Raw genomic sequence first — 56648 nt, forward strand, 5'->3', positions numbered from 1 at the left:
GAACAGTACGTTCTACAACACCCGGATGAGGTGTTGCGCCGCATCGGGTGTACTGCGTAAATCAGAGGTTAAAATTTTAAATTGGATGTATATAGTTTGTTCAATAACCACCCATTATCATGCATCAAACTGTATTCTAAAGCTTTAATAAGAGGCAGAGTCGCTTTTTTACATATCAAGTCATTTTTTTGGTCACATAAAATATCCTTTGCATCATTACGCAGTTGACCACTTATTCCAATATATGTTGCAATGTCGTACCACTTGTACGCCAAAGAACCAGCTCCTAGTTGACAAACAAGTCTTGTTAATGATGATGATTTTTGTGAGATTAGTTTAAAATATTGTTCTTCTGTTGGAACGGATGTGTCAATAGTAAAATGCAAATCGTTCCATTGTCCATTACATGCTTCCTTCAGTTCTTTCATTATGCGACATATTTCTCTTTTTAAGTTTCTAGGTGTATGCAAAGCAATTAAATGTATGGCCTCGACAAATAATGTATTAGCCATCGTAATCATTTCACCCATAGATGCGTGTTCTCTCACATTATTGTTTTTTTCTTCGTCTGCAATATCATCAAATAGATCTGTTGCTAAAATTAAAAATTCAATGGCAACAGCATATGGAATAACCATTTCAGTTTGTACATGGTTGTGAAATTTCGCGATATAAGTATAGAACTCCCCCCAGCAAAAACGTGTATGTTCATGAAATAATTTTCCAGGGGAATGGAGTAAAAATTGAATACGTTCACATATTTCTTTTTGAATGAGGGAGTATTCGTCTAAATAGCGCAGCATAAATGACTGCATTTCTCTTCTTCCTATATAAGTCAAAGCCATTGATCTCCTTTTTCTCTACTTAACTCTTTATTGTTAAAATACTCGTGGAGCGAGAGAAATGCCTCAAGAGAAAGTTGTTCTTTCGCATCCTCCCAGTCTGCTGGTGTAATAGCTGCTTTCCTATTCATTTCCTGAATTATCGTCCATAAGTTCTTTTCCATCTTCTTATCCCTCCAATCCTTTTTGTACAAAATTCTACTTTATAATGAAACATTTGTCATTTATTTTTTGAAAAATAGGTATTTTCCGCAATGAAAATTGCGGAAAATACGGATATGATAGGATGGAAGTTTGTGCTAGACTGAAAGTGAGCCGGCTCGAGAAAATTCTAAATTAGGGTGGGGAAGAAAATGAGGAAGAAGCTTAAGAAATACTACAATTTAGGACTCTCTCTAGCTATGGGAATTGGGGTTTTGACTTTTGCAAACTTCACTTATGCTAGCGATGATAATATTGGTTTTAGTTTCGAGCTGAAGCCTAACTATGGAAATAGTTATTCTGAATCTCGATATAGACAGACTACTGATCCGAATAACAAATGGAAGGTTAATTTAACTTATTCTTCTGAAGGGGTCGGTTCTATCGCTACTTTCTGGTTAGATAAATCTGGGACAAGAGTATCTGATACACATGATGTAAAGCAAGGTAGCGGTGCCCATTATTATTCAGCTTTTAGTACGGCAAATCAATCAAATGTGCGTTTAGGCGCTGAAAACAATAACTATAGTCCAGATAGCTACGTAATAAGTGGTTACTGGGATGAAGAAACAAATTAATGGAATACTTGTTTACCGAAGATAATCACTTATGACCATCTTCGGTTCTCATCTCAATAAAACAATGAAAAAAGTTGAGTGATAAAAATGATATGTAGTCATATGTATAGAATCCTAAAAAATAAACGCTCTTGGCTTTCTTTTTGCATAGTTTTATGCATACCATTTTTTGAAATTGTACAATTGCTCATGTATCAAAAAAACTCAAGTGAAGTTTTTCATCCTGCTTTTGCATTTTTTTTGACAGGTTCAAGCATTGGACATGCACCACAAATTATGTTGATTTGGTTTTTACCTATTTACTTTTTAATGTTATTGGCAGATGATCCAATTCAAGATTATCAAACGGGGTATCGTTATATTCTGATAAGTAAAATCGGAAAGAAAAAATATGTTTTGCATAAGATGCTGTTATCGTTTGTCTTGTCTTTTGTTACTATGCTCGTTGCATTAGCTGTAAACTTTATGACTGTTTCAATTATTTTTTCAGGGGGTACGTTTACGAAAGGAGTGATGGAATTAAACATTGAAGGCAACGCGTTGTTTCAATTTAGTGTAAATCATCCGTATATAACAATATTGGTTTTTTCTATAATAAGTTGCTTTATGGCTGGCTTTGCAGGATTACTGGGGAGCAGTATGAGTTTGTTTTTCCTTGATCGGAAATATGCCTATGCTGCTTCGTTTCTTGTTTGGTTTTTAATGATTTTGAAAAGAGACTCTATAGTTTATCTTTTTCAACCTTTTACCGAATACGGACTAGACGTGCTTATTCCAACTATTTTGTTCGCTAAGTTTGTATTCTTACTGATTGCCATTTTTGTATTTGTGTATGAGGTTAAATACAATGAAAGCTAAAAGAGCGATTATAGTTATTATCTTATGGGTGTTTTTTTCATTCGTTTGGTTTATTCAAAATAGACATTTTGTATTTCAAAGTCATTTACGCCTTTCGTTTGTGGAAACATTATTACTTATGAATAGTAGTGCAGTTGGATATAGTTCGATACAAGCGTATGCTTTGTTTTATACTATTCCGTTTATCGTTTGTTTAAATCATTTCTTTTTATCGAAGCCTATTTATTGTATTGTGCGGTTTGCAAAACGGAGACATTTATATGTACGAGAATTTATTGAAATAGTTATTGTAGCGATAGTTTTTTCTTTTATGCATACGTTTGTCAATGTATTATGGACGAGTCGTTTTTTTTCTTTTGAACAGTTACAGGAAGTGAGCTTTTTTCATATCGCTCTATGCAACGGTGTTCTATTGTCGCTATTTTATACATCTGTTGGTCTTATACATCAATGCTTTAAACATTTAACACGTCAATTAAACGTAGCATTTTTTCTAACGTTGCTCCTTGTTGGGGTTTGGTTTTTTATAGAAAAATTATTTATATTTACATCGTGGGGACCGATGAAGGACTTAACCATGTATACACAATGGTTCGAAAATCGTTGGACGATAATAGAGTTTTTATTTGCTTATATAAGACAAGCTCTTCTCGTTTTCTTCCTTTTCTTTATGTGTTCATTTTTATATGAAAGAAAGGATTTTATGTCATGACTCGTCATTTTTCTTTTTTCCTTTTTGTTGTAGGCTCATTTATCGTTCAAGCTATTTTTGCGAATCGTTTTCAACTTTTTTCTTTTTACGGCTTGTTTGTTGACGGTGTTCCGTTTACATCTTCACATAGCTTGGTATATAAATATTTGCTTATTTGGCATTTTCCAATTTATAGCATTACTTTTTATTTCTCAGGTCATTTAGAATATGTGAGAAAACATGCAATTGTTCTTTTTGTGCGTAGCTATAATAGGGTGAAATGGATGTTAAAGCAACATATATATGCATTTGCTGTCATGGCGTTTTTTGTCTTTATTCAAACATTTATCATGCTTTTATTTCGTGCATGTAGTGACAATGTATGGACATCGAATGGTATAAAAGGGTTGTATATGTATTTATCTATGATATATACGCTCGTTTGTGTGCAATGGTTTTTAGAATTGTATGTTGAAGCTAGGCTTTCTCATCTTATTGTCAACTTGTATGTCTTATTGTCTATTTTATTGTCAAATGAATTGCACGATGGACTAAATTGGTTACATTATTTTTTCATTCCCGATTATGGGATGGGATTTCGTAATGGATTAAGTAGTTCAACTGCTTTTGAACATGACGTTATCCATTTTTCTATAGGGTGTTTGATTTTATTGTTTAGCCAATTTTTATTCATTTATTTTTCGGCTCGAAAAGCAAAAAGAATGGACTGGTTATGAAGTGAGGGGATGAAAAATGATAGATGTTCGTCATTTGAGTAAAAAAATAAAAAGTACGTACGTATTAAAAGATATATGTTATCAATTTGAAGAAGGGAAAATTTACGGATTATTTGGAAAAAACGGATCTGGAAAGACGATGTTACTACGTGCTTTGGCGGGTTTAATTGTTCCGACTGAGGGTGAAGTCGTGATAAATGGGAAAGTGTTACATAGGGATATATCATTTCCGTCTAGTATTGGGATAATTATAGAAAATATGGAACTTTTACCTCAATACGATGCATATACAAATCTTTATATTCTGTCAAAGGTTAAAAAAGTTGCTTCAGAAGGAGAGATTAGAAAGGCACTTCATCGTGTTGGCTTGGATCCATTTTTAAAAACAAAAGTAAAAAAATATTCATTAGGAATGAAGCAACGTTTGAATATTGCCCAAGCTATTTTTGAAAAGCCGCATATCATTTTATTGGATGAGCCTACAAATGCAATTGATGATGAAGGAGTCGAACTCGTTCAGCAAATTCTTTTAGAAGAGAAAAAAAGAGGAGCCACTATTATTCTAGCAAGCCATATCAAAGAAGATTTACAACATTTATGTGACGTTGCTTTAAAAATGAGCGAAGGGAAGCTCCTTCTATGAATAAAGGGAAACTTGCTATTTTTTTGAGTATTATTCTCTTGTCTATCGCTGTTTTTACCTTTCAATATACAAATATTTTTGATGATAAACAACTAAAGCAGATAGTCATACAATCGGGTGATTATGTTGTTGGAAGAAACATGGATGAGGGAGTATATGATGTAATCGTATTAAATGGACAAGTAAAGTTTATGCAGATGAAAATGAATGAGGGAGATCGATGGCTGGCTGTTCGTTTGCGTCATGGAGAGCATGTATATGTAGAAGGGGATGGGAAAGTTCGTCTTCAGCCCTCACGATTTGAAAAAATAGAGGAAAGAGGGGATGGGATTTATCAAATTAAACATTCTGGTTTCTATGTTGTAGGCAGGCAAATTCCCGAAGGAGAATATATAATCACTTATTTGAGCAAGAATACAGAAGAAAAACCGTTTGTCCAGCTTTTATCGTCAAAGCGTGATGTCATTCATACGTATGATTTTCAAAATAGTAAAGATAAATATTACAAAGTAGTTTGCAAAAAAGGACAGATTTTTGAAGTGTACAAAAATTTATTTGCTGAGTCGAAACATGTGTTTGTGATTCTTAAAAAAACGTAAAATATTTAGCTAATGACTGCATAAATCAAATTTATAGAGAAGAGTACATAAGTTGCAATAAAGCATTTCCGATTTTTCGTTTCGGTTTTCATCTATATACATCCAAATTGACGTTTTAACCTCTGATTTACGCAGTACACCCGATGCGACGCAACACCTCATCCGGGTGTTGTAGAACGTACTGTTCAAAACGAGTAATGGATTGGGCCATGTCGTTTTGATCCTTGTGAAAAACGTTGGCAATCACTTCATCTTTCAACCACTTCCACAGCCGTTCAATCGGGTTCAACTGTGGAGAATACGGTGGCAAAAAGATGAAATGAAACGCATCGCCTTCCTCGCCATCAAGAAAGGCTTGCACCATCTTGGCATGATGAATGCGTGCGTTGTCCAACACAAGCACGAGGAATCGATCCACATATTTCTCTTTCAATCGACGCAAAGAGCCAAGGAACGTTTCGGCATTGGCGGATGATGCACGATGAAACACCGCATCGCCTTGTTGAACGTCAACTGCACCAAAAATGGACACATGGTCATGGTGTCCGTAGCTTGGCACCTGTTTCTGATTCCCTACTTCTGCCCATGTCGTACGTAGCGCTTGATAAGCGCGAACATGTGTCTCATCCACATAAAACAGCATGGCATTCTCGGTAATTAGTTTTTTTTTATAAATTCGAGTTCCTTTTGAAAAGCAGCTTGATGTTCTGGATTCCCTTTCACAAGCTTATAAGTCGGACGTGTCCATGACAAACGAAGACGATGCAATAACTTACGAATGCCTTCACGTGACATCGAAACGCCATAGGTATGTTGGATGTAAGATTGTAAAATACGCGTGTTCCATGATGAAGCAATGCCCCAGCCAGCATCCACAGGTGTAGTAGTTAACACGAGTTGTCTGATTTCTTGTTGTTGTTGTTCTTCCGTAAGAAATGGCACACGACCAGGCGGCAACCGACGATCGAGTAGATGATCGAGCCCACCCTCATTAAAACGTGCAACGTAGAGGGCAACCGATTGACGGCATACATTGACCATTTTCGCGACATCTTTACCGAGGTGACCTTCCATGACAAGACGAACAGCGGTCACTCGAACACGAAGAGAAGCATCTTTGATTTTCCGTTCTTGTTTCCGAAGTGTTCGAGGTGTCCAACCGTGATCATTTGTGATTTTCAAACGTTTCATGCCAATTCCGCTCCTTTTGTATAGAAATACTTAGGAGCAGTATAGCCATGAAAAAAGATGTTCATACAGAAGTCATTACTTTAAAGTGCATGTATATATATGCTGAGGTTCAGAGCGGGATATTAGAATACAAAGGTTTGCAAGCAAATTATAAGTTGGATGTTGATTGGAATTTATTTGATAATGATAATGCAGTAGCGGATACAAAATTTATCAATCCTAAGAGTGGTTACAAAGTAGCTGTAAGGTTAGAAATGTGGAAAAATAATAAAATGCAAGGATACAAATATCAAGAGGATAAGGAATGGGCTCAAGCAACTTATTCTTGGACAGGTGTGGATGTCTATCAAAGTCGCCATTCCATTAATGATACAGCTACGAATAAAGAGTTAGTTGTCCGTTCATTACGTGATGATTGATGCCTTCTGTAAAACGAAAATAAATAAGCCTCATGCTTATTTATTTTCGTTTCATTTTGATTTATCGCGTTTGTGGAAGGTGGTTTATATGTCCTTTCAATCTTTTAAGAGTCAATGGCGTGCTCATCCATTTACAACTGCCTTTGCAGTTTTAGGTTTAGTTATATCACTACTGATGATTTCAATCGGTATTTCTAGTATAAATTATTCTCATTTACTTCAAAGACAGCTTGAGCAATATGTTCCGCCGCATGCAACAAAGCTAATGGTAGCATTTTCACATGAACCAACATGGAATGATCTTTTTCGATTGTTTGACAATATAGATCAGGAAACAGGGATTATATTAGAAGGTGCGGCTCTTTTGCATGATGGCATGCCCATAATGGTGACCCCGGAACATGTAAGGGAGTCTGTTGAACCTCGTCTACCTATAAAAGAAGGACGCTATTTTACCAAGAAAGAAATGAAAAGCGGAGAAAAAGTAGCCCTTATAGGATCCGAATGGGAAAAAGATACAACGATCATTGGGAATGAGCGCTATATTGTCTTATCGGGTGAGCGATACAAGTGTATTGGGATAATTGGGATAATGGGAGAAAATTCAAGATTATTGGATTCACAAGTTCTTATTCCAATGACGTCATTACCGCCGAGTGTTATTAGTAAATTATTAAGTCAGCAGCAAATTACATTGACACTCTATAATGCTAAAAAAGATACGTACAAGGATGAAAAATCTATTCGTATGCAAGCAGAGAAGTTATTTCCACAAGCAAGCATTGATTCTTTTCCATACGAAGCACAGTTATCGTTCCGAATTGATATTGGTGATCGCCTCATGCTTATCGTTCTTATTTACTTACTTTCTTTAGTTAATGTTGTGAATTTATCGTTTTATTGGGTACAAGAGAGAATATATGAAATTGGAATAAGGAAAGCGTTCGGATATACGAATCGCGACATCGTTTTTATGATTTTTAGTGAGATGGTTGTATTATGTAGTATTGCAGTCGTTTTTGGGTATGGTGTGCAATGGCTATTTCAGCATATATTTGAAAAATGGGTAGGATTCCCATTACATATTTCTTTGTTGCACTTTTCAGCAGCAATTGGATTTGTTTTTTGCTCATCACTAACTGCAATTATCGTTCCAGCTTTTCGTGCTTTTTGTGTGCAACCTATTCATGTCATACATAAAAAGTAGAAATTGAGGAGATAAAAAATGAAGTATATGCTACTCAATTTGAAAAGCATGTGGCAAAGAAAATGGATCATAGCATTAATGATCGTTCAACTCATTGTATCGTTTTGGGTCATCAATCATGCGCTGATCACAATCGAGACAATTCGTTATCAACAAAAACAACTATTTTCTGTTACACATATGAAAGAAGAAACGACCATTCGATTGTTTATTCCAGATGGTGACGATAGTCAATGGTTTGTAGAGAGATTTCGCAAGCTTGAAAAATTTATAAAAACAATACCAAATGTAAAGGGATACGGATCTTTTGAAGAAACGACGATTAGTCCACAAAACTTCGCAAATAAAACACGATACATGCGAAAAAATGAACAATTGTATGCAAATACTCGTATGGAATCGTATACAGATAGTACAAAAATTATATATTTCGACTATGACATATATCGTCTTTTTTCAAAGTTTCAATTAATGAAAGGAAGGGAACTGAGCAAAGAGGACTTTGAGAAAACAAACAAAGATGTGATTCCTATTTTAATAGGATATGATTATCGCGATGTATTTCACATTGGAGATCGGTTTCAAGCTCTAGCTGGATTAGGAGAGAATGCGTTTTTTGTTACATACGAAGTCGTTGGGATATTGGAACAAGGGGCGAAATGGTTATCCGCCAATGATTATCTTATTGATCACGCGAATGAGCTAGATCGTTTTTTTGTCGCTCCATATTTTCCTGAGGAAAGAGATGGAAGACCGATGGATGTTGCAGTGCGGCTAAACAACCTATTTTTGCAGTTATCTGATAAGCGGGAGTTTTCATCTGTCGAAAAAACTATCGAACAGAAAGGGAAAGAGCTTGGTATTTATCCGACGTTAAAAACAATTTCCAATGAGATGGAAGAGTATAAAAATAATACAAAACAAAGCGCCCGATTTACTTTTATGGTTGGCTTGTTTTTCGTTGCTGTTACACTCATTGGGGTAATTTCTGTGACGATATCTTCTATCCAAGCACGTAAATACGATATTGGGGTCATGATGGTGACTGGGGCGAGCAAACGTGATATCGAGCGAATAGTTGTGATGGAATTGTTTTTACTTGTGATGACTTCAGCCATTATCGGTGTTGTGCTAAGTTATTGGACAGAATGGCAAGATACATTTTTTGAATATAACATTCGTTTGCAAGCGTTCACTTGGTCGTTGTACGTAAAAATTATGGTTGTTTCATGTTTTATCGTTTTGCTATCTTCATTTATTCCACTTTGGAACGTAAATAAATTAGCATTGCGCAATTTGGTGGAAGGGAGGGAATAAATAGATGTTCATTGAATTACAAAATATAACAAAAATATACGGTAAGGATGAATACGCGACGAAGGCGCTAAGTCAGGTAAGTCTACAAATTGAACATGGAGAGTTTATTGCAATTATGGGACCTTCTGGATCGGGAAAATCGACTTTACTACATATTATCGGATGTATGGATGTCCCGACAGAAGGAGTATATCGACTTGAAGGGGAAGATGTAACGAGATTAAATGACAGACAGCTAAGTGATATTCGCAATAAAAAAGTCAGTTTTATTTTTCAACACTTTGCATTAATGACAAACTTCACTGTATTTGAAAACGTTGAACTCCCATTATTAAAACGAAACATGTCAAAAAAGGAGCGACGCGAAAAAGTTGAATATTACTTAAACAAGCTTGGCATTTTTCATTTGCGACAAAAGAATGTTTCTAAGCTATCGGGGGGACAGAAGCAACGAGTTGCTATTGCGAGGGCGATGGTAGCGGAAACGAACATCGTTTTAGCTGATGAACCGACAGGATCGCTTGATCGTCAAAATGGTGAGAAAGTAATGGAGCTCCTTCAGCAAATGAACGAAGAGGGGAAATGTATCATTGTCATTACACATGATGAAAAAATAGCTTCTTATGCTAATCGCATGATTTATCTTAGTGATGGATGCATTCAGCTAGATAAGGGAAAGGGGTAGTGTGAATGAGCAGAAAGTTGTTGCTTTTGTTCGGCAGTCTTACGTTTATTGTTTTGTTAGGTATATTTTATTATACGTTCATATACAAAGAGACTTTTGAATCATCCGCAGAGGGATTATTTTTACCTGAACAGTATGAGGAAAAATATCGTGTTTTCGAAGCAACCATTGAGGTGAATAAAATAAAGTACGAAAAGTTGCATATTAACCATCGCATTCAGCTCAAAGGCGGTAGTTTGACATATGAGCTGTACGATCCAAAAGGAAATATCATCGATCGAGGGGAAGTCACGATTGCGCAACCGTTAAATAAGCAATTGAATGTAACGCCACAAAAAGGAGTATGGAGGGCGAAATATTACACAAACAAAGATACAGATGGAAAATACATATTGATATTTAAATCTGGTGAGAAATAAAATATGTCGATAACTACTGACTTTCCTATACAACAAGCCAACTACCTACATCATATAAAAGTTGAGATAAGGGACGTCCGATGAAGGATGTCCCTTCTTTTTGTTTATGGTACACTAATAGAGGAAAGAGAGGGACGATCGTGAAACAAGCGAAGACGAATGCTGTGCGCATGCTTGATCGCGCACATGTGCCGTATGAACTGTTGACTTACGAATATACAGATGGACAAATTGATGGGATATCCGTTGCGAGAAAAATTGGACAACGTGAAGAGATGGTGTATAAAACGCTTGTCACAAAAGGGGCGAGCGGTCAACTTTACGTATTTGTTATCCCTGTCGCCGCAGAACTAGATTTAAAAAAAGCGGCGACCGTTGTCGGTGAAAAAAGTGTGCATATGTTGCCTGTGGCGGATATCGAAAAAATGACAGGGTATGTGCGTGGCGGTTGTTCGCCAATTGGAATGAAAAAAATGTATGCCACATATGTCGACGAATCGGCGCTTTTGCACGAACAAATCATTGTGAGTGCAGGGAAAATCGGCATGCAAATGAAACTTTTTGTTCAAGATTTATTAAAGTTAACGAAAGGGAAAACCGCACATGTCATCAAAGCGTAGGAGGGTTGGCGCATGAGAATGACAAAAGAGGAAGAACGTCAATGGCTAAAGCAACGCATGGAAGAAGGGCTGTTGACAGACGACAATCGCTTGCTTTGGGAAATGATTTTGCCGAGTCGCTTAAAGCGCATGTATGATGTGTTAAGCGAACGAACAAGATATATTACGATTTTGACGGAAGCGGTTGATGATCCGCACAATCAAGCAGCGGTGTTACGTTCAGCCGAGGCGTTTGGCATTCAAGACGTTCATGTTGTCGCCGGAGCCGCTCCGTTTGAACCGAATAAATGGGTGACGCGACATGCGGACAAATGGTTAACCGTGCATAAACATTCATCGATTGAACAGGCCATTCGCCACCTCCAACAAAACGGCTATCAAGTATATGCAAGCTATTTAGGAGAGGGAACGATTCCGCTTGAACAAATCAACGTATCGAAGCCAACGGCGCTTTTGTTCGGAAATGAGCATCGCGGAGTATCGGAAGAGGCGCTTGCTTTGTCGGATGGGAAGTTTATCATTCCGATGAACGGCTTTGTGCAAAGCTTTAATATTTCCGTTGCTGCTGCCATCTCTCTGTACGATGTCACGAAGCGAGCAAAACAAGAGGCGAATGGGCGCTACTGTTTGTCGCTTACGGAAAAGAAGGAAATATATGATCATTGGATGAAACTTTCGCTTAGTCCGCGGTTAAGAAAAATGGTGGAAAGTCAAATGGGAGGACGCAATGATTGAAGCGGTGATTTTTGATTTAGATGGCGTCATTGCTAATACAGTCGAGTTATATTATATTGCGACAAAACGTGTCGCGGATGAAATTGGAGTGCCGTTTGATCGACAGCTTAATCAAAAGCTACAAGGCATGAGCAGACAGGCGATGGTTGAGGCGCTTCTTGGTGAAAAAGCGCATGAATGGACGGAAGAAGAAAAGCGAGCTCTTGGCGACCTTCGCGGTCAATATTATCGCGAGTTGATCGAGCAATTGTCGCCAAATGACGTGTTGCCGGGAATGAGGGATCTTCTTTGCGACATTCAGCGCGACGGCGTCCCGATGGCACTCGCATCGTCAAGTTCAAACGCACGTATTGTTGTTGAACGTCTTGGCGTACATTCTTTTTTTGACGTCATTGTCGATGTAAAAACAATTACGCGCATGAAGCCGGATCCAGAAATTTTTTTAACAGCTGCGAAAGAGCTTCATGTCGATCCGTCTTGTTGTATCGCCATTGAAGACGGAGAGGCGGGTATGAAAGCGATTAAGCAAACAAATATGTTTTCCGTCGGCATCGGAGCTCATTTAGCTCTACTATCTCCTGATTGGCTCGTTCAACAGACAACACAATTGACGTGGGGAGAGTTAAAAAAACGGTTTATGCAAAAAGCTGGTCAATGACGACCAGCTTATTTTGCGCCTAATATTTGTTTTGCTTTTTCAACACGTTCTTCTGATGGTGTCGGGATGCCTTCAAGCGGATATGTCAGCCCGAGCGCTTTCCATTTGTACACGCCGAGTTGATGATACGGAAGCACCTCAATTCTTTCGACGTTGCGTAACGTACGAATGAAGTCAGCTAAGCGATGTAAATCTTCTTCATCGTCTGTGACGGTTGGAACGAGCACATGACGAATCCAGACGGGTACGTTTCGCTCAGATAATAAACGAGCAAAAGCTAAAATATGTTCATTTGTTTTTCCTGTTAGTTTCCGATGTTTTTTTTCATCGATATGTTTTAAATCTAGCAAAATTAAATCTGTATATTGAAGCAATTCATCAAGCTTTTGTTGGAACGACGGCTCCGTCGTATAACATCCCCCTGATGAATCAATCGTTGTATGAATGCCAAGTTGCTTACAGCGACGAAAAAGTTCAATTAAAAAATCGATTTGTAAAAGTGGCTCTCCGCCACTTACTGTAATCCCGCCGCCAGATGCTTGCATAAACGGCAAATATGTTTGGGCATCAGCGATGATTTCATCGACGGACATTTGCTTTCCTTTGCCAATTTCCCACGTATCTGCGTTGTGACAATATTGACAACGCAATAAACAGCCTTGGGTGAAAATGACATAACGAATGCCGGGACCATCCACTGTTCCGCACGATTCAATCGAATGAATAAATCCGTTCATATTGTTTTCCTCCTAGGTAGAAAGCTCCCACAATGTGTGGGAGCTTCCATTACATAGTTTCATGGAACGTCCGATTAATGACGTCAATTTGTTGTTCACGTGTTAATTTAATAAAGTTGACCGCATAACCTGATACGCGAATGGTCAGTTGCGGATATTTTTCAGGATGTTCCATCGCGTCAAGTAACGTGTCGCGGTTAAAGACGTTGACGTTTAAGTGATGACCGCGTTTTTGCGCATAGCCATCTAAAATCGCCACAAGGTTTTGAATGCGTGTCGCGTCATCCTTACCGAGCGCTTTTGGTACGATCGAGAACGTGTTCGAAATGCCGTCTAATGCATATTCATACGGTAATTTAGCGACAGAGCTTAATGACGCAAGCGCTCCTTTCGTATCGCGACCATGCAATGGGTTAGCACCAGGTGCGAACGGCTCGCCAGCGCGACGACCATCAGGCGTATTTCCTGTCTTTTTGCCATATACGACATTTGATGTGATCGTTAAAATCGATGTTGTATGCTTCGAATCGCGATACGTTTTATGTTTGCGCAATTTTGTCATAAAGCGCTCAACAATATCGACCGCAATCGCATCGACGCGATCATCGTTGTTGCCGTATTTCGGGAAGTCGCCTTCAATTTCAAAGTCGACAGCTAAGCCATTTTCGTCGCGAATGGTTTTTACTTTTGCATATTTCATTGCGCTAAGTGAGTCAGCAACGACAGAAAGACCAGCAATTCCCGTTGCCATCGTGCGCAAAATGTGCGTATCGTGAAGCGCCATTTCGATTCGTTCATAACAATATTTATCGTGCATGTAATGGATGACGTTTAATGTATTAATATACAACTCTGCTAGCCATTCCATGACGTTATCGAATTTGCGCATCACTTCTTCATAATCTAAGTATTCAGATGTGATTGGCGCAAATTCTGGCCCGATTTGCACTTTTAGCTTTTCGTCAACCCCGCCGTTAATTGCGTACAATAATGCTTTCGCAAGGTTTGCGCGCGCACCGAAAAACTGCATTTGTTTACCTATGCGCATGGCGGATACGCAGCATGCGATGCCGTAGTCGTCACCAAACTCAGGACGCATTAAATCGTCATTTTCATATTGAATGGAGCTTGTTTGAATCGACATTTTTGCACAATATTTTTTAAATGCTTCTGGTAATTTTGTCGACCAAAGAACCGTTAAGTTTGGTTCTGGCGCTGGACCTAAGTTGTCAAGCGTATGCAAGAAACGGAATGAGTTTTTTGTCACAAGTGGACGGCCATCAATAGCGACACCGCCGATCGACTCTGTTACCCACGTTGGGTCACCGCTAAATAACTCATTATATTCTGGTGTTCTTGCGAATTTTACGAGGCGCAATTTCATGACGAAATGGTCAACAAGCTCTTGCGCTTCGCGTTCAGTTAATGTTCCTTCTTGCAAGTCGCGTTCAATATAAATATCTAAAAATGTGGAGACGCGACCTAAGCTCATTGCCGCACCGTTTTGTTCTTTAATCGCAGCAAGATAGGCGAAATACAACCATTGAAAAGCTTCATGTGCGTTGCGCGCTGGTTTGGAAATATCGTAGCCGTAGCTTGCTGCCATTTCTTTTAGTTCTTGCAGGGCGCGAATTTGTTCAGCTAATTCTTCGCGGAGACGAATGATGTCTTCGCTCATTGTGCGCGCACCTGTGTTGCGTAAATCTTTTTTCTTCTCTTCAATGAGGCGATCTACACCATATAACGCTACGCGACGGTAGTCACCGATAATGCGACCGCGTCCATAGGCGTCAGGAAGTCCTGTAATGATTCCTGCTTTGCGTGCGGCTTTCATTTCGTCTGTATATACGTCAAATACGCCTTGGTTATGTGTTTTGCGATATTGCGTAAAAATTTTCTTTACTTCATCGCTTACTTGATATCCATAAGCTTCGCATGCTTGCTCAGCCATGCGAATCCCACCAAATGGCATAAGTGCTCGTTTAAACGGCTCATCTGTTTGAAAACCGACGACTTTTTCAAGTTCTTTATTTAAATAACCAGGTCCATGCGACGTAATCGTCGATACGATTTCCGTATCCATGTTGAGAACGCCGCCTTTTTCGCGTTCTAACTTTGAAAGCTCCATCACTTGTTCCCACAGTTTTTTCGTCGCTTCTGTCGGACCTTGTAAAAATGATTCATCCCCTGTGTAAACGGTTACGTTATTTAAAATAAAATCACGAACGTCAATTTCCCTTTTCCATTTATCACCTTTGAACGTTCTCCATGCGTCCGTCAACGTTTCATTCACAGTAAGTAGCGTCATAATAATCTCCTCCCAATCATCAGAATAAAAGTACCCCCTATATAAAGAATACTACTTTTTTACATGACGAGGAGAAAGAAGGATTGACGAATTTGTGAAACATTGATCAAAAATATTTTCTAAAATAAAGATTTTTCCAAAAATTATTTTTATAAAATTTGTTGCATAAAAACAATAAAGCTGATAATATGTGAAACATAGAGAGCATAACATGTTTATACACAAATATTTATTATTTTACAACAAATAGTAAGGGGGATAAAGTTGATGAAAAAAGGAATGATGGCAACACTTATTTTTATACTTATGTTTGCGCTTGTAGGGTGTGGCAGTTCAACAGAAAAAACAGCAACAACAGAAAAGAAAATTACAGTTGTGACAGACGCGGCGTTTGCTCCATTTGAGTACATGGATAAAGGTGAAATTGTCGGCTTTGATGTCGATTTATTAAAAGCAGTCATGAAGGAAGCAGGATTAGCATATGAATTAAAAAACATCGGCTGGGATCCATTGTTTGCGGCTATTCAAGGAAAAACAGCGGATATGGCCGTTTCAGGTATTACAATTAACGACGACCGAAAACAAACGTATGACTTTTCGATTCCGTATTTTGAATCGACACATATGATTCTCGTGAAAGAAGGAAGTTCGATTAAAAGCGCGAAAGATTTACAAGGAAAAGTTGTCGGTGTTCAAAATGGTACAACGGGACAAGAAGCCGTTGAAAAAATTTTAGGAAAAGAGAATCAAAATATTAAAAAGTTTGAGAATACAGTCGTTGCGATTATGGACTTGTTAAACGGCGGTGTGGAAGCCGTTGTAACAGATAATGCTGTTGCGAACGAATATGTAAAAAATAATCCAGATGCCAAGATTGTAGCATTTGAGGATCCTGAACATTTTGAATCTGAATTTTACGGCTTCATGTTCCCGAAAGGAAGCGAGTTAAAGCAAAAAGTAGACGAAGCGTTGAAAAAGGTAATTGAAAACGGAACGTATACAGAAATTTATAAAAAATGGTTTGGGACAGAACCGAATATTGAATCATTACAACAACAGCAATAACGTCGAAGTAAAAATTGCGTAACTGCAAGCAGTTACGCAATTTTTACAAGAAGAAAGGTGATAGATGATGGATTTTCGTTTCAATATTATTTTGGAATATGCACCGTTTTTCTTCAAAGGAGTACTATGGACAGTCGGTTTATCGTTAGTCGGTATTTTTTTCGGGACGATTCTTGGTTTGGCGATTGGGCTAGGAAAAATGGTTCAAAACCGCCTCGTCCGTTTGCCGTTTGATTGGTACGTTCATTTTTTCCGTGGAACGCCATTATTTGTACAAATTTTACTTATTCATTTTGGCATCATGCCGATGTTTACCGCCCAACCGAACCCGCTCGTATCGGGAGCGATTTCGTTATCTTTAAATGCGGCCGCGTATATTGCTGAGATTTTCCGCGCTGGTATTCAATCGATTGATCGTGGGCAAATGGAAGCGGCACGTTCGCTTGGAATGACGCATGTACAAGCGATGCGTTACATCATTTTACCACAAGCGATCAAGCGCATGATCCCGCCACTTGGTAACGAATTTATCGTCCTTATTAAAGATTCATCGCTTGCGGCAATCATTGCGGCGCCTGAACTGATGTACTGGGGACGAGCGATGCAAGGGCAATATTATCGCGTATGGGAACCGTACTTAACCGTTGCGCTTATTTACTTAGTGCTTACCCTCTCATTAAGCAAGTTGCTACATCGGTTAGAAAGAAGGTATGATGCATGATTCGGGTTACAAATTTAAAAAAATCATACGGATCGCTCCAAGTGTTAAAAGGAATTGATGTGCACATTCATGAAAAAGAAGTGGTTGTTGTCATCGGTCCGTCTGGATCGGGAAAGTCGACGTTTTTACGTTGTTTAAACATGCTTGAAGATTTTGATGAAGGGGATATTGTTGTTGACGGATTTCATTTAAAAGATCCGAAAACAGACTTAAATAAAGTGCGGGAAGAAGTAGGAATGGTGTTTCAACGATTTAATTTATTTCCGCATATGACGGTGCTTGATAATATTACACTTGCTCCGATGAAAGTGCGCAAATGGTCGAAAGAGAAAGCGACCGAAAAAGCGTTACAACTGCTTGCGAAAGTAGGTTTACAAGATAAGGCGCACGTATATCCGGATTCTTTATCAGGCGGACAGGCACAGCGTGTAGCAATCGCTCGTGCGCTTGCGATGGAACCGAAAGTGATGCTATTTGATGAACCGACGTCTGCGCTCGATCCTGAAATGGTCGGGGAAGTGCTTGCGGTAATGAAGCAACTAGCTAAAGAAGGAATGACGATGGTCGTTGTGACGCACGAGATGGGGTTTGCCCGTGAAGTCGGGGACCGCGTTCTCTTTATGGACGGTGGAGTGATCGTAGAGGAAGGAACACCACAACAAATTTTTGATGCGCCACAACATGAGCGAACAAAGTCATTTTTATCGAAAGTGTTATAGAAAAAGGTGTCCCGTTTGCCAGGACACCTTTCTTTTGTTGTATAAAAATTCGAGTTCAGAGAGCTGTCTAGCTCCGATCGCCCTATTTATGCTAACAACTGTTTGTCTAAAGCCACTTCAACTGGAACGTAGTCGTAACCGAGGTCGCGTGCGACAGCTTCGTACGTGATTTCTCCGTTTGCCACGTTCACACCAAGGCGTAACGCCGAGTTGTCTGCGACAGCTTTGTGTACACCTTTGTTCGCAATTTGTAATGCGTATGGCATCGTAACGTTTGTGAGCGCAAGTGTAGATGTGCGTGGAACCGCCCCTGGCATGTTTGCAACTGCGTAGTGAACGACACCGTGTTTCACGTATGTTGGGTTGTCGTGTGTCGTCACATGGTCGCTCGTTTCGACAATGCCCCCCTGGTCGATTGCTACGTCAACGATGACCGAACCTGGCTGCATCGCTTTTACCATTTCTTCTGTCACAAGCTTTGGTGCTTTTGCTCCAGGGATTAATACGGCGCCAATGACAAGGTCAGACTCCGCCACCGCTTGTGCGATGTTCATAGGGTTAGACATCAATGTATTAATTTGGCTTCCGAAAATATCGTCAAGTTCACGCAAACGTTCCGCGCTTAAGTCGATAATTGTCACGTTTGCGCCTAAGCCGATTGCCACTTTTGCAGCGTTTGTTCCGACGACACCGCCGCCAATGATTGTCACTTTTCCACGGCTAACGCCAGGAACACCTGAAAGAAGGATGCCTTTTCCGCCTTTTGTTTTTTCGAGGAATTGTGCACCAATTTGCGCTGCCATACGTCCTGCCACTTCGCTCATCGGTGTTAAAAGTGGCAACGTACGACCAACTTGTACCGTTTCATAAGCGATCGCGATTACGCCTTTTTCTTTGAGGGCGCGCGCTAACTCTGGTTCCGCAGCAAGATGTAAGTATGTGAATAATACTAATCCTGGACGGAAATATTCGTATTCACTTGGTAGAGGTTCTTTGACTTTCATGACCATATCCGCTTGCGCCCAGACGTCTGCAGCACGTTCAACGATTTGCGCTCCTGCCTGAACGTAAGCCTCATTTGTGAAACCGCTTCCAATTCCTGCATCTTTCTCAATTAATACAGTATGTCCATTGCTGACAAATGACATGACGCCAGCAGGTGTAATAGCTACGCGATTTTCGTTATTTTTAATTTCCTTTGGAACACCAATAATCATGTGCTGTTTCCCCTTTCATGTTGTCTTTTTGTATTATCTACAGTATAAATGTTTTTTATCATTTGTTGTTTGTTTAGAAAAGAGAAAGAAAAAACGAGCTTTTGTGGATTTCCACAAAAGCTATGTTGTCCGATATTTGTCTAATTTCATATCGATATATAGTTTTACTTTTTCGCCCATGTTGCTTAAATCGATATTCCCGATTTCACTTATTCGTTTGAGACGATAAGCGAGTGTGTTCGGATGAATGTTCAGCGCTTTTGCTGTTTCGTTCACGTTGCTGTCAAAGTCGAGATATGTTTCAATCGTTTCGACTAAGTTGGTATGGTGCTGTGCATCATATTGTTTCAGCTTTTCGAGTGCTACGTTGTGGAAATCCCCATGTCGTTTTTTTTCAAAAAGTAAATCAAAAAATTGATACATGCCGAGATGCTGATAACCTTGAATATTCGCAAGTTGATGAGGGAAGGCACGTTTCATTTTTAACACCGTTTGCGCTTCCTCGTAGCTTTTTGCAATTTTTGTATAGCACTCGTACACATTTCCGAATGCCCCCATCATAATGTCCACGCGAAATCGCTCTCTCATTTGTGTCATAAATGAACGAAAAAATCGTTCAATGTGTGCTTCTCCATAGACGTCTGAACTTGGAGCAACGAGCACAATTAGTCGTTGGTGATCAATCGTATAAAGTGGGACGGCGAGTTGCTGTGTCGTTTTTAGTAAATAATCAATTTGTCTTTCTACTTGTGTTTGAATATGTTGTTGAAATTGAAAAATACCAACAGAAAAAAACGGATACACATGTACGTTTAATTGATGACATTGTTCAATTACTTCGTGAGGAGATGGAAAATGACCAGTCAATAGTTTCCAAAAAAATTCTTGAATCCGCTCTTCTTTTTTATGTTTGCGAATTTGTAGTTGCAATAACAAATTTTTTGCTGCTTTCGCTGCTTGTTTTAACAAGTCAAACTGTTGCTCCGTCCATGGTTCGTTCATTTCAATTGCCCAAATAAACCCGAGCACCTCTTTATTTCTCCAAATCGAAATGGCGATACGATTGCCGAGCCCTACTTCTGAAATTTCCGCGACACGAACAGGTTCCTCGCTTTGCAGGAGCCTTGGGATCACCCCTTCGCGCCATAAACTATTAATGACGCGTTCTGGCACGCGTCGGTGGATAATGGTCGCTGTACGAGCTGGATCGGTGTAATGCTCATGTCCACTATAAGCAATTAAGCGATGGTTTGCATCTTCAATCGTAATTGGACATTGCAACAACTCGCTCACACGATCTGCAAATTCCTCTAAACTTTCAAAATGAGTGGCAAAAGGATTCATCATATCCACTCCGTTTCTTATGTTGTTTTACGATTATTGTAGCACGTTTTATTGTTGTGCGTTGCATTTGTATGATGGAACGTATTACGATGGAATGGGAGGGATGACGATGAAGCAAGGAGTTATTAGTCTTGGTGAAGCGTTAATTGATTTTATTCCACTTGACGCAACAAATCTTGCGTATCAAAAAAGCCCAGGAGGAGCCCCAGCGAATGTCGCGGTTGGTGTCGCGCGGTTGGGTGCACCATCGACGTTTCTAGGGAAAGTGGGCCGAGATGTACTCGGTGTCTTTTTAAAAGAAACGCTTGATGAATACGGTGTAAATACGACTTGGCTTCAATTTAGTGATGATGTTCGTACAGGTGTCGTTTTTGTAACGCTAGCGGAAAATGGGGAACGAAGCTTTGACTTTTACATTAATCCAAGTGCCGATCGCTTTTTACGCGAAGAAGAAATAGATGAGTCGCTATTTCGTACACATCGCATTCTCCATTTTGGTTCGATCTCATTGATTAGCGAACCAGCACGCAGCGCAACAAAGCGGGCTGTCATGCTAGCTAAAGAAAACGGGATGATTGTTTCATATGATCCGAATTTGCGTCTCGGTTTATGGGAAAGCGAACAACAAGCTCGTCAAATGATTGTATCAATGTTACCAGAAGCGGATGTACTTAAAATTTCTGAAGAGGAATTGACGTTTATTACAGGGGAGAAAGATATACAAAAAGGTGTAGATGCCCTTTCTTCCTACAACATTCCGCTCATTGTCGTCACGCTAGGGGAAAACGGTAGTTATGCGTTTACGAAAGAAGGATCGGTATTTACCCCAGCTCTCAAAATAGAGGCAGTTGATACGACAGGAGCAGGTGACGCTTTTGTTTCCGGTATGTTGTATTGCTTGCATGAAAGAGAAGGCACAATGGATTCTCTATCGCTTGCGGAAGTTGAACAAATGACCCGCTTTGCAAGTGTTTCGGGAGCGCTAGCTGCATCAACAAAAGGAGCAATGACAGCGCTGCCAACACTCAGTGAAGTCGAGCACATCCTACGTGAAGGTTGGTTGAAATAATAGAAATTATGTTAAAACTTTTTCTTGTCAAATGTTCAGTTTTTTTCGTATGATGAAAGAAAAGGGAGTATTCCTTCAAATATGGAAGGCTGCTCCTTTTTCATTCATAAATAAAAGGTGATGAGGCGATGGAGCAAGATAAGCTAAAAAAAGTCGTTGAAGCAGCGAAATTGTATTATTTGCTAGACTACAATCAAAACGACATTGCAAAAAAGCTTGGTGTATCTCGGCCGACGGTGTCGCGTCTACTACAGCAAGCGAAAGAAGAAGGAATTGTAGAAATTAAAATTAACGATCCGGCTGAAGATATTCAACAGTTAGCAAGGCAAATTGAACAAAAGTTCAATATAAAAAAAGCAATTGTTGTATCTGTACCGGAACATCAAGATGGCATTATTAAGAAATATTTAGGGAAAGAAGCGGCAGAATACTTACGTTCGATTGTTAAAGATGGCGATATTATCGGTGTCACATGGGGAACGACGTTATATCACGTCGCATTACAACTGAAACATAAACATGTCAAAGACGTGAAAGTTGTACAATTAAAAGGTGGCGTCAGCTTATCAGAAACGAATACGTTTGCCTCTGATATTTTGCATTTGTTTGGAAGCGCATTCAACGCAACGGTGCATCATTTGCCGCTACCTGCGATCGTTGATCATGTCGTTGTGAAACAAGCGATGGAGGCTGACCGCCACATTCGTAAAATTCTCGACCTAGGACGCCAAGCGAATATTGCTGTCTTTACGATCGGACCAATTAAATCAGAGTCGTTATTGTTTCAACTCGGTTATTTTACAGAGGAAGATTTGCAAACAATTTATTCAAAAGCTGCTGGTGACATTTGTTCACGTTTTTTTGATCAAAATGGAAAACTATGTAGTGAGGAGTTAAATGCGCGCACGCTCGGTATTGAGCTAGAAGAACTGAAAAACAAGGAATACTCGATTGTGATCGCAGGAGGTATTCATAAAGTTGCTGGCATATACGGCGCATTGAAAGGGAAATATGCAAACGTATTAGTGACCGATCAATTTACTGCCGAATGTTTGTTAGAAAAAGAATAAAGAAGCGACAAATGGGGGAAAAGAAGAAAGCCCCCTTTATTTATGCAAAGAAGGAAGAAAGATTTAGTCAAACCATGAATTTTCTTTGACATTTGTTCATGTTAACGTTTACATATGTTCGTTTTCCTGTTATATTGATTACGTAATCAAAATTCAACTTATAGGAGTGTGCAACATGAATATCGTTTGGGGACTTGTTGGTATTGTCGTTGTCCTTGGAATCGCTTTTCTTTCTTCCAACAATCGTAAAGCGATTAATCCGCGAACGATTTTAGGTGGTCTTGCGATTCAAGTCGCTTTTGCGTTTATCGTTTTAAAATGGGAAGCAGGAAAAGCTGCATTACAATGGTTAACAAATGGTGTAACGAGCATTATTAACTATGCGAACGAAGGAATTAACTTTTTGTTCGGTGGCATGTTTGCGGCAAAAGGCATCGGATTTGTGTTTGCGTTCCAAGTGTTGCCCGTTGTTATTTTCTTCTCTGCGCTAATTTCTGTTCTTTACTATATCGGTGTCATGCAATGGGTCATTAAAATGATCGGTGGTCCGCTTGCAAAGTTGCTCGGAACGAGTAAAGCGGAGTCGATGTCAGCAGCAGCGAACATTTTCGTCGGTCAAACAGAAGCACCGCTTGTCATTCGTCCGTATTTATCAAAAATGACACAATCTGAACTGTTTGCGGTCATGACAGGAGGATTGGCATCTGTTGCTGGTTCTGTTCTTGTTGGTTACTCGCTTTTAGGTGTCCCGCTTGAATATTTACTTGCGGCAAGTTTCATGGCAGCGCCAGCAGGATTAGTCATGGCGAAAATGATTGTGCCAGAAACAGAGCCGATTAAAGAAGATGAACATTTTGAAATGGAAAAAGACGAAGAATCAACAAACGTCATCGACGCGGCTGCGCGCGGAGCAAGTGATGGCTTAAAGTTAGCATTAAATATCGGTGCAATGTTGTTAGCGTTTATCGCCCTTATTGCGTTAATTAACGGATTGCTTAGCGGCATCGGCAGTTTGTTTAACTATGATGGTTTAACGCTTCAAAAGATTTTAGGATTCTTGTTTGCTCCTATTGCGTTTGCGATCGGTGTACCTTGGTCTGAAGCGGTGACAGCTGGTGGATTTATCGGTCAAAAATTAATTTTAAACGAGTTTGTTGCGTATTCATCGTTTGCGCCACAAATTCCAGACTTATCAGCAAAAACGGTAGCGATTGTTAGCTTTGCGCTATGTGGATTTGCTAATATTTCTTCGATGGGTATTTTGCTTGGTGGGTTAGGAAGCTTAGCGCCAAATCGTCGCAGCGACATTGCGCGCATGGGTTTAAAAGCCGTTCTCGCTGGTATGCTTGCGTCATTGTTAAGCGCATCCATTGCAGGAATGTTTATTTAACCACGAAGCGCCTCGTACGCTTCAATCACATCAAATTTTAAGGAGGAATGCATGATGAACATTGCTAGCATGATTGATCATACGTTATTAAAGCCAGAAACAACGAAAGCACAAATTGAAAAGTTAGTGGAAGAGGCGAAAAAGTACGAATTTGCATCCGTATGCGTCAATCCAACATGGGTGAAATTTGCGGCTGAACGTTTGCAAGGAACGAAAGTAAAAGTATGTACAGTCATTGGCTTCCCGTTAGGAGCGACAACACCAGAAGTAAAAGCGTTTGAAACAAAACAAGCAATTGAAAACGGCGCACAAGAAGTCGATATGGTTATCAATATTGGTGCGTTAAAAGATGGCGATGATGAGCTTGTCGAGCGTGACATTCGTGCTGTTGTTGATGCAGCAAAGGGGAAAGCATTAACAAAGGTCATCATTGAAACAGCATTGTTAACAGATGAAGAAAAAGTGCGCGCATGCGAAATCGCTGTTCGTGCTGGTGCTGATTTTGTTAAAACATCGACCGGATTTGCAAGCGGTGGGGCAACGGTCGAAGATGTCGCATTAATGCGCAAAACAGTTGGTCCAAACGTTGGTGTAAAAGCATCTGGTGGTGTACGTAGTGCAGCGGATGCAAAAGCGATGGTTGAAGCAGGAGCAAACCGCATTGGTACAAGCTCTGGACCAGCAATTATGGACGGCACAACGTCAAACGAAGCATATTAATGGAGGCAGCCACATATGAAAGAAGTATTACTTAGTTTACTTGCAGGGCTTGTCGTTGGGATTTTATTTAAGTTTTTACGTTTGCCGTTGCCAGCTCCGCCTGTATTAGCAGGAATGATGGGGGTATTTGGCGTATATTTAGGTGGCGTTGTTGCAGATTGGTTAATGAAGACGTTTTTTAATTAAACAGCCCAAGAAGGGATGATCAACAATGAATGAACAACAGTTAATTGAAGCGGCAAAACAAGCGAGAGAGCGGGCGTACGTTCCGTATTCAAAATTTAAAGTGGGGGCAGCTTTGTTAACGAAAGATGGAAAAGTGTATGGTGGCTGTAACATTGAAAACGCCTCATACGGTTTATGCAACTGTGCGGAGCGTACCGCTTTATTTAAAGCATACTCGGAAGGCGACCATGAGTATGCGATGTTAGCTGTCGTTGCGGATACGGAGCGACCAGTCCCGCCATGTGGTGCATGCCGTCAAGTCATTGTTGAATTGTGTGATCCGGATATGCCCGTCATTTTAGCGAATATGAAGGGCGATGTGCAAGAAACGACAGTGAAAGAACTTCTCCCTGGAGCTTTTTCAAAAGAAGATTTGCGATAAGCGTCGGTTTTTCCCGACGCTTTTTGCATTGATACATAACAAAAAAGGAAATATAATCATGAGGAAGACGATTTGACAGATGACAACGGAGGGATGACATGAGTAAAGACATATCAAGAAACAAATTGCTTTGGATTGCAGGACTTGGTTGGCTATTTGACGCGATGGATGTCGGCATGCTTTCGTTTATTATGGCCGCCTTGCAAAAGGAATGGAATTTGACAGCTGAGCAAATGGGTTGGATCGGAAGTGTGAACTCGATTGGCATGGCGGTCGGTGCCCTCGTTTTCGGATTGTTAGCTGACCGCATCGGGCGAAAACAAGTGTTCATTATTACGCTTTTATTATTTTCGATCGGTAGCGGTTTATCTGCCCTTGCCACAACGTTAACGGTCTTTTTAATTTTACGCTTTTTTATTGGCATGGGGCTTGGAGGAGAACTTCCGGTTGCATCGACGCTCGTATCGGAAAGCGTGCCTGCACATGAGCGCGGAAAAGTGGTTGTTTTATTGGAAAGCTTTTGGGCAGGCGGTTGGTTAATAGCAGCGCTCATTTCATTTTTCATTATTCCATCGTATGGATGGCAAATGGCGCTCATTTTAGGAGCTGTACCTGCGTTATATGCGATTTATTTACGCATGAACTTACCAGATTCACAAAAGTTTATCGCGACAAAAATAGAGCGTCGTTCCGTTTGGCGAAATATTGCGGACGTTTGGGCAAAACCGTATGCAAAACAAACGACAATGCTTTGGATTTTATGGTTTGCGGTCGTCTTTTCCTATTACGGCATGTTTTTATGGTTGCCGAGCGTCATGGTCATGAAAGGATTTAGTTTAATTAAAAGCTTTGAATACGTACTTATTATGACGTTAGCACAATTGCCAGGGTATTTTAGCGTGGCATGGTTAATTGAACGCATCGGGCGAAAAGCGGTACTTGTTATATATTTAATCGGGACAGCGTTGAGTGCTTATTTCTTCGGAAATGCCGAGACAGCTACCGCATTAATGACATTTGGCGCATTGTTATCGTTTTTCAATCTCGGTGCTTGGGGAGCGCTTTACGCATACACACCAGAGCAATATCCAACGGTTATTCGAGCAACAGGGGCAGGGATGGCCGCTTCATTCGGACGCATCGGCGGTATTTTAGGCCCGCTTCTTGTTGGCTATCTCGTTGCACAAAACGTGTCGATCACGATGATTTTTGCGATGTTTTGTATCGCCATTTTCATCGGCGCGCTTGCTGTCTTTTTCCTAGGAAAAGAAACGAAACAACAAGAACTCGCATAATCATAAGAAAAGAAGCTATAATGGTATCATTGTAGCTTCTTTTTTTGAAAGGAGATATTTCATTTGGGTGTTTCTGTAGTCATTGCGACATATAACCGATTACTACCTTTAGCAGAATTACTAGAATCATTAAGCAAGCAAACGTATAAACCAACACAAGTCATTATTGTCAACGATGGGGGTTCATCCGTACAAGCCGCGGTTGATGCGTATCCTGAGCTTCCTATTGAGCTCATCCAATTGCATGAAAATGTCGGGCATGTTGAGGCGCGGAATATCGGTGTGCGTGCGGTGACAGAAGATTTTATTATGCTTTGCGATGATGACGATTTACTATTGCCGTGCCATATCGAGCGAATGATTGCGAATATGAATGATGCGGATTTTGTATATGCGGACGTAGAAATTTTCCATTATCGTATTGAAAACGGAATGCGCATACCGACAGATCGTTTTTTATTTGCATATGAATGTGATTTACAAGCGATGCGTTCATTTTCAACGTATGTCCCTTCAGGTAGCATGTATCGGCGCGTGATTCATGATATAATTGGTTATTTTGATCCGTACGTTCATAACTATTGGGATTGGGATTTCTTTTTACGTGTTGCAAAACAATTTCGCATCAAACGCGTACCGATAGCGAGCGTCCTTTATGCTTTTTCAAATGAAGGCGATCATTTATCGAAACAAATGAACGAAAAGAGACAAATGTATTTAAACCGATTAAGTGAAAAACATGAGCTTGGCGATTTACCGACGAAAAACTTTTGGCTTCTTCTATCGGAGCCGGAAGTGCAAAAACGGAAAGCAAAAAGTGAAATCATATGGAACGGTGAACCGTTTCGTTCACGGCTCGCTCATTTCGTTCGTTGTTAGGAGGAAACAAGATGTATAGGTGGAGCTTCCAGCAATTATTCATTTTGCTTTTGTTTTCCCCGCTCCTTGTTCGACATGTGTTCCATGGGCGAATCGTATTATTTTTATCGTTTGTTTGTTTCGCTTTCGGGACGGTCGCATTTGCAGAATATATGGTGAAGAAAAAAAGGAAACAAAAGTGGCTTTTTGCCGTTGCATTATTACTTAATGTACTTATTTTGCTTTGTTTTATCTTTATACAATGAGGGAGCAGAGTCTTTGCGAAGGCTCTGTTTTTTATTGACGAAAAAGGAATAAAAGAAGTGTGTGTCGAAAAACTAAGACGGTTCGATAGTTTCTACTTGACAAATAAACATTCCTATATGATAATTTATATCGAATTGTAATTGTTATAATTTAATTTCGCTTTCAGTCATATTTTTCGTATGACTGTAGCATACTACTAACATGCAAAAAAAATGAAGCAGGAGGATGATTCACAATGCCATTAGTAGGAAAACAAGTACAACCATTTAAGGCGATGGCGTTTCATAACGGAGATTTCATCGAGGTGACAGAAGAAAACTTAAAAGGAAAATGGAGCGTTGTTTGCTTCTATCCAGCGGACTTTACATTCGTTTGCCCAACTGAGTTAGAGGATTTACAAAACGAATATCCAAAGTTAAAGGAACTTGGTGTTGAAGTATACTCTGTTTCAACAGATACACATTTCACACATAAAGCATGGCACGACCATTCACCAGCAATCAGCAAAATCGAGTATGTAATGGTTGGTGACCCTTCACAAAAATTATCGCGCATGTTTGAAGTGCTTGATGAAGAAACAGGTCTTGCACAACGTGGTACGTTCATCATCGATCCAGATGGTGTCATTCAAGCAGTTGAAATTAACGCTGACGGCATTGGTCGCGATGCAAGCACAATCGTAAACAAAATTAAAGCAGCACAATACGTGCGCAACAATCCTGGTGAAGTATGCCCAGCAAAATGGCAAGAAGGCGGCGAAACGCTTAAGCCAAGCCTTGACCTTGTAGGTAAAATTTAAGGAGGCTTATGTAAATGATATTGGATGCGGAAATTAAAGCACAGCTCGCCCAATATCTACAGTTGATGGAAAATGACATTGTGTTAAAAGTAAGCGCGGGAGACGATGAAGTTTCCCGCGATATGCTTGCTTTAGTCGATGAACTCACCACAATGTCATCGAAAATCAAAGTAGAAAAAACAACGCTAGAGAGAACGCCAAGTTTTAGCGTTAATCGTGTTGATGAAGACACAGGCGTTGTATTTGCGGGCGTGCCTTTAGGACATGAATTTACTTCTCTTGTGCTTGCATTGCTTCAAGTGAGTGGAAGACCGCCAAAAGTAGATGAAGCGGTCATTGAACAAATCAAACATTTAAAAGGGACGTATCGCTTTGAAACATACGTCAGCTTAACGTGCCATAATTGTCCGGATGTCGTGCAAGCATTAAACGTTATGAGCGTATTAAATCCGAACGTCTCCCATACGATGATTGATGGGGCAGCATTTAAGGAAGAAGTTGAACAAAAAGACGTAATGGCGGTGCCAACTATCTTTTTAAATGGCGAACCGTTCGCAAGCGGTCGGATGTCGCTTGAGGAAATTCTTGCGAAGTTAGGAAGTACGCCGGATGCTTCGGTCTTTGCGGACAAAGACCCGTTTGATGTGCTTGTCATCGGTGGAGGTCCTGCTGGTGCGACAGCGGCGATTTATGCGGCGCGTAAAGGTATTCGTACAGGAATTGTTGCAGAACGCTTTGGCGGTCAAATTTTAGATACGTTAGGCATTGAAAACTTCATTAGTGTGAAATATACAGAAGGTCCGAAGCTTGCCGCAAGCCTTGAGGAACATGTGAAACATTATAACGTCGACATTATGAACTTACAACGTGCCAAACGGTTAGAAAAGAAAGACCTTATTGAAGTAGAACTTGAAAACGGGGCTGTTTTAAAAAGTAAGGCGGTCATTATCGCTACAGGTGCACGTTGGCGTAATCTCGGCGTTCCGGGTGAAGCGGAGTTTAAAAATAAAGGAGTCGCTTACTGCCCACATTGTGACGGTCCGTTATTTGAAGGAAAAGATGTCGCAGTCATCGGCGGAGGTAACTCTGGCGTTGAAGCCGCGATTGATCTTGCCGGCATTGCTAAGCATGTGACGGTTCTTGAATTTGCACCAGAATTAAAAGCGGACGCAGTGTTGCAAGATCGTTTGTACAGCTTACCGAACGTCACGGTCATTAAACATGCACAAACAAAAGAAATTACAGGTACAGACAAAGTGAATGGCCTCACATATATTGATCGCGCAACAGGCGAAGAGCGCCATATTGAACTTCAAGGTGTATTCGTTCAAATCGGGCTTGTGCCGAATACAGAATGGTTAGAAGGAACGGTAGAACGCAATCGCTTTGGCGAAATTATCGTCGATAAGCGCGGTGCGACAAACGTTCCTGGCGTCTTCGCTGCTGGCGATTGTACAGATAGCGCATATAAACAGATTATCATTTCCATGGGCTCAGGCGCAACAGCTTCTTTAGGGGCGTTTGACTACTTAATTCGAAATTAACATAACCCCTTAACTCGCTTTACTTTATGATAGTAAAGCGAGTTTTGTTTTTCCCTCCCCCTTGACTCTCCTATTTTAGTTTGATACAATATCAACCAAATGAAATACAGGTGCAACGATGAAAGATGGATAGTAGCTAAGTTTGTTCTTTTGTAGCGAGCTAGGGATGGTGGAAGCCTAGCAAAGACACTTAGTGAAACGGCAGTCTGGAGTTGCTTCACGCAAAAGTGGATGCGCTATGCATCAACTAGGGTGGAACCGCGGGAGTTACGCTCTCGTCCCTAGGCGAAAGGCCTAAGGATGAGAGCGTTTTTTGTTTACATTTGACAAAAGGAGGATGAAAGATGTCGGTAACGATGGATCAAATTGTAGCACATGCGAAGCATCGTGGTTTTGTTTTTCCTGGCTCAGAAATTTACGGCGGATTAGCGAATACGTGGGATTACGGTCCATTAGGGACAGAGTTGAAAAACAACATTAAACGTGCATGGTGGAAAAAGTTCGTTCAACAATCGCCGTATAACGTCGGTTTAGATGCGGCGATTTTAATGAACCCACGCACGTGGGAAGCGTCAGGTCATTTAGGAAACTTTAATGATCCGATGATTGACTGTAAGCAATGTAAAGCGCGTCATCGGGCGGATAAGTTAATTGAAAGCGCGCTTGAAGCAAAAGGCATTGAAATGGTTGTCGATGGGCTTCCGTTTGAAAAAATGGAGCAGCTCATTCAAGAGCACGACATTGCGTGTCCGGATTGCGGAAGTCGCGACTTTACGAACATTCGTCAATTTAACTTAATGTTTAAAACGTTCCAAGGTGTGACGGAGTCGAGCGCAAACGAAATTTATCTTCGTCCTGAAACGGCACAAGGCATTTTCGTCAACTTTAAGAACGTGCAACGGACGATGCGTAAAAAATTGCCGTTTGGTATTGCGCAAATTGGAAAAAGTTTTCGTAACGAAATTACGCCAGGAAACTTTACGTTCCGCACACGCGAATTTGAACAAATGGAGCTTGAATTTTTCTGCAGACCAGGAGAAGAGTTGCAGTGGTTTAGTTATTGGAAACAGTATTGCGAACAATGGCTTTTATCGCTTGGTATGAAGCGAGAAAACATTCGTTTGCGCGATCATTCCGAAGACGAACTGTCTCACTACAGCAACGCGACAACAGATATTGAATATAAATTCCCATTCGGTTGGGGCGAGCTATGGGGCATTGCATCACGTACCGATTACGATTTACGTCGCCATATGGAATATTCAGGAGAAGATTTTCACTACCTCGATCAAGAAACGAATGAACGTTTCATTCCGTACTGCATTGAACCTTCACTCGGTGCAGATCGCGTGACGCTCGCATTTATGATTGATGCGTACGAAGAAGAGCAACTGGCAGACGGCACGACGCGCACTGTGATGCATCTTCATCCAGCATTAGCGCCATATAAGGCAGCTGTATTACCGTTATCGAAAAAGTTATCAGAAGGTGCACGTGCGATCTTTGAACAACTTTCACAACACTTTATGGTTGATTACGATGAGTCTGGATCAATCGGTAAACGTTATCGCCGCCAAGATGAAATTGGAACACCGTTCTGTATTACGTATGACTTCGATTCAGAGCAGGATGGCATGGTAACCGTGCGCGACCGCGATACGATGGAGCAAACGCGCATTCCAATTGCGGAATTAAAAAACTTCTTAGAAGAAAAAATTCAGTTTTAAATGAAAACAGGCTATCCTATGTAGTAGGGTAGCCTTTGTATTAGAAAGGAGTGAGAAGATGAGCATATTGAAAAATGATTGGGCTCCTTTATTAGAAGAGGAGTTTCAAAAACCGTATTATTTGAAGTTGCGCCAGTTTTTAAAAGAAGAATATCGTACAAAAACAATTTATCCCGATATGCACGACATTTTTAATGCCCTTCATTATACTTCATATGCAGATGTCAAAGTCGTCATTTTAGGACAAGACCCATATCACGGACCAAATCAAGCGCACGGATTAAGTTTTTCCGTAAAACCAGGTGTTGCTTTGCCGCCATCGTTATTAAACATTTTTAAAGAGTTACAAGATGATCTTGGTTGCTATATTCCAAACAACGGTTATTTATTAAAATGGGCAGAGCAAGGGGTGTTATTGTTAAATACGGTATTAACAGTGCGACGTGGAGAAGCAAATTCGCATAAAGGAAAAGGATGGGAACATTTTACGGACCGCGTCATTCAACTTGTAAATGAAAAGGATGAACCTGTTGTCTTTATTTTATGGGGGCGTCATGCCCAAGCAAAAAAAACGCTCATTACGAATGAACATCATTACATGATTGAAGCGCCACATCCAAGTCCATTTTCCGCAGCACGAGGTTTTTTCGGCAGCCGTCCGTTTTCAAAAACAAACGCTTTTTTACAACAGACAGGGAGAGAGCCGATTGACTGGCAAATCGAAAACATTTAATACGCGTGTCAATTGTTATGAATGCAAACATTTTTATGTCACATGGGATGCGCAATTGCCGCGTGGCTGTCGTGCATTCGGTTTTAAAAGCGCAATGTTGCCGTCTATTGTCGTTAAACAATCATCAGGTACACCTTGCATGAAGTTTGTAAAAAAAGAACATAAGGGGAGAAACGGATGAGTTCGTCGCGCTCTATCGTCGTTTCCGTCGTCGCGATGATCGTCGCTATTATCGCAGGAACGGTAGGGTTTATGTTTTCTGAACAATTAACGTTTTTTGATGCGCTTTGGTTGACGGTTGTTACGATTTTGACGGTCGGCTATGGTGATACAGTTCCACAAACGTTTTATGGGAAGATGTTTGCACTGATCATTATTCCCGTCGGTATTAGTATCGTGACATATGCAACAGGGGCGGTTGTTTCGATGATGATGGAAGGGGAATTTTCGAAAACGGTGCGGAGGCGAAAAATGAAAAAGAAAATTGAAGCGATGACGAACCATATTATTGTATGCGGGTTTGGACGTGTTGGCGAACAAGTTGTGCGCGAGCTTATCAAAAATGGGACATCTGTCGTTGTCATCGAACGGAATGTAGATTGGCTTGAAGAAATGGGCGATCCCATTCCGTATGTTGAGGGGGATGCGACAGCAGATGACGTGTTAATTGCCGCAGGCATTGAGCGTGCGTCGGGATTAGTTGCTGCATTGCCTTCTGATGCAGATAACGTCTTCATCTCTTTAACTGCAAAAGGACTGAATCCTAGCATTCAAGTTGTTGCGCGTGCCGAGCGAACGGAATCGGAAGAAAAATTGCGTCGTGCTGGTGCGGATAAAGTCATAAACCCTGCTTTTTTGAGCGGTCGGCGCATGGCGATGACGATGTTAAAGCCGGTGAGTGTCGATTATGTCGATACGATTTTCCACGACCATGCTGAACAATATGCGATTGAAGAAATTACGATTGAATCGCACTCTTCATTTGTCGGGACATCTGTTCGTGATCAAGCGGTGCGCACGCGCTTTGGCGTGACAATTATTGCCATTCAACGTCAAAATGATATTATTGGAAACCCGATGCCGGAAGAGCGATTTTGCGTTGGAGATGTCATCATTGTATTCGGTGCGAAACGAGCATTAGATGCGTTTGAACAGGAGGTAAATAAAAAGTAAGCAGCCGGTATGGCTGCTATTGTAGTGCGTAAATTCTTGCCTCATGTGGACGCATATGAAGCGTTGAGCCTTCTTCTTTTACGTCTGTATAGTTACCAAGCAAAAGGTGACGGCGAGCCGAAGCGAGCTTTTCTGGCAATTTATATACGTTGTCGTTATCACAATGATTTAAGACGATAAGCCAACGAATGTCATCAAGTTCACGTGTGTAGGCGTAAATATACGGATCATTTTCTGAAAAATCACGGAACGTTCCGTACACCATAACCGGATTTTGCTTACGTAATTGAATGAGCTTTTTATAGTAATAATACACCGAGTTTGGATCTGCTAACGCTTGTTTTACGTTAATTTCTTTATAATTCGGATTCACTTTTAGCCAAGGTGTTCCCGTCGTAAATCCTGCATGTTCGCTATCGTCCCATTGCATCGGTGTGCGCGAGTTATCGCGACTTAATAGCTGCAAACTTTCAAGCACTTCTTTCGGACCGCGACCTTTGGCGACTTCCTCGGCATATTTATTTTTCATCGCAATGTCGTTATAGTCATCGATTGAGTCAAATTTGACGCCCGTCATACCGATTTCTTCCCCTTGATAAATGTACGGCGTTCCAGGCAACGTATGCACGAGCGTCGCGAGCAGTTTTGCTGATTCAACACGAAACTGTTTGTCGTTTCCGTAGCGCGTCACTTGTCGCGTATGGTCGTGATTGTTTAAAAACTGCGAGTTCCACCCTTTCCCCCACAGTCCTTCATACCAACGTTTTTGAATTTGTTTAAAGCGAATCGGATCCCATGTCGGCATTTCGTCGCACACTTCAAAATGGAAAAGGGTATGTAGCTCGTTTCGGTCTTCCCCGACATATTTTAAGCCTTCTTCTGGTGACACGAAAGCGACTTCCCCCACAGTGAAAATGTCATAATGCTTTAACACTTTTTCATGCATTTCTTGTAAATAATCATGCACGCCTGGGTTGTTCGTTAAATAACGAATGTCATATGGATTTTCGGCATCAGGAAATCCTTCAGGTTTGGCAAGCAAAGCAATCGCATCTAAGCGGAACCCGTCAATGCCTTTATCTAACCAAAAGCGCATCATTTTATAAATTTCTTCACGAACTTCTTCGTTTTCCCAATTTAAATCTGGTTGTTCTACCGCAAAAGAATGGAAGTAATATTGACCCGTTTGTTCATCATATTCCCACGCTGATGGCGTAAAGTATGAACGCCAGTTATTCGGCTTGTCGCGCCATATGTACCAATCGCGTTTCGGATTGTTTTTTGATGAACGAGACTCAATAAACCAAGGATGTTGATCAGATGTGTGGTTTACGACAAGATCCATAATTAATTTCATTCCACGTTTATGTACCTCATGAAGCAAGCGGTCAAACGTCTCCATATCACCCGCTTTATCCATGATGCGATAGTAATCAGAAATGTCGTATCCGTTATCTTTATCTGGCGACTCATAGCACGGATTCAGCCAAATGACATCGACCCCTAAGTCGCGAATGTAATCAAGCTTTTGAATCAGCCCTTCTAAGTCGCCATATCCATCGCCGTTTGAGTCAAAAAAGCTCCGCCAATATACTTGATATACAACCGCTTCTTTCCACCATGTCCGTTTCATTCGTTGTCACTCCTTTTTTAAAGCGTTTTCAATTTGAAAAGTTGCTATGTATAAGATAACATTGTTTTAGTGGAAAAAGAAGTGGGGAGTGAAAACGTTTTGGATATATCAGTAGCAAATGTATTAACAAAGATAGAAGAAGAAATTGCAAAAGCCAAACATGCGTCGTCACCGCAAGCGGTGCGTGAACATATATATGCCGTTCGCGCGTTGTGCGACGTCATTTTACATCAACCATCGCCAAGTGCACAAACGATCATTACACCGCAACCAACAACAACTGAACGATTAACTATCGATGCTGATGCGAACGGGCCATCATTACTTGATTTTTAGGGGGGAACAATATGAAAATATTTACAATGATCGCATCAATTAGTGCAGCGTTATGTGTTGCGCTCGGTGCGTTCGGGGCACATGTGTTAGAAGGAAAAATTCCAGAACGGTATATGGATACGTGGCAAAAAGCTGTTCAGTATCAAATGTTCCATACGATTGGTTTATTTATTGTTGCATTACTTGCGACAAAATGGCCGAACGTGACGCCGGCTGGATGGTTAATGGTTGTAGGAATCGTTTTCTTTTCAGGTAGTTTATACGTCCTGAGCTTGACGCAAATAAAAATACTCGGGGCGATTACACCGTTTGGGGGCGTATCGTTTATTATTGCTTGGCTACTTTTAGCGTATGTGGCAATGAAACAAATGTAAAACGAGGCGCGTGTAACGCCTCGTTTTTAACGTGGAGCATATGTGCTTAATCCGATCCCTGATGCAAATGGGTATTCATAATTAATTTCTTCATCAAACGTTACATAGTCGAGATAAATCATTGGCAATAAATAGCGCATTCCTGTTTGAGGATCGCTTAAAATGAGATGATCACGACCAGCCGCTTCAATGACACCGCGGAAAATTTTCGCATTCCATTCACGATTGTTTTCAAATGTCATATAAACCGTAGCGATTTTCCCTTTGTTTAGGCGCAAAATATTTTCAATGTACGATTCTTCAATTGGAAGCATGCCAGGTAATGGCTGGCTTGCAGTTGTTGGTGTTTGCATCGCTCCTGTTTGTGGTGCAAATGTTGGCGTAGGCAAACCAAACGGGTACGTTGGCATTTGGTATGGATAGTAGTATGGATATGAATAATACGGCATTTGTTGACGTTCATCACTCATTGTACTTCCTCCTTAAAAATTAATATACGCGTGGACAATCTGAGCGAGTCGGTGCGTAAAAGCAATGTGACTTAAAACGTCCGGCATTCCATTGATTAAACCATTGGGCTGGGCAAGCACCGTCTGGGCGGAAAAACCAAAGCGAATTCGTTGCAGGGTGGAATCGCTCGCCACGGATGACACGCCGGGCAAGGCGCATATCTTCTTCACGTGCCCGTTGATAAAAATATCCTTTTTGTACTGCTTCAAACCCGCCAGGACTTTGAAATACCATTTGGCGAATCGAACGAAGTCCTTCAAAATCTAAGCAGTTTGCGCGTACGCGGTTCACCCCAACATTCCCAACCATCAACATACCGAGCTGACCATCTTCTTCGGCTTCTGCCCGCATAAGACGGGCAAGCAATTTAACATCCTCCTCTGTATACGCAACAACAGCCATCCCTTCACCTCACTTTATAGAAATCGCTATTAGCCTATGATGAAAAATAAAAAATGTGAGGAAAGTCGTCATTGTTATATGTATGAAACACATCATAAAAAAAGACCTCCAAATCGGAGGCCTATACATGTAAAAACTGTTCCATTTTTTCTTTCGGTAAAATGTTGCCGACAAAGAAAGAGCCGAATTCACCAAATCGTGCGCTCACTTCATCAAAACGCATTTCATATACGAGTTTCTTGAATTGAAGGACATCGTTTGAAAATAGCGTGACGCCCCACTCGTAATCGTCAAATCCGACCGAACCTGTAATGATCTGAACGACTTTTCCAGCATACTTTCTTCCTGTCATGCCGTGTGCGCGCATCAAGTTGCGGCGTTCTTCCATCGGAAGCATGTACCAGTTGTCGTTTCCTTGGCGTCGCTTGTCCATCGGATAAAAGCAAACGTGATTTGTTTTCGGTAAGATCGGATATAAACGGCGACGCACTTCTGGATTTTCATATGGATCGCCAGCCTCAGCCGGCAAGTAATTGCTTAGTTCAACGACAGAGACGTATGAATAGGCTGGTACGAGATATTCAGCGAGCTTTGTTTTATTGATCGCTGTTTCAATTTCATGAAGCTCTTCCATCGTTGGACGTAAAAGCATAAACATGATGTCTGCTTTTTGTCCCATAATCGTGTAAATCGCATGACTACCTTCTTTCGCAGCCTCTGTGCTTTCCCATTTTTCAACTAACGTGAAAAACTCTTGTATCGCTTCTTGGCGCTCTTCGTTTGTGAGCGTTTTCCAAGCCGCCCAATCTACCGTGCGGAAATCATGCAGGCAATACCAACCGTCTAACGTTTGTGCCGCTTCACTCATGTCCAACACTCCTTTTGTTATGTACTATCGAAATTGTATCATATGTGTTTCGTTTATGCCAAACGCACTATTTTAATCGTTTGTAAATAAGAAAAGCAATGACAATGACGATTCCGCCGACGATCGTGATCGTTGTAAAATGCTGTTCAATAAATGTTTTCGCCTGCGCACCTAGGATGAAAATAATGAGCCCTTCTATAAAAAAGCGTGCTCCACGACCGATAAACGACCAAAAAAGCAACGTACGAATGTTGATGTTAGAAATGCCAGAGAAAATCGTAAACACTTTATATGGAATCGGTGTGAATCCTGCGATGACGATCGCCATCGCCCCATATTGTTGAAAATATTGCTCGACTTTGTCCATTTTCTCATCCGAGATAAAGTAACGTAAAATCGGTCTGCCGAACCTTTTTCCAATATACCACCCAAGTAATGCACCGAGCACAGAAGCGACCGTCGTTAAAAAGGAAAACCATAATGCTTTCTCTGGCTGGGCGATGCTTAATGGAATTAATAATACATCAGGTGGAATCGGGAAAAACGAGGACTCTGTAAATGAAACGATGACGAGACCAATAACACCAAATTCAAGCAACCATTGTTCAATATAATGAATCCATTGTGACATATCATAACGCTCCTTTGTTTTGTACATGCTTCTTAACAAATATATCACTTTTTAGGCGATATATCACTCGGCATAAAAAACAGAATTGTTATAAAAAAAAGACTATTTTCGTTTACGGCGTAATTCATTGCTTTTCGTCTCAATAAGAGTATTCTAATAGATAGACGAATTTTTTTAAACTAAGGAGGAACATTTCGTGAGTGACTTATTTGCAGCCTTAAAACAAAAGGTCGCAGGAAGAAATGTAACAATCGTATTTCCAGAAGGACTTGATGAACGTATTTTAACAGCTGTCGGACGTCTAGCAGCAGAAAATGTATTGCGTCCGATTGTGATTGGCGATCAAGAAGCTGTCGTCCAAAAAGCAAAAGAGCTCGGTTTGACGCTTGAGAAAGTAGAGATCATCAACCCACACACGTATGAAGAAATGGATGAGATGGTTGCAGCGTTTATTGAACGTCGTAAAGGAAAAGTGACGGAAGAAGATGCGCGCAACATTTTGCTTGATGAAAACTACTTCGGTACGATGCTTGTGTATATGGGAAAAGCGCACGGGCTTGTGAGCGGTGCCGCACATTCAACAGCCGATACGGTTCGCCCTGCGTTACAAATCATTAAAACAAAACCAGGTATTCGTAAAACGTCTGGCGTGTTCATTATGGTACGTGGCGATGAGAAATATGTATTTGCTGATTGTGCCATTAACATCGCTCCAGATAGCCAAGATTTAGCAGAAATCGCAATCGAAAGTGCCCAAACAGCGAAAATGTTTGATATTGAGCCGCGCGTAGCGATGCTTAGCTTCTCAACGAAAGGATCAGCGAAATCACCGGAAACAGAAAAAGTGATCGAAGCGGTGCGCATCGCAAAAGAAATGGCGCCAGAGTTAACGCTCGATGGCGAGTTTCAATTTGACGCTGCATTTGTGCCGTCTGTGGCGAAAAAGAAAGCGCCAGACTCCGTCATCCAAGGCAATGCGAATGTTTTTATTTTCCCAAGCCTAGAAGCAGGAAATATCGGGTATAAAATTGCCCAACGTCTCGGCAACTTTGAAGCGGTCGGTCCAATTTTACAAGGATTAAATCAACCGGTAAACGACTTGTCGCGCGGATGTAACGCCGAAGATGTATACAAATTATCACTTATCACAGCAGCGCAGGCGCTTGCGGCGATGGAATAATGAGTGAATTGTTGCGACAACAAACGTGGCGAATTATCGATCATTCGAGTCTCGGTCCATCGTTTGATGCGAAACAGTCATTTGCGTTTGATGATGCGCTTTGTGAATCCGTAGGTAACGGTCAGTCACAACCGATTGTTCGCTTATGGGTACATCATCATACGATTGTGCTCGGCATTCAAGATACGAAATTGCCGTATATTGACAAAGGACTCGCCTACTTACACGAACAAGGTTGGCATACGATCGTTCGTAACTCTGGTGGGTTGGCGGTCGTATTAGATGAAGGGGTTTTAAACGTTTCACTTATTTTTCAGGATACAAAAAGAGGAATTGACATTGATCGAGGATATGAAGCGATGGCGACACTCATTGCGCGCATGCTGCCAGAAGCGCGCGTGCAAGCAGGAGAAGTCGTTGGTTCGTATTGTCCAGGAAGTTTTGATTTAAGCATTGATGGAAAAAAGTTTGCGGGCATTTCACAGCGCCGCATTCGAGGTGGCGTCGCTGTGCAAGTGTATATATGTGCAAACGGAAGCGGCGCCGAAAGAGCGCAATGGATTCGTGAGTTTTATGAGCGATCTCTTGCGGGAGAACAAACGAAATTTACGTATCCGACAATCGTTCCGCATACGATGGCATCGTTAAGTGAATTGCTCGGCAAACAAATGACCGTTTCAATGCTTATCATCCGCCTATACGAAGCTCTCCAATCGTTTGGAAGTACGCTTGCGCCATCATCGCTTACTCAAGCAGAATGGGAGCGATACTATATGTACTTTCAGCGTATGATCGACCGAAATGAAACGATGTTGCCGAAATAAAAAAGCTGTCCGGGTGTGACAGCTTTTTTACTCAGCAATTTTTTCGATTTTTTCTAAATTTCCGTTGCGATCCATTTTGAAAATAGGTGCCTTAAACTCATCTTCTGAAATTTCGATTTGTCTTGCCCGATTGATGATCCGAGCCATCGTTCCATAATCTTCGCGCAATTCTTCGTTTTCTTTTTGTAGTTTTGTAAATTGTTGTTCTAGTTGTTTATATTGTTGTTGTAATTTTTCGAGCTCAAGCTTTAGTTGCTTATTTTCCACTAGCGCTGTTTCTTGACCGATGTACGATTGCTTTAAAGAGTGTAAAAAAGCAATGACATGGTCAAGTGTTAAATGACTTGTCCCGACATGTTCATATTCATTTGTTTGCACTTCTAACGGTTCCATCCCTAATTCTTCAAGCGAAGGTACAGGAGGTGTATAAAGCGGCCGTTTTCGCAACGCGTGTTTATTTCCAAGTGCACGTTGCCGTTGTTTACGGAACTTTTTCGCCATTTGTAACGATTCTTCGTATTGTTGGCGAACGACCGCATTCCAGCGAAATCCGCATGCGGCTGACGTACGATTCAACTTATCACCCACTTCTTCAAATGCATTTAATTGTGTGCTTCCTTCGCGCACGTGGCGCAGCACCGTTTCAGCTAACAACAAATCTTCTTCTTCAGTCCAAGCATCTTGTCGTTTTTTTGTCATGGAAAAAACCCCTTTCGCATTCTTTTATTTTCATAATCACCAAAAAACAAGAAAGATATACTATTTTTCAAAGGAAATAGATGTAGCTTGCATTGTTCGCATATACACGTTAGAATACTCGTTAGCGAAAAGGAGTGAGGACGGTATGCAAAATGAATTTCGCGTCTGTGACGATTGCCAAGCAACGAATTTAAAAACGTTGTTGCCAAGGTTAAAAAAATTAGATCCGAACGCGACTATTGAAATTGGCTGTCAATCGTATTGCGGTCCAGGTCGGAAAAAAGTGTTTGCGTTCGTCAACAATCGCCCTGTATCGGCGATGACGGAAGATGAATTAATTGAAAAGATTGCTGCGAAGTTGAAAAAATAAGGTGGCTGTCACCGATCAAGGGGCATTCTATGCGAGAGGAATGCCTTTTTTGTTTTATTTTGGTACATGTCATTGAAGGAAGTCTTTGTTTTTTACAAAGAACGCTCTATAATAAAGCTATGTTATGAACAGAAGAGAGGGAGAAGGATTGTACCTCAATGAAAAATTAAGTGAAGAGAAAGTGTTTAAAGATCCGGTGCATCGGTATGTGCATGTGCGAGATAAAGTCATTTGGGATTTAATTGGCACAAAAGAATTTCAACGGTTGCGTCGTATTAAACAGCTCGGTACGACGTATTTGACGTTTCACGGGGCAGAGCATAGTCGTTTTAATCATTCGCTTGGTGTATATGAAATTGTTCGTCGCATCGTCGATGATGTGTTCGCAGGTCGACCGGATTGGGATGAAAATGAGCGCTTGCTTTGTTTATGCGCGGCGCTTTTGCATGATTTAGGACATGGTCCGTTTTCGCATTCATTTGAAAAAGTGTTTCGTCTTGATCATGAGCAATTTACGCGCGCGATTATTTTAGGCGATACAGAAGTGAACGCGGTGCTTCGTCGTGTATCATTAAGCTTTCCGAAAAAGGTTGCGGAAGTCATTGAGAAGACGTACGAAAATAAGCTCGTCGTTAGCCTTATTTCAAGTCAAATTGACGCTGATCGCATGGACTATTTATTGCGCGATGCATACTATACAGGTGTCAGTTACGGACATTTTGATATGGAGCGTATTTTGCGCGTCATGCGTCCGCGCGAAGAACAAGTTGTTATTAAGCGAAGCGGTATGCATGCGGTAGAAGATTATATTATGAGCCGATATCAAATGTATTGGCAAGTATATTTCCATCCTGTCACGCGCAGCGCTGAAGTCATTTTGACAAAAATTTTGCACCGCGCGAAACATTTATATTTAGCCGGTTATACATTTCAAACACCTCCTGTCCATTTCCAATCTCTTTTTCATGGAAACGTGCAACTAGAAGACTATTTAAAATTAGATGAAGCGGTGACATTATACTATTTTCAACAATGGCAAGATGAACGAGATTCAATTTTGAGCGATTTATGCCGTCGCTTTATGAATCGTAATTTATTTAAATACGTCGAGTTTCAACCGACGAACGAGGAAATGAAAAAGCTAGTGGAATTGACGACGTTGTTTAAAAAGGCGGGCATCGATCCGGATTATTATTTGGTCGTTGACTCTTCATCCGATCTTCCGTACGACTTTTATCGTCCTGGGGAAGAAGAAGAGAGGCTTCCGATTTATTTGTTAATGCCGAATGGGGAGTTGCGTGAGTTATCGCGGGAATCGACGATCGTTGATGCGATTTCGGGGAAACGGCGTACGGATCATAAACTATATTTCCCACAAGATTTCCTCGATGACTTATCGACAAAACGAAACGTGAAGAAAAAAATTAAGCAACTTTTATATGAATAGGAGATGGGGACATTGCTTTTCGAGCATGCGAAAATAATGAAAGCGTTGGCGGCAGTCGGGGAGATTGTAGGGCGAAAAAAGCTACAAAAAATGATTTACATTGCGAAAAAAATGAGGTTTCCTTTTTATGAAAAATTCGATTTTCATTTTTACGGTCCGTATTCCGAAGAGTTGACATTGCGCATTGAAGAGTTATGTAACGTCGGATTTTTGCAAGAAATGAAAGAAAAAAAAGGCGGATATTATCAATATCGTTATGCGTTGACGGAAGCGGGCGAGCAGTTTTTAACTCACTATCATTTGGACATGCCTGATTTAGATGTTTGCTTGCGCAGCTTAAATGAACAAAGTGCAAGATTTTTAGAGCTTGTTTCTACGATTTTATATTTTGAAGACTTAAGTAAAGATGAAGTGAAAGAAAAAGTATTTACATTAAAAAGCAAGCAGCGATACACAGAAGAAGAAATTGAAGAAGCGTATCGTTATATCGAACAGTTACGTGAGCAGACGTACATAAAAAGCTGACCATCAGGGTCAGCTTTCGTCGCTTAATCGCTTTCCGCCAATCGCATAATGATTTTTCGACATTTCTTCAATAAAGACGACAATTTTTTCTTTCGGTGCACCTGTCGTTTCCGCAACGGCTTCTGTTACTTTTTCAACGAGCGCTCGTTTTTGTTCTTCTGTGCGACCTTCAAGCATTTTTACTGTTACATATGGCATCGCGATCGCCCCTTTCTCCTTTATTCGACAATCGTTATTATATCACTCATCGACCGTTATCAGTAGTGTTTCCGCTTGTTTTTCGTGTATAATAATCAAAAAATGAAAAAAGTTTGAAAAGGGGAAGAAACGTGGATCAATTTTTAGCATATCCGCTTCGAGAAATACCGTATGTTGTATTGGCGCTTGCGCTTGCGTTTTCTGTTCATGAATTTGCACACGCATACGTGGCGTATAAATTTGGCGATCCAACCGCAAAACAACAAGGGAGACTAACGTTGTCGCCGCTTGCTCACTTAGACATATTAGGGACGTTGCTTATTTTTATTGCTGGGTTCGGTTGGGCTCGTCCGGTGCCGGTGAATCGTGGATATTTTCGCCATCCGCGTCTTGCGGGCGTTCTCGTTTCTGTCGCAGGTCCGCTCAGCAATTTGTTGCTTGCGGCCATCGGCTTCGCTTTATGGTATGCGATGATTCGCATCGGTATATTTGACTTCATCCCGATCTGGTTTCGGGACGGATTGTATCAGTTTTTTGAAATTTATATCGGATTGAATATTTTATTGTTCGTTTTTAACTTATTGCCGTTTCCTCCGCTTGATGGTTATCGTATTGTCGAAGATTTAGCACCGATGCACGTGCGTGCGAAAATGACGCAATTTGAAAACTACGGGGCGCTCATTTTTTTAATTCTTATTTTTACGCCATTAGATCAATATACGATTCAACCGATTTTTCATGTCGCTATTCCAGCGGTTGCTCAATGGCTACAAAGCATATTTTCAACACTTATTTTGTAAAGAAAGGATGAACGAACGTGGAAGAGAAAAAAAAGCCGATGTTTAACATTATTAAAAAAGAGCCAAAAGTGCACGGAACGTTTGGAACAGGGGTGCTCAGTTTATCAAACGTCTCCCCAGTCATTATCGACGTTGAAGCAGGTGAAGCGTTTATTGATATGGGGGCGATGCATGCGCGTAGCGTCGTAGAAAAAGGCATTAAATTTACACCAAATCGTGAGGAAGTGCCAAATGGCAAACTATATTGGCTCGTGTGGGTAACGATTGATCAGACGGAAGAAGGACCGTATTATGCCGGGGTGACGGCATGTGAAATGACGGTCGATCGTGAAGCACGCCGCGGATATAAATCGCTTCCTGAGCACGTCAATCGAATGGATAAATCATTAAAGCGCCATATTATCGTCGACCATATGGATGGGCGCTCAAAAGAAGTTTTAGCTTCATTTTTACAACAACATAACCGCGACATGTGGGAGCGTTCGAGCGAGGAATTGAAACGTCAGCTTCAAAATCATGGATAAAATGTGACGGTTTTGTGAACGAGGTCATATCCATACTTGTCGTTGAGTGGGAAAAGGAGTAAACTAAAGGTACAAATGTAACACATGATAAAACTAGGACGCATAAACGCCCAAGCATACTCGCTTGGGCGTTTATGTTTTAAAACCAATCAAACAACCGTCTCAACCATGAATCTTTTTCTTTTTGTTTTTTCTTCTTTTTCTTTTCTGTTTGATGGTCTTTGCAGTAGTCAGTCGGCTCTGTGCCGACGACATAGTAGCTTAACCGTTTTGTCGGACAAGTTGTTGTAGCTAGCTTGCCATTGTGAGGATCGACATATACGCCGACGACTCCTTCTGGCGGCTCAAATGTCGCGACCTTTCTCTCGCGTAAACTATCTTCCATAAAACTGACCCAAATATGTTTTGCGTACTGCTTTTCATCTGTGCGATCAATTGTTTCATCTCGGTCATATCCCGTCCATACGGCGGTGACGAGTTGGGGTGTAAAGCCAATCATCCAACTATCTGTTTTCGTCGTTCCTGATTTTCCGGCATACGGTCGAGTCATGCGCGGTATAATCGATTGCCCTGTTACCGAAGCATAGTCATTTAACGTTGGATCAAACATGCCGGTCATTAAATGTGTCGTCACAAAAGCAAGCGCCGGATCGAGTATTTGTTCATCGCTTGACCGTTGTTCATATAGCAATTTTCCTTCGTAATTTGTCACTTTTTTAATAAATATAGGCTCGACTTTTTTTCCTCCATTGGCGATGATACTGTAGGCGCGCGCCATATCAATGACTTTAACGGGCGACGTCCCGAGAGCAAGCGACGGCACTTGTTTCAGTGTACTTGTAATACCGAGTTGTTTCGCGATGGCCACAAGCTTGTCTTGTCCAAGCAGCAAATGTGTTTTTACGGCATAGACGTTATCCGAAAGAGCAATCGCTTGAGCAAGTGTAATCGTATCGTTTGCGTAATAGTTGTTAAAGTTGCGAGGTGTATATGTCGAGCCATCTTCAAGCGTAAACGTCGTCGGTTCACTACGTAATTGCGTCGATGGAGTAAATCCGTGCTGTAGCGCGCCATAATATAAAAACGGTTTAAATGTAGAACCGGGTTGACGTTCTGCTTGTATCGCGCGATTGAACGGGCTTTTTTCATAGTCGCGCCCCCCGACAAGCGCTTTAACTTCCCCTGTCTTTGGCTCCATCGCAACGAGTGCGACTTGAATGTTTGATTGCGAATGAATCGTTTCTTTTATTTTTTCCTCTGCGATTGCCTGCATGTTGACATCGAGCGTCGTGTACACACGTAATCCGCCCATTTCAATCGTTTCTTCATCAAGTCCGAGCACCGTTTTTAACATATGCTTGACAGCGTCTTGGAAATACGGAGCAATCGTTTTTGTTTTCATTTGTTGGCCGTTTGAAAAGTAAAGTGGTTCGTTTGCGGCTTGTTTTGCTTCTTCTTTCGACAAAAATTTTGCTTCAACCATCGAATGTAGAACGATGCGTTGCCGTTTCTTTGCTCGTTCTAAATCAACGAGTGGTGAATAGTAGCTTGGGCCTTTCGGAATACCTGCAAGCATCGCTGCTTCTGCCACTGTCAACTCACGAGCGGACTTTCCGAAATAAAAGTTGGCAGCTGCTTCAATGCCGTACACGCCATGCCCGTAGTAAATCGTGTTTAAATATCCTTCTAAAATATCACGTTTATCGTAGTTTGCTTCCAGTCGAATTGTATATAACGCTTCTTGTATTTTGCGCCACCACGTCTTCTCATAGCTTAAAAATAAATTGCGCGCATATTGTTGGGTAATTGTGCTTGCTCCTTGCACTTTTTTCATCGCTTTTATGTCTGCAACGATTGCCCCAGCAATACGTTTCAAATCGAAACCGTAATGGTCAAAAAACTTTCGATCTTCCACTGCAATCGTTGCATGAATGGCGTGTTCGGACATGTCCGATAGTTTAACCCAATATCTTTTCCCACCGTAATGGTTTTCGCCAATTTTCGTCCCGTCTTCCGCATAAAAAATCGTTGATTGTGGAACGGCTAAAGGGGGAGGACCTTGCCACTTTGCAAATATAATCAACCCGGCGATCGTGAGCGTGCATAACAGGCTAGCAATAAAAGCAAGCCAAAGAAATAGACGCATATATTTAAATGTTCGTTTCCATCGTTCGATGGCAATCATCTCCATAGCCATCACCTCATTTTTTACGTTTAAAATTAGTATGAAAACATTTTTATTTTTTTAAACGTTTTCTAGCAATTTTTACTTGAAATTTTGCTAGATTGCTCTATACTTTTTCATGTTTAGCATTTTATTTTTTGGGCATGATAAGCGGTGCATTATTGACGAAAGGGTGTTCAATATGGAACTTTGGTTTACTGAAAAACAGACGGACAACTTTGGCATTACAGCACGAATTAAACGCACTTTACATACAGAGCAAACGGAATTTCAAAAGCTCGATATGGTCGAAACAGAAGAGTTTGGGAACATGCTTATTTTAGACGGAATGGTGATGACAACGCAAAAAGATGAGTTCGTCTATCATGAAATGGTTGCGCACGTTCCGTTATTTACGCATCCGCATCCAGAAAACGTTCTTGTCGTTGGTGGCGGAGACGGCGGCGTCATTCGCGAAGTGTTAAAACATCCGAGCGTGAAAAAAGCGACGCTCGTTGAAATTGACGGAAAAGTGATCGAGTATTCAAAAAAATATTTACCGGAAATTGCAGGTCAATTGGACGACCCACGCGTTGAAGTAAAAGTAGACGACGGCTTCATGCACATTGCGCAAAGCGAAAACGAATATGATGTCATTATGGTTGACTCAACGGAGCCTGTTGGTCCAGCAGTTAATTTATTTACAAAAGGGTTTTATGCAGGTATTGCAAAAGCGTTAAAAGAAGACGGTATTTTTGTCGCACAAACAGACAATCCGTGGTTTAAAGCGGATTTAATTCGCACTGTTCAACGTGATGTACGTGAAATTTTCCCAATCACACGTTTATATATCGCAAACATTCCAACATATCCAAGCGGCATGTGGACGTTTACACTTGGTTCAAAAAAATATGATCCGCTTGAAGTGAGCGATGATCGCTTCCACGATATTGAAACGAAATATTATACAAAACAGCTTCATAAAGCATGCTTCGTATTGCCGAAATTTGTTGAAGACTTAGTGAAGTAAGGAGAGAAAACGATGCGATTTGATGAAGCGTATTCCGGCAACGTATTTATTAAAAGCCATCCAAATTATGAAGAAAGCCAAGCGGTCATTTACGGAATGCCAATGGACTGGACGGTGAGCTACCGTCCAGGTTCTCGCTTCGGCCCAGCGCGCATTCGCGAAGTGTCGATTGGGCTTGAAGAATATAGCCCATATTTAGACCGTGAGCTGGATGAAGTGAAATATTTTGATGCAGGTGATATTCCTTTACCATTTGGTAACGCTCAGCGCAGTTTAGACATGATTGAACAGTTTGTTGATCGTATATTGGAAGCGGGAAAATTTCCGCTCGGTCTTGGTGGCGAACATTTAGTGTCTTGGCCGGTCATGAAAGCGGTGTATAAAAAATATCCAGACTTAGCGATTATTCATATGGATGCTCACACAGATTTGCGCGAGCATTACGAAGGCGAGCCGTTATCTCATTCCACGCCAATTCGTAAAATTGCTGAGCTTATCGGACCGAAAAATGTATATTCTTTCGGCATTCGTTCTGGAATGAAAGAGGAATTTGAGTGGGCGAAAGAAAACGGCATGTATATCGCAAAATTTGACGTGCTTGAGCCGTTAAAAGAAGTGCTTCCAACGCTTGCAGGTCGTCCGGTATATGTCACAATTGACATTGATGTATTAGATCCAGCGCACGCGCCAGGAACAGGAACCGTCGATGCAGGCGGTATTACGTCAAAAGAGCTACTGGCTGCTATTCACGCCATCGCTCGTTCCGATGTGCGCGTTGTCGGAGCAGATTTAGTTGAAGTTGCACCTGTATATGACCATTCTGAACAAACAGCCAACACAGCAAGCAAGCTCGTGCGCGAAATGCTTCTCGGTTGGGTGAAATAAAGATCAATCCCTGTCGGTGAGACAGGGATTTTTTTTCATAAAACTATTGCCAACGTCATACATTGAAAGTAACATTTACATAGTGTCAATATTGGAAAGGAGGTGAAAAAATGGGCATTCGATTAATTAAAATTTCTGCTGTTTATTTCGCAATTGGCGTCTGTTTAGGGCTTTATATGTCGATGACGCACGTTTTTACATTTACACCTGTTCACGTTCATATTAACTTGCTTGGTTGGACAGCGTTAACGCTTGCTGGCATTTTATATCATTTATTCCCTCATATTGCGGAAACGAAAACAGCGAAAGCGCATTTTTGGCTTCATAACATCGGCTTGCCGGCGATGATGATTGGTCTAGCGTTTGTCGTCTCGGGATACGAAGCATTTATTCCGCTGACAGCGCTCGGAGGTACTCTTGTGACGCTCGCCGTACTCGTGTTTGCATGGAATGTATTAAAAAACTTAAAGCAGGTGTAATATGTTAGGCGGTCTCTAAAAAGAGGCCGCCTATTGCATGTATGCGCCTCTTTTTCTATACTTAACTACAGTCACAACAACAGCAAGGATGTGGGGAAGGTGAACGGAACACCAATACAACTCAAGCAAGTGACAGAAATTCGTGACGGTGCACGAAAAGAAATTGTTGTCATTGAGGCAAATGGTTTATACTACTTAAAAGGAGACGCAACGTATGTGACGTTTGAAGAGACGTACGAAGGAGAAACGATCAAAAATATTGTGAAGATTGCCAATGATGAAGTCGTCGTTCTTCGTTCCGGTGCAGTCTCGATGCGCCATACGTTCCGTAAACAGTCAGAAACCGTCGGCACGTACGAAAGTCCGGTGGCGCACTGGGAAATGAAAACAAAAACAGAACAAGTTTTGTATCAGTATAATGAAAAAACAAAAAAAGGGCAGTTGTTTTTTTCCTACATACTCCATTTATCTGGGAAACATGTCGGTCGTCATGCAGTGACGATTTCATTTAAGGAGGCAAAAAAATGAACATTGTTGAACAAATGAAACAAAAACTAAAAGAAGAAATTAAAGAAGCGGTCATTCGCTCAGGCGTCGCGACAGAAGCAGACGTTCCAAGCGTCATTTTAGAGACGCCGAAAGACAAAGCGCACGGCGATTATTCAACAAACGTGGCGATGCAACTTGCGCGCGTCGCAAAAAAAGCACCGCGTATGATCGCGGAAGATATTGTACGTCATTTTAACGGTGAAGCCGTATTTGTTCAAAAAGTGGACATTGCTGGACCGGGGTTTATTAATTTTTACATGGACAATCGTTATTTAACTGAGCTCGTTCCGACCATTTTACAAGCAGGCGATGCGTACGGTGAAACAAACGTCGGCAATGGACAAAAAGTGCAAGTTGAGTTTGTTTCCGCAAACCCGACAGGTAGCTTACATTTAGGTCATGCGCGTGGAGCAGCTGTTGGCGATTCATTATGTAACATCTTGAAAAAAGCAGGTTTTGACGTCACACGTGAATATTACATTAACGATGCTGGCAATCAAATCGCCAATTTAGCCAAGTCGGTCGAAGCGCGTTATTTTCAAGCGCTTGGTATCGATAAGGACATGCCAGAAGACGGCTACTTCGGTGAAGATATTGTACAATTAGGGAAAAAGTTGGCAGAAGAACATGGCGACAAGTTTGTCGCGCTCGATGAACAAGAGCGACTTCAACAATTCCGTGAATATGGGTTAGCGTTTGAAATGGATAAAATTAAAAAAGATTTAGCCGATTTCCGCGTCACATTTGATGTTTGGTATTCGGAAACATCGCTTTACCATAACGGAAAAATTGAGAAGGCGCTTGAAACGTTGCGCGAAAAAGGGCATATTTACGAGCAAGATGGCGCGACATGGTTCCGCTCGACGACATTCGGTGATGACAAAGACCGCGTACTTATTAAACAAGATGGCACGTACACGTATTTATTGCCGGACATTGCATACCATCAAGATAAACTTGAGCGTGGATTTGAAAAAATTATTAACATTTGGGGCGCAGATCATCACGGTTACATTCCGCGCATGAAGGCGGCGATCGCTGCGCTCGGATACGAACCAAATGTGTTAGAAGTTGAAATTATTCAGCTCGTTAGTTTATATCAAAACGGTGAGAAAGTACGTATGAGCAAACGGACAGGAAAGGCGGTTACGTTGCGTGACTTAATGGAGGAAGTCGGACTGGACGCTACGCGCTATTTCTTTGCGATGCGCTCATCAGATACGCATTTAGATTTCGATATGGATTTAGCTGTATCGCAATCAAACGAAAACCCTGTATATTATGCACAATATGCCCATGCGCGCGTATGCAGCATGCTTCGTCAAGGCGAAGAACAAGGGTTATCTTATGATGGTGACCTATCTTTTACGTACGAATTAGCGGAAAAAGAAATCGACTTATTGAAAAAGCTAGGGGAGTTTCCTTCAGCTGTTGCGGAAGCAGCGGTGAAGCGTTCACCACATCGAATGACGAACTACATTTTCGATCTTGCCTCTGCATTGCATAGTTTTTACAATGCGGAAAAAGTACTTGATGCAACGAACGTGGAAAAAAGTCGCGCTCGCTTAGCACTTATGAAAGCTGTACAAATTACATTAAAAAATGCTTTAGCGCTTGTCGGTGTACATGCTCCTGAAAAAATGTAATACGAAAGAGGGTGTCCCCAATAGGGCACCCTTTTTCACTACAATAACGGAGACATCCATGTCGCAACCCCTTCTTTCAGCCGATGAAGCCAAGATTGCTTGCGAAAATATTCCGCTGTCAACAACGTTGATGTGTCGATGTCTTTGGCGATCGTTTGTTTGACATGTTGAATGAACGATTTGTCATATATATAACAATTCATTTCGTAGTTAATGAACAAACTGCGACGATCAAAATTTGCCGTGCCAATATCACATAAATGATCATCAATGACGATCACTTTTGTATGGTAAAATCCGTTATAAAACTGATAAATACGTGCCCCTGCGCGCAAAAGTTGACGAAAATACGGATATGCGGCTTCCTTAACAAACGGATGATCCGCTTGCATCGGTACAATAATCGTCAGTTGAACACCTCGTTCCATCGCTTCAAGAAGAGAATTCATAATTTTTTTACTTGGAATAAAATATGGGGTTCCGATGATGATTTCCTGTTTTGCTTGTTTAATCAGCTGAATAAATTCATCTTCTAAATACTTCCCGTCCGTTGGAAGAAGACGATGTTTCATCATTCCTTTTCGAAGGGGAGGAAAATACCGTTCATCATCTCCAAACGATTGCCCAGTCGCTTTTGTCCAGTCTTCTTGAAACTGTCGCTGCAAATCATGCACACCTTCTCCGACAATCTTCAAATGATAGTCGCGCCAATGGCCAAACTTCGGATCTTGACCCATATATTCTTTTCCGACGTTAAACCCGCCTAAATAGCCAATTTTCCCGTCAATAACAGTAATTTTCCGATGATTCCGTTCGTTCAATTTGTAGAAAAAAAACGGCAATGTCGGACGGTTCGCAAAAGCAAATTGCCCACTTTTTTGTCGGAGGGAAGCCGGTAACCCGAAGCTGCCGACCCAATCGACGAGCAGACGTACTTCTACCCCTTCGTTTACTTTTTGCTCAAGTAAAGAAAAAAATCGCTGACCGATTTCATCATCGCGCACGATATAAAATAAAATGTGAATATGATGTTTCGCTTGTTCTAACTGTGCAAAATAGTCATCAAACAACGTTTCACCTGTCGTAAATAGCGTAATGTCGCTTTCACGTTCAATGCCGACCTTTTTTCGTGCTGATGCTTTTGACACTTTATCGCCCCATTTATAATCAAGCACAAGAAGAAACAATAAAATGATCGCAATGACGAGCCAACGCATGCCTTCACTCCTTTCTTTCGTGTAGTTTCCCCAAAAAGAAAATAAAAAATGAGAAAAAATATTGACTGAATGCTCATTCATTATATAATGAAAGTAAGTTTGTTCAGAAAATTTATTTTATTTTTACAACAAAGGGGGAAGGGTATTGTGCTTTGGTTGAACTGGATCGCTTTTTTGCTTGTGACAGCGTACGCTGTTCATCTATTTGTCTATCTCGTCAAAACGCGCATTGCGTATATTAAGCTAGGGAAAAAAGTTGAGTTTGATGGAAAAGTAAAAGAACGTCTGCAAAACATATGGATCAATGTTTTTGGGCAAAAAAAGCTATTAAAAGATAAAAAAAGCGGCATTATTCACGTCATGTTCTTTTACGGCTTTATTCTCGTTCAATTTGGTGCCATTGACTTCATCATTAAAGGGCTTGTCCCAGGGGCGCACTTGCCGCTCGGGCCACTTTATCCAGCGTTTACGTTTTTTCAAGAAATTGTGACATTACTTATTTTAGTGGCGGTACTATGGGCGTTTTATCGTCGTTACATTGAAAAGCTTGTCCGCTTAAAACGTGATTTCAAAGCAGGACTTGTTCTTATTTTTATCGGTGGACTTATGCTTTCCGTGCTGTTTGGAAATGGCATGGGGCGCATTTGGCATAACGAAGGAACGTCATGGAGCGAACCTGTCGCTTCTGCGATTGCACTTGCATTTAATTGGGTAGGAGAAACAGGAGCAGCAGTATTGTTTTTCGTTGCTTGGTGGGTGCACTTGCTGATTTTATTAACGTTTTTAGTGTACGTGCCACAATCGAAACATGCCCATTTAATCGCTGGACCAGTCAATGTCTTTTTTAGTCGGTTAACGAGACCGAAGCTTGAGAAAATCAACTTTGAAGATGAGACGCAAGAGTCGTTTGGTGTTGGGAAAATTGAAGATTTTAAGCAAACGCAACTCATCGATTTATATGCGTGTGTCGAGTGCGGGCGCTGCACGAACATGTGTCCAGCAACGGGGACAGGGAAAATGTTATCACCGATGGATCTTATTTTAAAATTGCGTGACCATTTAACTGAAAAAGGCGCAGCCATCACATCGAAAGCTCCTTGGGTACCAACGTTTGCGTTTGCGAATACAAAAGGAAACCAACTCGCCTTCATGGCGCAAGGAATGCAAGAACAAGCGGCAACGATCGAAATGCCGAATTTGATTGGCGATGTCATTACGGAAGAAGAAATTTGGGCATGTACGACGTGTCGCAACTGTGAAGACCAATGCCCAGTTATGAATGAACATGTCGATAAAATTATTGACTTACGTCGTTACCTCGTATTAACAGAAGGAAAGTTAAACCCTGATGCACAGCGTGCGATGACAAATATCGAACGTCAAGGAAATCCATGGGGACTGAATCGCAAAGAAAAGGAAAATTGGCGCGAGTTGCGTGAAGATGTCCGGATTCCGACAGTAAAAGAAATGCAAAAAGCTGGAGAAGAATTCGAATATTTATTCTGGGTCGGCTCGATGGGGTCATTCGATAACCGAAGCCAAAAAATTGCGTTAGCTTTTGCGCGTCTATTAAATGAAGCAGGCGTGAAATTTGCGATTTTAGGCAACAAGGAGAAAAACTCTGGCGATACGCCGCGCCGTTTAGGAAACGAATTTTTATTCCAAGAATTAGCAACATCTAACATTGCAGAGTTTGAAAAAGCAGGTGTGAAAAAAATTGTGACGATCGATCCGCATGCGTATAACACATTCAAAAATGAATATCCGGATTTCGGCTTTGAAGCGGAAGTATATCACCATACAGAGTTACTAGCAAAGCTTGTGGAAGAAGGTCGCCTCGTCCCGAAATATGAAGTCAACGAAGTCGTTACATTCCACGATTCATGTTATTTAGGCAGATATAACGATGTATACGATGCACCGCGTCAAATTTTGAAAGCGATTCCGGGTGTGAAGCTCGTGGAAATGGCACGCCATCGCGAAACAGGCATGTGTTGCGGTGCAGGTGGCGGATTAATGTGGATGGAAGAAACGACAGGCACGCGCATTAACGTAGCGCGCACAGAACAGGCGCTTGAAGTGAATCCAACAGTTATTAGCTCGGGCTGTCCGTACTGTTTAACGATGTTATCAGATGGAACAAAAGCAAAAGAAGTGGAAGAAAAAGTCGGCACGTATGATGTCGCTGAGCTGTTAGAAAAGGCTGTATTTGGACCTGTTCATTAAAAATTCTAAAAAAAATAAATAGTTTTATTTTTAAGACATTTTCAGTATAATGAAAGCAACGGGAAGGTGTGCGGCTTCGTGCGCCTTCTTTGCCCGTCCATAATTGAACGAGCGTTCGCTCAACATTTTTGAAAGGGCTTTCTTATGAAGAAAAGGGGGAGAAACATGGGGAAAACGGTCATTGTTAGCGGGGTACGTACACCATTTGGAAAATTCGGTGGAAGTTTAAGTGCATTCAGCGCTGCGCAGCTTGGAGGTATGGCAATCAAAGAGGCGCTCGTGCGCGCAAATATGAATGCAGAAGATGTCGATGAAGTCGTTTTTGGTACTGTATTGCAAGGTGGACAAGGACAACTTCCATCGCGACAAGCGGCCAGAGAAGCAGGCATTCCGTGGGAGACGAAAACAGAAACGATCAATAAAGTATGCGCCTCAGGGATGCGTAGTGTCACGCTCGGTGATCAAATTATTCGTGCTGGGGACGCGGATGTCATCGTTGCAGGTGGAATGGAATCGATGAGCAATGCACCGTATATATTGCCGAAAGCACGCTGGGGACTGCGCATGGGTGATTCGACGGTAAAAGATTTAATGGTGTATGACGGATTAACATGCAGTTTTACAGGCGTGCATATGGGCATTTACGGAAGTGAGACGGCAAAAGAGTTAGGTATTACGCGTGAAGAGCAAGATCGTTGGGCGTATCGAAGTCATCAATTAGCTATTGCAGCGATCGAAAGCGGTAAGTTTGCGGAAGAAATCGTTTCTGTTACTATTCCGCAACGAAAAGGCGAGCCGATCACAGTAGCGGTTGATGAGTCGCCGCGTAAAGATACGTCGCTTGAAAAATTAGCGAAGCTTACGCCTGTGTTTGATCCAACGGGCACCATTACCGCAGGAAATGCGCCAGGGGTAAATGATGGGGCAGCTGCGCTTGTATTAATGAGCGAAGAACGGGCGCAACAAGAAGGGCTCACCCCGCTTGCGACGATTGTCGCGCATACGGCAATTGCCATTGAAGCGAAAGATTTTCCGAAAACGCCAGGCATCGTCATCAATGAATTGTTGCGTAAAACAGGAAAAACAGTAAACGACATTGATTTATTTGAAATTAACGAAGCGTTTGCTGCTGTCGCTTTAGCAAGCATGAAAATTGCTGACTTGCCAGAAGAAAAAGTAAACGTCAACGGTGGCGCCATTGCCCTTGGGCATCCGATCGGGGCAAGCGGTGCGCGCATTATTATTACGTTAATTCATGAATTAAAACGCCGTGGTGGCGGCACTGGCATTGCAGCGATTTGTAGCGGTGGCGGTCAAGGCGATGCAGTAATGATTGAAGTTCATTAACGGGGGATGGAACGATGAAAA

At 41.3% G+C, this 56648-nt stretch carries 66 protein-coding genes (1 of these 66 running past the window's edge); 49 read left to right on the forward strand and 17 right to left on the reverse strand.

From position 1 onward, the window contains the following. Nucleotides 1-68 precede the first annotated feature (68 nt). Complete coding sequence (locus HNQ84_RS07800) at nucleotides 69-845, reverse strand: polyprenyl synthetase family protein (RefSeq protein WP_435621744.1); 777 nt, start codon at nucleotides 843-845, stop codon at nucleotides 69-71. After that, nucleotides 836-1006, reverse strand: coding sequence for a hypothetical protein (locus HNQ84_RS07805; protein WP_435621745.1), 171 nt, complete (start codon nucleotides 1004-1006; stop codon nucleotides 836-838). Before HNQ84_RS07805 ends, HNQ84_RS07800 begins: the two co-directional genes overlap by 10 nt. Before the next feature lie 189 nt (nucleotides 1007-1195). On the opposite strand from HNQ84_RS07805, the gene HNQ84_RS07810 reads away from it, so the two are divergent. The 6 genes from HNQ84_RS07810 to HNQ84_RS07835 all read left to right on the forward strand — a co-directional run bounded on the left by HNQ84_RS07810 (nucleotide 1196) and on the right by HNQ84_RS07835 (nucleotide 5149). Further along, on the forward strand, nucleotides 1196-1621 hold the full coding sequence (locus tag HNQ84_RS07810; protein ID WP_035049408.1) for a DUF2712 domain-containing protein: 426 nt from the start codon (nucleotides 1196-1198) through the stop codon (nucleotides 1619-1621). 90 nt (nucleotides 1622-1711) lie between these two features. Beyond that, nucleotides 1712-2479: a DUF2705 family protein gene (locus tag HNQ84_RS07815; protein WP_435621811.1), complete on the forward strand. Its 768-nt coding sequence runs from the start codon at nucleotides 1712-1714 to the stop codon at nucleotides 2477-2479. Then, a complete protein-coding gene (locus tag HNQ84_RS07820) occupies nucleotides 2469-3191 on the forward strand; it encodes a WxPxxD family membrane protein (RefSeq protein WP_435621746.1) in 723 nt (240 codons plus the stop codon). The genes HNQ84_RS07815 and HNQ84_RS07820 overlap by 11 nt, the downstream gene beginning before the upstream one ends. Continuing rightward, nucleotides 3188-3907 (forward strand): DUF2705 family protein, encoded by a 720-nt coding sequence (locus HNQ84_RS07825; protein WP_435621747.1) that lies wholly within the window; start codon nucleotides 3188-3190, stop codon nucleotides 3905-3907. Before HNQ84_RS07820 ends, HNQ84_RS07825 begins: the two co-directional genes overlap by 4 nt. 16 nt (nucleotides 3908-3923) lie before the next feature. After that, a complete protein-coding gene (locus HNQ84_RS07830; RefSeq protein WP_435621748.1) occupies nucleotides 3924-4550 on the forward strand; it encodes an ABC transporter ATP-binding protein in 627 nt (208 codons plus the stop codon). Further along, nucleotides 4547-5149, forward strand: a complete 603-nt coding sequence (locus HNQ84_RS07835) for a hypothetical protein (protein WP_435621749.1) — start codon at nucleotides 4547-4549, stop codon at nucleotides 5147-5149. Before HNQ84_RS07830 ends, HNQ84_RS07835 begins: the two co-directional genes overlap by 4 nt. 127 nt (nucleotides 5150-5276) lie before the next feature. Here HNQ84_RS07835 and HNQ84_RS07840 read toward each other — a convergent pair whose 3' ends face one another. Both HNQ84_RS07840 and HNQ84_RS07845 read right to left on the reverse strand, forming a co-directional pair. Continuing rightward, nucleotides 5277-5792 carry an IS630 family transposase gene (locus tag HNQ84_RS07840; protein WP_435621750.1) on the reverse strand — a complete coding sequence of 172 codons (516 nt, stop codon included), beginning with the start codon at nucleotides 5790-5792 and terminating at the stop codon, nucleotides 5277-5279. A 14-nt stretch (nucleotides 5793-5806) separates the two neighbouring features. Beyond that, nucleotides 5807-6340 (reverse strand): helix-turn-helix domain-containing protein, encoded by a 534-nt coding sequence (locus HNQ84_RS07845; RefSeq protein ID WP_435621751.1) that lies wholly within the window; start codon nucleotides 6338-6340, stop codon nucleotides 5807-5809. A gap of 47 nt (nucleotides 6341-6387) precedes the next feature. On the opposite strand from HNQ84_RS07845, the gene HNQ84_RS07850 reads away from it, so the two are divergent. The 8 genes from HNQ84_RS07850 (at nucleotide 6388) to pgmB (ending at nucleotide 12400) form a co-directional block, all read left to right on the forward strand. Further along, nucleotides 6388-6759, forward strand: a complete 372-nt coding sequence (locus HNQ84_RS07850) for a hypothetical protein (protein ID WP_435621752.1) — start codon at nucleotides 6388-6390, stop codon at nucleotides 6757-6759. Between the two features lie 88 nt (nucleotides 6760-6847). Beyond that, nucleotides 6848-7966 (forward strand): ABC transporter permease, encoded by a 1119-nt coding sequence (locus HNQ84_RS07855; RefSeq protein ID WP_435621753.1) that lies wholly within the window; start codon nucleotides 6848-6850, stop codon nucleotides 7964-7966. Between the two features lie 18 nt (nucleotides 7967-7984). After that, nucleotides 7985-9283, forward strand: coding sequence for an ABC transporter permease (locus tag HNQ84_RS07860; RefSeq protein WP_435621754.1), 1299 nt, complete (start codon nucleotides 7985-7987; stop codon nucleotides 9281-9283). 4 nt (nucleotides 9284-9287) lie between these two features. Then, nucleotides 9288-9968 (forward strand): ABC transporter ATP-binding protein, encoded by a 681-nt coding sequence (locus tag HNQ84_RS07865; RefSeq protein ID WP_435621755.1) that lies wholly within the window; start codon nucleotides 9288-9290, stop codon nucleotides 9966-9968. 5 nt (nucleotides 9969-9973) lie between these two features. Then, the gene (locus HNQ84_RS07870) at nucleotides 9974-10387 is read left to right on the forward strand and encodes a hypothetical protein (protein ID WP_435621756.1); all 414 of its coding nucleotides are present in this window, start codon (nucleotides 9974-9976) and stop codon (nucleotides 10385-10387) included. 140 nt (nucleotides 10388-10527) lie between these two features. Beyond that, nucleotides 10528-11007 (forward strand): Cys-tRNA(Pro) deacylase, encoded by a 480-nt coding sequence (ybaK, locus tag HNQ84_RS07875; protein WP_435621757.1) that lies wholly within the window; start codon nucleotides 10528-10530, stop codon nucleotides 11005-11007. An 18-nt stretch (nucleotides 11008-11025) separates the two neighbouring features. After that, nucleotides 11026-11742 carry a TrmH family RNA methyltransferase gene (locus HNQ84_RS07880; protein WP_032101675.1) on the forward strand — a complete coding sequence of 239 codons (717 nt, stop codon included), beginning with the start codon at nucleotides 11026-11028 and terminating at the stop codon, nucleotides 11740-11742. Further along, complete coding sequence (gene pgmB / locus HNQ84_RS07885; RefSeq protein ID WP_435621758.1) at nucleotides 11735-12400, forward strand: beta-phosphoglucomutase; 666 nt, start codon at nucleotides 11735-11737, stop codon at nucleotides 12398-12400. The genes HNQ84_RS07880 and pgmB overlap by 8 nt, the downstream gene beginning before the upstream one ends. Nucleotides 12401-12408: 8 nt before the next feature. On the opposite strand, the gene pflA is transcribed toward pgmB, so the two are convergent. Next, nucleotides 12409-13137: a pyruvate formate-lyase-activating protein gene (gene pflA / locus HNQ84_RS07890; RefSeq protein ID WP_435621759.1), complete on the reverse strand. Its 729-nt coding sequence runs from the start codon at nucleotides 13135-13137 to the stop codon at nucleotides 12409-12411. A gap of 49 nt (nucleotides 13138-13186) precedes the next feature. Next, nucleotides 13187-15445, reverse strand: a complete 2259-nt coding sequence (pflB, locus tag HNQ84_RS07895) for a formate C-acetyltransferase (RefSeq protein ID WP_435621760.1) — start codon at nucleotides 15443-15445, stop codon at nucleotides 13187-13189. Between the two features lie 267 nt (nucleotides 15446-15712). On the opposite strand from pflB, the gene HNQ84_RS07900 reads away from it, so the two are divergent. From HNQ84_RS07900 to HNQ84_RS07910, 3 genes are all read left to right on the forward strand, one after another. Beyond that, entirely contained in the window at nucleotides 15713-16510 is a 798-nt protein-coding gene (locus tag HNQ84_RS07900; protein WP_183242602.1) for a basic amino acid ABC transporter substrate-binding protein, read from the forward strand. Nucleotides 16511-16577: 67 nt separating this feature from the next. Continuing rightward, complete coding sequence (locus tag HNQ84_RS07905; protein ID WP_435621761.1) at nucleotides 16578-17231, forward strand: amino acid ABC transporter permease; 654 nt, start codon at nucleotides 16578-16580, stop codon at nucleotides 17229-17231. After that, complete coding sequence (locus tag HNQ84_RS07910; protein ID WP_435621762.1) at nucleotides 17228-17950, forward strand: amino acid ABC transporter ATP-binding protein; 723 nt, start codon at nucleotides 17228-17230, stop codon at nucleotides 17948-17950. Before HNQ84_RS07905 ends, HNQ84_RS07910 begins: the two co-directional genes overlap by 4 nt. Nucleotides 17951-18036: 86 nt before the next feature. Here HNQ84_RS07910 and ald read toward each other — a convergent pair whose 3' ends face one another. Both ald and HNQ84_RS07920 read right to left on the reverse strand, forming a co-directional pair. Next, nucleotides 18037-19167 (reverse strand): alanine dehydrogenase, encoded by a 1131-nt coding sequence (gene ald, locus HNQ84_RS07915; RefSeq protein ID WP_435621763.1) that lies wholly within the window; start codon nucleotides 19165-19167, stop codon nucleotides 18037-18039. A 120-nt stretch (nucleotides 19168-19287) separates the two neighbouring features. Next, a complete protein-coding gene (locus HNQ84_RS07920) occupies nucleotides 19288-20511 on the reverse strand; it encodes a helix-turn-helix domain-containing protein (RefSeq protein WP_435621764.1) in 1224 nt (407 codons plus the stop codon). 103 nt (nucleotides 20512-20614) lie between these two features. Here HNQ84_RS07920 and HNQ84_RS07925 point away from each other — a divergent pair, with 103 nt between their 5' ends. From HNQ84_RS07925 to HNQ84_RS07995, 15 genes are all read left to right on the forward strand, one after another. Beyond that, nucleotides 20615-21580 (forward strand): carbohydrate kinase family protein, encoded by a 966-nt coding sequence (locus tag HNQ84_RS07925; protein WP_435621765.1) that lies wholly within the window; start codon nucleotides 20615-20617, stop codon nucleotides 21578-21580. A gap of 128 nt (nucleotides 21581-21708) precedes the next feature. Next, the gene (gene deoR, locus HNQ84_RS07930; protein WP_435621766.1) at nucleotides 21709-22650 is read left to right on the forward strand and encodes a DNA-binding transcriptional repressor DeoR; all 942 of its coding nucleotides are present in this window, start codon (nucleotides 21709-21711) and stop codon (nucleotides 22648-22650) included. Nucleotides 22651-22825: 175 nt separating this feature from the next. Further along, nucleotides 22826-24040, forward strand: coding sequence for a NupC/NupG family nucleoside CNT transporter (locus HNQ84_RS07935; protein ID WP_055440829.1), 1215 nt, complete (start codon nucleotides 22826-22828; stop codon nucleotides 24038-24040). Between the two features lie 54 nt (nucleotides 24041-24094). Beyond that, nucleotides 24095-24760 carry a deoxyribose-phosphate aldolase gene (deoC, locus tag HNQ84_RS07940; protein ID WP_183247690.1) on the forward strand — a complete coding sequence of 222 codons (666 nt, stop codon included), beginning with the start codon at nucleotides 24095-24097 and terminating at the stop codon, nucleotides 24758-24760. A 15-nt stretch (nucleotides 24761-24775) separates the two neighbouring features. Next, complete coding sequence (locus tag HNQ84_RS07945) at nucleotides 24776-24946, forward strand: XapX domain-containing protein (RefSeq protein WP_003397112.1); 171 nt, start codon at nucleotides 24776-24778, stop codon at nucleotides 24944-24946. Nucleotides 24947-24971: 25 nt separating this feature from the next. Further along, nucleotides 24972-25367, forward strand: coding sequence for a cytidine deaminase (locus HNQ84_RS07950; protein WP_183247688.1), 396 nt, complete (start codon nucleotides 24972-24974; stop codon nucleotides 25365-25367). A 98-nt stretch (nucleotides 25368-25465) separates the two neighbouring features. Next, nucleotides 25466-26662, forward strand: coding sequence for an MFS transporter (locus HNQ84_RS07955; protein WP_183247686.1), 1197 nt, complete (start codon nucleotides 25466-25468; stop codon nucleotides 26660-26662). A 63-nt stretch (nucleotides 26663-26725) separates the two neighbouring features. Continuing rightward, nucleotides 26726-27541, forward strand: coding sequence for a glycosyltransferase family 2 protein (locus HNQ84_RS07960; protein WP_183247684.1), 816 nt, complete (start codon nucleotides 26726-26728; stop codon nucleotides 27539-27541). Between the two features lie 11 nt (nucleotides 27542-27552). Then, nucleotides 27553-27786, forward strand: a complete 234-nt coding sequence (locus HNQ84_RS07965) for a hypothetical protein (protein ID WP_032101604.1) — start codon at nucleotides 27553-27555, stop codon at nucleotides 27784-27786. 236 nt (nucleotides 27787-28022) lie between these two features. Then, entirely contained in the window at nucleotides 28023-28586 is a 564-nt protein-coding gene (gene ahpC, locus HNQ84_RS07970; protein ID WP_032101603.1) for an alkyl hydroperoxide reductase subunit C, read from the forward strand. Nucleotides 28587-28600: 14 nt separating this feature from the next. Next, on the forward strand, nucleotides 28601-30130 hold the full coding sequence (gene ahpF, locus HNQ84_RS07975; RefSeq protein ID WP_183247682.1) for an alkyl hydroperoxide reductase subunit F: 1530 nt from the start codon (nucleotides 28601-28603) through the stop codon (nucleotides 30128-30130). A gap of 344 nt (nucleotides 30131-30474) precedes the next feature. After that, nucleotides 30475-31857: a glycine--tRNA ligase gene (locus HNQ84_RS07980; protein WP_183247680.1), complete on the forward strand. Its 1383-nt coding sequence runs from the start codon at nucleotides 30475-30477 to the stop codon at nucleotides 31855-31857. A gap of 58 nt (nucleotides 31858-31915) precedes the next feature. Further along, nucleotides 31916-32590 (forward strand): uracil-DNA glycosylase, encoded by a 675-nt coding sequence (locus tag HNQ84_RS07985; protein ID WP_183247678.1) that lies wholly within the window; start codon nucleotides 31916-31918, stop codon nucleotides 32588-32590. Further along, on the forward strand, nucleotides 32565-32771 hold the full coding sequence (locus HNQ84_RS07990) for a uracil-DNA glycosylase (protein ID WP_183247675.1): 207 nt from the start codon (nucleotides 32565-32567) through the stop codon (nucleotides 32769-32771). The genes HNQ84_RS07985 and HNQ84_RS07990 overlap by 26 nt, the downstream gene beginning before the upstream one ends. Further along, nucleotides 32768-33763: a potassium channel family protein gene (locus HNQ84_RS07995; RefSeq protein WP_183247673.1), complete on the forward strand. Its 996-nt coding sequence runs from the start codon at nucleotides 32768-32770 to the stop codon at nucleotides 33761-33763. Before HNQ84_RS07990 ends, HNQ84_RS07995 begins: the two co-directional genes overlap by 4 nt. Before the next feature lie 16 nt (nucleotides 33764-33779). Here HNQ84_RS07995 and HNQ84_RS08000 read toward each other — a convergent pair whose 3' ends face one another. Further along, nucleotides 33780-35396: a glycoside hydrolase family 13 protein gene (locus tag HNQ84_RS08000; protein WP_435621767.1), complete on the reverse strand. Its 1617-nt coding sequence runs from the start codon at nucleotides 35394-35396 to the stop codon at nucleotides 33780-33782. A 99-nt stretch (nucleotides 35397-35495) separates the two neighbouring features. On the opposite strand from HNQ84_RS08000, the gene HNQ84_RS08005 reads away from it, so the two are divergent. After that, on the forward strand, nucleotides 35496-35732 hold the full coding sequence (locus HNQ84_RS08005) for a YwdI family protein (RefSeq protein WP_032101365.1): 237 nt from the start codon (nucleotides 35496-35498) through the stop codon (nucleotides 35730-35732). An 11-nt stretch (nucleotides 35733-35743) separates the two neighbouring features. Further along, entirely contained in the window at nucleotides 35744-36106 is a 363-nt protein-coding gene (locus HNQ84_RS08010) for a DUF423 domain-containing protein (protein ID WP_183247669.1), read from the forward strand. Nucleotides 36107-36132: 26 nt separating this feature from the next. Here the strand turns inward: HNQ84_RS08010 and gerQ are convergent, their stop codons facing one another. The 4 genes from gerQ to HNQ84_RS08030 all read right to left on the reverse strand — a co-directional run bounded on the left by gerQ (nucleotide 36133) and on the right by HNQ84_RS08030 (nucleotide 38517). After that, entirely contained in the window at nucleotides 36133-36576 is a 444-nt protein-coding gene (gene gerQ / locus HNQ84_RS08015) for a spore coat protein GerQ (protein ID WP_183247667.1), read from the reverse strand. Nucleotides 36577-36595: 19 nt separating this feature from the next. Then, entirely contained in the window at nucleotides 36596-37018 is a 423-nt protein-coding gene (locus HNQ84_RS08020) for a cell wall hydrolase (RefSeq protein ID WP_183242556.1), read from the reverse strand. 121 nt (nucleotides 37019-37139) lie between these two features. Next, complete coding sequence (hemQ, locus tag HNQ84_RS08025) at nucleotides 37140-37886, reverse strand: hydrogen peroxide-dependent heme synthase (RefSeq protein ID WP_435621768.1); 747 nt, start codon at nucleotides 37884-37886, stop codon at nucleotides 37140-37142. A gap of 67 nt (nucleotides 37887-37953) precedes the next feature. After that, nucleotides 37954-38517, reverse strand: coding sequence for a YqaA family protein (locus tag HNQ84_RS08030; protein WP_183242552.1), 564 nt, complete (start codon nucleotides 38515-38517; stop codon nucleotides 37954-37956). A 196-nt stretch (nucleotides 38518-38713) separates the two neighbouring features. Here HNQ84_RS08030 and pta point away from each other — a divergent pair, with 196 nt between their 5' ends. Together pta and lipL are read left to right on the forward strand one after the other, a co-directional pair. Next, a complete protein-coding gene (gene pta, locus HNQ84_RS08035; protein WP_435621769.1) occupies nucleotides 38714-39697 on the forward strand; it encodes a phosphate acetyltransferase in 984 nt (327 codons plus the stop codon). Next, nucleotides 39697-40521: an octanoyl-[GcvH]:protein N-octanoyltransferase gene (gene lipL, locus HNQ84_RS08040; protein WP_435621770.1), complete on the forward strand. Its 825-nt coding sequence runs from the start codon at nucleotides 39697-39699 to the stop codon at nucleotides 40519-40521. Before pta ends, lipL begins: the two co-directional genes overlap by 1 nt. Before the next feature lie 27 nt (nucleotides 40522-40548). Here the strand turns inward: lipL and HNQ84_RS08045 are convergent, their stop codons facing one another. Continuing rightward, nucleotides 40549-41220, reverse strand: a complete 672-nt coding sequence (locus tag HNQ84_RS08045) for an RsfA family transcriptional regulator (RefSeq protein WP_435621771.1) — start codon at nucleotides 41218-41220, stop codon at nucleotides 40549-40551. Nucleotides 41221-41365: 145 nt separating this feature from the next. On the opposite strand from HNQ84_RS08045, the gene HNQ84_RS08050 reads away from it, so the two are divergent. From HNQ84_RS08050 to HNQ84_RS08060, 3 genes are all read left to right on the forward strand, one after another. Next, nucleotides 41366-41590, forward strand: coding sequence for a YuzB family protein (locus HNQ84_RS08050; protein WP_003397078.1), 225 nt, complete (start codon nucleotides 41366-41368; stop codon nucleotides 41588-41590). A 124-nt stretch (nucleotides 41591-41714) separates the two neighbouring features. Beyond that, nucleotides 41715-43037, forward strand: a complete 1323-nt coding sequence (locus HNQ84_RS08055; RefSeq protein WP_435621772.1) for an HD domain-containing protein — start codon at nucleotides 41715-41717, stop codon at nucleotides 43035-43037. 12 nt (nucleotides 43038-43049) lie between these two features. Further along, a complete protein-coding gene (locus tag HNQ84_RS08060; protein WP_435621773.1) occupies nucleotides 43050-43562 on the forward strand; it encodes a YwgA family protein in 513 nt (170 codons plus the stop codon). A gap of 9 nt (nucleotides 43563-43571) precedes the next feature. Here the strand turns inward: HNQ84_RS08060 and thmT are convergent, their stop codons facing one another. Then, entirely contained in the window at nucleotides 43572-43760 is a 189-nt protein-coding gene (gene thmT / locus HNQ84_RS08065) for a 2-hydroxymuconate tautomerase (RefSeq protein ID WP_003397075.1), read from the reverse strand. A gap of 131 nt (nucleotides 43761-43891) precedes the next feature. Between thmT and HNQ84_RS08070 the strand changes: the two genes are divergently transcribed. Then, the gene (locus HNQ84_RS08070; protein WP_435621774.1) at nucleotides 43892-44560 is read left to right on the forward strand and encodes a site-2 protease family protein; all 669 of its coding nucleotides are present in this window, start codon (nucleotides 43892-43894) and stop codon (nucleotides 44558-44560) included. Nucleotides 44561-44577: 17 nt separating this feature from the next. After that, entirely contained in the window at nucleotides 44578-45084 is a 507-nt protein-coding gene (locus HNQ84_RS08075; RefSeq protein ID WP_075039609.1) for a YwhD family protein, read from the forward strand. A 139-nt stretch (nucleotides 45085-45223) separates the two neighbouring features. Here HNQ84_RS08075 and HNQ84_RS08080 read toward each other — a convergent pair whose 3' ends face one another. Further along, entirely contained in the window at nucleotides 45224-47275 is a 2052-nt protein-coding gene (locus tag HNQ84_RS08080) for a transglycosylase domain-containing protein (protein ID WP_435621775.1), read from the reverse strand. 175 nt (nucleotides 47276-47450) lie between these two features. Here HNQ84_RS08080 and speE point away from each other — a divergent pair, with 175 nt between their 5' ends. The 5 genes from speE (at nucleotide 47451) to argS (ending at nucleotide 51837) form a co-directional block, all read left to right on the forward strand. Continuing rightward, nucleotides 47451-48278 carry a polyamine aminopropyltransferase gene (gene speE, locus HNQ84_RS08085; RefSeq protein ID WP_183242534.1) on the forward strand — a complete coding sequence of 276 codons (828 nt, stop codon included), beginning with the start codon at nucleotides 47451-47453 and terminating at the stop codon, nucleotides 48276-48278. A gap of 12 nt (nucleotides 48279-48290) precedes the next feature. Further along, nucleotides 48291-49163, forward strand: a complete 873-nt coding sequence (speB, locus tag HNQ84_RS08090) for an agmatinase (RefSeq protein ID WP_032101350.1) — start codon at nucleotides 48291-48293, stop codon at nucleotides 49161-49163. A gap of 110 nt (nucleotides 49164-49273) precedes the next feature. After that, nucleotides 49274-49642 (forward strand): cytochrome-c oxidase, encoded by a 369-nt coding sequence (locus tag HNQ84_RS08095; RefSeq protein WP_183247648.1) that lies wholly within the window; start codon nucleotides 49274-49276, stop codon nucleotides 49640-49642. A gap of 90 nt (nucleotides 49643-49732) precedes the next feature. Then, nucleotides 49733-50170 (forward strand): YwiB family protein, encoded by a 438-nt coding sequence (locus HNQ84_RS08100; protein WP_435621776.1) that lies wholly within the window; start codon nucleotides 49733-49735, stop codon nucleotides 50168-50170. Next, nucleotides 50167-51837 (forward strand): arginine--tRNA ligase, encoded by a 1671-nt coding sequence (gene argS / locus HNQ84_RS08105; protein WP_435621777.1) that lies wholly within the window; start codon nucleotides 50167-50169, stop codon nucleotides 51835-51837. Before HNQ84_RS08100 ends, argS begins: the two co-directional genes overlap by 4 nt. A gap of 38 nt (nucleotides 51838-51875) precedes the next feature. Here argS and cls read toward each other — a convergent pair whose 3' ends face one another. After that, nucleotides 51876-53054: a cardiolipin synthase gene (gene cls / locus HNQ84_RS08110; RefSeq protein ID WP_435621778.1), complete on the reverse strand. Its 1179-nt coding sequence runs from the start codon at nucleotides 53052-53054 to the stop codon at nucleotides 51876-51878. 87 nt (nucleotides 53055-53141) lie between these two features. On the opposite strand from cls, the gene HNQ84_RS08115 reads away from it, so the two are divergent. The 3 genes from HNQ84_RS08115 to HNQ84_RS08125 all read left to right on the forward strand — a co-directional run. Further along, on the forward strand, nucleotides 53142-55280 hold the full coding sequence (locus tag HNQ84_RS08115) for a (Fe-S)-binding protein (protein ID WP_183247804.1): 2139 nt from the start codon (nucleotides 53142-53144) through the stop codon (nucleotides 55278-55280). Between the two features lie 165 nt (nucleotides 55281-55445). After that, the gene (locus HNQ84_RS08120) at nucleotides 55446-56627 is read left to right on the forward strand and encodes an acetyl-CoA C-acetyltransferase (RefSeq protein WP_435621779.1); all 1182 of its coding nucleotides are present in this window, start codon (nucleotides 55446-55448) and stop codon (nucleotides 56625-56627) included. A gap of 14 nt (nucleotides 56628-56641) precedes the next feature. Then, nucleotides 56642-56648: the 5' portion of a 3-hydroxybutyryl-CoA dehydrogenase gene (locus tag HNQ84_RS08125; RefSeq protein WP_055440799.1), read on the forward strand. It continues 839 nt past the right edge of the window; 7 of the gene's 846 nt are visible here — the first part of the coding sequence; its start codon is at nucleotides 56642-56644; its stop codon lies off the right edge, out of view.

This window comes from Anoxybacillus eryuanensis (assembly GCF_051200995.1).
Lineage (GTDB): Bacteria > Bacillota > Bacilli > Bacillales > Anoxybacillaceae > Anoxybacillus > Anoxybacillus tengchongensis.

Coding starts and splice junctions, on each gene's coding strand:
- HNQ84_RS07800 (WP_435621744.1), bottom strand. CDS start 845: ATGGCTTTGACTTATATAGGAAGAAGAGAAATGCAGTCATTTATGCTG.
- HNQ84_RS07805 (WP_435621745.1), bottom strand. CDS start 1,006: ATGGAAAAGAACTTATGGACGATAATTCAGGAAATGAATAGGAAAGCA.
- HNQ84_RS07810 (WP_035049408.1), top strand. CDS start 1,196: ATGAGGAAGAAGCTTAAGAAATACTACAATTTAGGACTCTCTCTAGCT.
- HNQ84_RS07820 (WP_435621746.1), top strand. CDS start 2,469: ATGAAAGCTAAAAGAGCGATTATAGTTATTATCTTATGGGTGTTTTTT.
- HNQ84_RS07825 (WP_435621747.1), top strand. CDS start 3,188: ATGACTCGTCATTTTTCTTTTTTCCTTTTTGTTGTAGGCTCATTTATC.
- HNQ84_RS07830 (WP_435621748.1), top strand. CDS start 3,924: ATGATAGATGTTCGTCATTTGAGTAAAAAAATAAAAAGTACGTACGTA.
- HNQ84_RS07835 (WP_435621749.1), top strand. CDS start 4,547: ATGAATAAAGGGAAACTTGCTATTTTTTTGAGTATTATTCTCTTGTCT.
- HNQ84_RS07840 (WP_435621750.1), bottom strand. CDS start 5,792: ATGCTGTTTTATGTGGATGAGACACATGTTCGCGCTTATCAAGCGCTA.
- HNQ84_RS07845 (WP_435621751.1), bottom strand. CDS start 6,340: ATGAAACGTTTGAAAATCACAAATGATCACGGTTGGACACCTCGAACA.
- HNQ84_RS07850 (WP_435621752.1), top strand. CDS start 6,388: ATGAAAAAAGATGTTCATACAGAAGTCATTACTTTAAAGTGCATGTAT.
- HNQ84_RS07855 (WP_435621753.1), top strand. CDS start 6,848: ATGTCCTTTCAATCTTTTAAGAGTCAATGGCGTGCTCATCCATTTACA.
- HNQ84_RS07860 (WP_435621754.1), top strand. CDS start 7,985: ATGAAGTATATGCTACTCAATTTGAAAAGCATGTGGCAAAGAAAATGG.
- HNQ84_RS07865 (WP_435621755.1), top strand. CDS start 9,288: ATGTTCATTGAATTACAAAATATAACAAAAATATACGGTAAGGATGAA.
- HNQ84_RS07870 (WP_435621756.1), top strand. CDS start 9,974: ATGAGCAGAAAGTTGTTGCTTTTGTTCGGCAGTCTTACGTTTATTGTT.
- HNQ84_RS07880 (WP_032101675.1), top strand. CDS start 11,026: ATGACAAAAGAGGAAGAACGTCAATGGCTAAAGCAACGCATGGAAGAA.
- pgmB (WP_435621758.1), top strand. CDS start 11,735: ATGATTGAAGCGGTGATTTTTGATTTAGATGGCGTCATTGCTAATACA.
- pflA (WP_435621759.1), bottom strand. CDS start 13,137: ATGAACGGATTTATTCATTCGATTGAATCGTGCGGAACAGTGGATGGT.
- pflB (WP_435621760.1), bottom strand. CDS start 15,445: ATGACGCTACTTACTGTGAATGAAACGTTGACGGACGCATGGAGAACG.
- HNQ84_RS07900 (WP_183242602.1), top strand. CDS start 15,713: ATGAAAAAAGGAATGATGGCAACACTTATTTTTATACTTATGTTTGCG.
- HNQ84_RS07905 (WP_435621761.1), top strand. CDS start 16,578: ATGGATTTTCGTTTCAATATTATTTTGGAATATGCACCGTTTTTCTTC.
- HNQ84_RS07910 (WP_435621762.1), top strand. CDS start 17,228: ATGATTCGGGTTACAAATTTAAAAAAATCATACGGATCGCTCCAAGTG.
- ald (WP_435621763.1), bottom strand. CDS start 19,167: ATGATTATTGGTGTTCCAAAGGAAATTAAAAATAACGAAAATCGCGTA.
- HNQ84_RS07920 (WP_435621764.1), bottom strand. CDS start 20,511: ATGAATCCTTTTGCCACTCATTTTGAAAGTTTAGAGGAATTTGCAGAT.
- HNQ84_RS07925 (WP_435621765.1), top strand. CDS start 20,615: ATGACGATGAAGCAAGGAGTTATTAGTCTTGGTGAAGCGTTAATTGAT.
- deoR (WP_435621766.1), top strand. CDS start 21,709: ATGGAGCAAGATAAGCTAAAAAAAGTCGTTGAAGCAGCGAAATTGTAT.
- HNQ84_RS07935 (WP_055440829.1), top strand. CDS start 22,826: ATGAATATCGTTTGGGGACTTGTTGGTATTGTCGTTGTCCTTGGAATC.
- deoC (WP_183247690.1), top strand. CDS start 24,095: ATGAACATTGCTAGCATGATTGATCATACGTTATTAAAGCCAGAAACA.
- HNQ84_RS07945 (WP_003397112.1), top strand. CDS start 24,776: ATGAAAGAAGTATTACTTAGTTTACTTGCAGGGCTTGTCGTTGGGATT.
- HNQ84_RS07950 (WP_183247688.1), top strand. CDS start 24,972: ATGAATGAACAACAGTTAATTGAAGCGGCAAAACAAGCGAGAGAGCGG.
- HNQ84_RS07955 (WP_183247686.1), top strand. CDS start 25,466: ATGAGTAAAGACATATCAAGAAACAAATTGCTTTGGATTGCAGGACTT.
- HNQ84_RS07965 (WP_032101604.1), top strand. CDS start 27,553: ATGTATAGGTGGAGCTTCCAGCAATTATTCATTTTGCTTTTGTTTTCC.
- ahpC (WP_032101603.1), top strand. CDS start 28,023: ATGCCATTAGTAGGAAAACAAGTACAACCATTTAAGGCGATGGCGTTT.
- ahpF (WP_183247682.1), top strand. CDS start 28,601: ATGATATTGGATGCGGAAATTAAAGCACAGCTCGCCCAATATCTACAG.
- HNQ84_RS07980 (WP_183247680.1), top strand. CDS start 30,475: ATGTCGGTAACGATGGATCAAATTGTAGCACATGCGAAGCATCGTGGT.
- HNQ84_RS07985 (WP_183247678.1), top strand. CDS start 31,916: ATGAGCATATTGAAAAATGATTGGGCTCCTTTATTAGAAGAGGAGTTT.
- HNQ84_RS07995 (WP_183247673.1), top strand. CDS start 32,768: ATGAGTTCGTCGCGCTCTATCGTCGTTTCCGTCGTCGCGATGATCGTC.
- HNQ84_RS08000 (WP_435621767.1), bottom strand. CDS start 35,396: ATGAAACGGACATGGTGGAAAGAAGCGGTTGTATATCAAGTATATTGG.
- HNQ84_RS08010 (WP_183247669.1), top strand. CDS start 35,744: ATGAAAATATTTACAATGATCGCATCAATTAGTGCAGCGTTATGTGTT.
- gerQ (WP_183247667.1), bottom strand. CDS start 36,576: ATGAGTGATGAACGTCAACAAATGCCGTATTATTCATATCCATACTAC.
- HNQ84_RS08020 (WP_183242556.1), bottom strand. CDS start 37,018: ATGGCTGTTGTTGCGTATACAGAGGAGGATGTTAAATTGCTTGCCCGT.
- hemQ (WP_435621768.1), bottom strand. CDS start 37,886: ATGAGTGAAGCGGCACAAACGTTAGACGGTTGGTATTGCCTGCATGAT.
- HNQ84_RS08030 (WP_183242552.1), bottom strand. CDS start 38,517: ATGTCACAATGGATTCATTATATTGAACAATGGTTGCTTGAATTTGGT.
- lipL (WP_435621770.1), top strand. CDS start 39,697: ATGAGTGAATTGTTGCGACAACAAACGTGGCGAATTATCGATCATTCG.
- HNQ84_RS08045 (WP_435621771.1), bottom strand. CDS start 41,220: ATGACAAAAAAACGACAAGATGCTTGGACTGAAGAAGAAGATTTGTTG.
- HNQ84_RS08050 (WP_003397078.1), top strand. CDS start 41,366: ATGCAAAATGAATTTCGCGTCTGTGACGATTGCCAAGCAACGAATTTA.
- HNQ84_RS08055 (WP_435621772.1), top strand. CDS start 41,715: ATGAACAGAAGAGAGGGAGAAGGATTGTACCTCAATGAAAAATTAAGT.
- thmT (WP_003397075.1), bottom strand. CDS start 43,760: ATGCCATATGTAACAGTAAAAATGCTTGAAGGTCGCACAGAAGAACAA.
- HNQ84_RS08080 (WP_435621775.1), bottom strand. CDS start 47,275: ATGGAGATGATTGCCATCGAACGATGGAAACGAACATTTAAATATATG.
- speE (WP_183242534.1), top strand. CDS start 47,451: ATGGAACTTTGGTTTACTGAAAAACAGACGGACAACTTTGGCATTACA.
- speB (WP_032101350.1), top strand. CDS start 48,291: ATGCGATTTGATGAAGCGTATTCCGGCAACGTATTTATTAAAAGCCAT.
- HNQ84_RS08095 (WP_183247648.1), top strand. CDS start 49,274: ATGGGCATTCGATTAATTAAAATTTCTGCTGTTTATTTCGCAATTGGC.
- argS (WP_435621777.1), top strand. CDS start 50,167: ATGAACATTGTTGAACAAATGAAACAAAAACTAAAAGAAGAAATTAAA.
- cls (WP_435621778.1), bottom strand. CDS start 53,054: ATGCGTTGGCTCGTCATTGCGATCATTTTATTGTTTCTTCTTGTGCTT.
- HNQ84_RS08115 (WP_183247804.1), top strand. CDS start 53,142: ATGAAAGTAAGTTTGTTCAGAAAATTTATTTTATTTTTACAACAAAGG.
- HNQ84_RS08120 (WP_435621779.1), top strand. CDS start 55,446: ATGGGGAAAACGGTCATTGTTAGCGGGGTACGTACACCATTTGGAAAA.